Source organism: Streptosporangium sp. NPDC051022 (genome assembly GCF_040683035.1).
Taxonomy (GTDB): domain Bacteria; phylum Actinomycetota; class Actinomycetes; order Streptosporangiales; family Streptosporangiaceae; genus Streptosporangium.
The window spans coordinates 57,672-113,301 of record NZ_JBFBCF010000021.1; the positions used below are offsets into that span (position 1 = coordinate 57,672).

Annotated in this window: 54 protein-coding genes, 3 pseudogenes and 1 riboswitch (2 of these 58 only partly in view); of the genes and pseudogenes, 22 read left to right on the forward strand and 35 right to left on the reverse strand. The window is 70.3% G+C overall.

Annotation, left to right across the window (positions count from 1 at the left end):
* A protein-coding gene (aceE, locus tag AB0N02_RS29415; RefSeq protein ID WP_363953014.1) for a pyruvate dehydrogenase (acetyl-transferring), homodimeric type crosses the window boundary here: on the reverse strand, window positions 1-1,980 show its 5' portion. 480 nt of this gene lie to the left of the window's left edge; 1,980 of the gene's 2,460 nt are visible here — the first part of the coding sequence; the start codon lies at window positions 1,978-1,980; the stop codon falls past the left edge of the window.
* A 71-nt stretch (window positions 1,981-2,051) separates the two neighbouring features.
* Here aceE and AB0N02_RS29420 point away from each other — a divergent pair, with 71 nt between their 5' ends.
* Both AB0N02_RS29420 and AB0N02_RS29425 read left to right on the forward strand, forming a co-directional pair.
* Window positions 2,052-2,651, forward strand: a complete 600-nt coding sequence (locus AB0N02_RS29420) for a GntR family transcriptional regulator (RefSeq protein WP_363953016.1) — start codon at window positions 2,052-2,054, stop codon at window positions 2,649-2,651.
* A 177-nt stretch (window positions 2,652-2,828) separates the two neighbouring features.
* On the forward strand, window positions 2,829-3,044 hold the full coding sequence (locus AB0N02_RS29425; RefSeq protein WP_363953017.1) for a hypothetical protein: 216 nt from the start codon (window positions 2,829-2,831) through the stop codon (window positions 3,042-3,044).
* Between the two features lie 78 nt (window positions 3,045-3,122).
* On the opposite strand, the gene AB0N02_RS29430 is transcribed toward AB0N02_RS29425, so the two are convergent.
* The 3 genes from AB0N02_RS29430 to AB0N02_RS29440 all read right to left on the reverse strand — a co-directional run bounded on the left by AB0N02_RS29430 (window position 3,123) and on the right by AB0N02_RS29440 (window position 7,486).
* Complete coding sequence (locus AB0N02_RS29430; protein WP_363953019.1) at window positions 3,123-5,873, reverse strand: BREX system ATP-binding domain-containing protein; 2,751 nt, start codon at window positions 5,871-5,873, stop codon at window positions 3,123-3,125.
* A 93-nt stretch (window positions 5,874-5,966) separates the two neighbouring features.
* Window positions 5,967-6,638 carry a VOC family protein gene (locus tag AB0N02_RS29435; RefSeq protein WP_363953021.1) on the reverse strand — a complete coding sequence of 224 codons (672 nt, stop codon included), beginning with the start codon at window positions 6,636-6,638 and terminating at the stop codon, window positions 5,967-5,969.
* 5 nt (window positions 6,639-6,643) lie between these two features.
* Window positions 6,644-7,486, reverse strand: a complete 843-nt coding sequence (locus AB0N02_RS29440) for an alpha/beta hydrolase (RefSeq protein ID WP_363953023.1) — start codon at window positions 7,484-7,486, stop codon at window positions 6,644-6,646.
* 176 nt (window positions 7,487-7,662) lie between these two features.
* On the opposite strand from AB0N02_RS29440, the gene AB0N02_RS29445 reads away from it, so the two are divergent.
* The gene (locus tag AB0N02_RS29445; RefSeq protein ID WP_363953025.1) at window positions 7,663-9,027 is read left to right on the forward strand and encodes an NAD(P)/FAD-dependent oxidoreductase; all 1,365 of its coding nucleotides are present in this window, start codon (window positions 7,663-7,665) and stop codon (window positions 9,025-9,027) included.
* Between the two features lie 81 nt (window positions 9,028-9,108).
* On the opposite strand, the gene AB0N02_RS29450 is transcribed toward AB0N02_RS29445, so the two are convergent.
* From AB0N02_RS29450 to AB0N02_RS29480, 7 genes and pseudogenes are all read right to left on the reverse strand, one after another.
* Window positions 9,109-10,203: a thiopeptide maturation pyridine synthase gene (locus tag AB0N02_RS29450; protein ID WP_363953027.1), complete on the reverse strand. Its 1,095-nt coding sequence runs from the start codon at window positions 10,201-10,203 to the stop codon at window positions 9,109-9,111.
* Window positions 10,140-11,153, reverse strand: coding sequence for a lantibiotic dehydratase C-terminal domain-containing protein (locus AB0N02_RS29455; RefSeq protein WP_363953029.1), 1,014 nt, complete (start codon window positions 11,151-11,153; stop codon window positions 10,140-10,142). The genes AB0N02_RS29450 and AB0N02_RS29455 overlap by 64 nt, the downstream gene beginning before the upstream one ends.
* Window positions 11,146-13,722: a lantibiotic dehydratase gene (locus AB0N02_RS29460; RefSeq protein ID WP_363953031.1), complete on the reverse strand. Its 2,577-nt coding sequence runs from the start codon at window positions 13,720-13,722 to the stop codon at window positions 11,146-11,148. The genes AB0N02_RS29455 and AB0N02_RS29460 overlap by 8 nt, the downstream gene beginning before the upstream one ends.
* A 99-nt stretch (window positions 13,723-13,821) precedes the next feature.
* Complete coding sequence (locus AB0N02_RS29465) at window positions 13,822-13,986, reverse strand: hypothetical protein (protein WP_363953033.1); 165 nt, start codon at window positions 13,984-13,986, stop codon at window positions 13,822-13,824.
* Between the two features lie 112 nt (window positions 13,987-14,098).
* Window positions 14,099-14,317 (reverse strand): annotated as a pseudogene (locus tag AB0N02_RS29470) (transposase); the annotation flags it as partial.
* Window positions 14,318-14,741: 424 nt separating this feature from the next.
* Window positions 14,742-15,425: an NAD(P)-binding domain-containing protein gene (locus AB0N02_RS29475; RefSeq protein WP_363953035.1), complete on the reverse strand. Its 684-nt coding sequence runs from the start codon at window positions 15,423-15,425 to the stop codon at window positions 14,742-14,744.
* Window positions 15,422-16,462, reverse strand: a complete 1,041-nt coding sequence (locus tag AB0N02_RS29480; protein WP_363953037.1) for an LLM class flavin-dependent oxidoreductase — start codon at window positions 16,460-16,462, stop codon at window positions 15,422-15,424. Before AB0N02_RS29480 ends, AB0N02_RS29475 begins: the two co-directional genes overlap by 4 nt.
* Before the next feature lie 77 nt (window positions 16,463-16,539).
* On the opposite strand from AB0N02_RS29480, the gene AB0N02_RS29485 reads away from it, so the two are divergent.
* From AB0N02_RS29485 to AB0N02_RS29500, 4 genes are all read left to right on the forward strand, one after another.
* Window positions 16,540-16,998: a MarR family transcriptional regulator gene (locus AB0N02_RS29485; RefSeq protein ID WP_363953039.1), complete on the forward strand. Its 459-nt coding sequence runs from the start codon at window positions 16,540-16,542 to the stop codon at window positions 16,996-16,998.
* A 291-nt stretch (window positions 16,999-17,289) separates the two neighbouring features.
* Window positions 17,290-18,372 carry a hypothetical protein gene (locus tag AB0N02_RS29490; RefSeq protein WP_363953041.1) on the forward strand — a complete coding sequence of 361 codons (1,083 nt, stop codon included), beginning with the start codon at window positions 17,290-17,292 and terminating at the stop codon, window positions 18,370-18,372.
* Window positions 18,373-18,385: 13 nt separating this feature from the next.
* Window positions 18,386-22,123, forward strand: a complete 3,738-nt coding sequence (locus AB0N02_RS29495) for an endonuclease/exonuclease/phosphatase family protein (RefSeq protein ID WP_363953043.1) — start codon at window positions 18,386-18,388, stop codon at window positions 22,121-22,123.
* A riboswitch (cobalamin riboswitch) is annotated at window positions 22,117-22,240 on the reverse strand. (Overlaps the previous gene by 7 nt.)
* A gap of 108 nt (window positions 22,241-22,348) precedes the next feature.
* Entirely contained in the window at window positions 22,349-23,311 is a 963-nt protein-coding gene (locus tag AB0N02_RS29500) for a LysR family transcriptional regulator (protein ID WP_363953045.1), read from the forward strand.
* Here the strand turns inward: AB0N02_RS29500 and AB0N02_RS29505 are convergent.
* The 8 genes from AB0N02_RS29505 to AB0N02_RS29540 all read right to left on the reverse strand — a co-directional run bounded on the left by AB0N02_RS29505 (window position 23,298) and on the right by AB0N02_RS29540 (window position 31,350).
* On the reverse strand, window positions 23,298-24,146 hold the full coding sequence (locus AB0N02_RS29505) for an alpha/beta fold hydrolase (RefSeq protein ID WP_363953047.1): 849 nt from the start codon (window positions 24,144-24,146) through the stop codon (window positions 23,298-23,300). The two genes, AB0N02_RS29500 and AB0N02_RS29505, sit on opposite strands and share 14 nt — an antisense overlap.
* A 120-nt stretch (window positions 24,147-24,266) precedes the next feature.
* Entirely contained in the window at window positions 24,267-25,052 is a 786-nt protein-coding gene (locus tag AB0N02_RS29510) for an ATP-binding cassette domain-containing protein (protein WP_363953049.1), read from the reverse strand.
* Window positions 25,049-26,083: an ABC transporter ATP-binding protein gene (locus AB0N02_RS29515; RefSeq protein ID WP_363953051.1), complete on the reverse strand. Its 1,035-nt coding sequence runs from the start codon at window positions 26,081-26,083 to the stop codon at window positions 25,049-25,051. Before AB0N02_RS29515 ends, AB0N02_RS29510 begins: the two co-directional genes overlap by 4 nt.
* Window positions 26,076-27,062, reverse strand: coding sequence for an ABC transporter permease (locus tag AB0N02_RS29520; RefSeq protein WP_363953053.1), 987 nt, complete (start codon window positions 27,060-27,062; stop codon window positions 26,076-26,078). The genes AB0N02_RS29515 and AB0N02_RS29520 overlap by 8 nt, the downstream gene beginning before the upstream one ends.
* Window positions 27,059-27,988, reverse strand: a complete 930-nt coding sequence (locus AB0N02_RS29525) for an ABC transporter permease (protein ID WP_363953055.1) — start codon at window positions 27,986-27,988, stop codon at window positions 27,059-27,061. The genes AB0N02_RS29520 and AB0N02_RS29525 overlap by 4 nt, the downstream gene beginning before the upstream one ends.
* A complete protein-coding gene (locus AB0N02_RS29530) occupies window positions 27,975-29,678 on the reverse strand; it encodes an ABC transporter substrate-binding protein (protein ID WP_363953057.1) in 1,704 nt (567 codons plus the stop codon). Before AB0N02_RS29530 ends, AB0N02_RS29525 begins: the two co-directional genes overlap by 14 nt.
* Before the next feature lie 399 nt (window positions 29,679-30,077).
* Window positions 30,078-30,443: a darcynin family protein gene (locus tag AB0N02_RS29535; RefSeq protein WP_363953059.1), complete on the reverse strand. Its 366-nt coding sequence runs from the start codon at window positions 30,441-30,443 to the stop codon at window positions 30,078-30,080.
* On the reverse strand, window positions 30,433-31,350 hold the full coding sequence (locus AB0N02_RS29540) for an NAD(P)H-binding protein (RefSeq protein WP_363953061.1): 918 nt from the start codon (window positions 31,348-31,350) through the stop codon (window positions 30,433-30,435). The genes AB0N02_RS29535 and AB0N02_RS29540 overlap by 11 nt, the downstream gene beginning before the upstream one ends.
* A gap of 115 nt (window positions 31,351-31,465) precedes the next feature.
* On the opposite strand from AB0N02_RS29540, the gene AB0N02_RS29545 reads away from it, so the two are divergent.
* The gene (locus AB0N02_RS29545; protein ID WP_363953063.1) at window positions 31,466-32,404 is read left to right on the forward strand and encodes a LysR family transcriptional regulator; all 939 of its coding nucleotides are present in this window, start codon (window positions 31,466-31,468) and stop codon (window positions 32,402-32,404) included.
* A 153-nt stretch (window positions 32,405-32,557) separates the two neighbouring features.
* On the opposite strand, the gene AB0N02_RS29550 is transcribed toward AB0N02_RS29545, so the two are convergent.
* The 3 genes from AB0N02_RS29550 to AB0N02_RS29560 form a co-directional block, all read right to left on the reverse strand.
* The gene (locus AB0N02_RS29550; RefSeq protein ID WP_363953065.1) at window positions 32,558-33,628 is read right to left on the reverse strand and encodes a sigma-70 family RNA polymerase sigma factor; all 1,071 of its coding nucleotides are present in this window, start codon (window positions 33,626-33,628) and stop codon (window positions 32,558-32,560) included.
* Window positions 33,629-34,029: 401 nt separating this feature from the next.
* Window positions 34,030-34,443 carry an SgcJ/EcaC family oxidoreductase gene (locus AB0N02_RS29555; protein WP_363953067.1) on the reverse strand — a complete coding sequence of 138 codons (414 nt, stop codon included), beginning with the start codon at window positions 34,441-34,443 and terminating at the stop codon, window positions 34,030-34,032.
* Window positions 34,444-34,753: 310 nt separating this feature from the next.
* Window positions 34,754-35,449: a helix-turn-helix domain-containing protein gene (locus AB0N02_RS29560; protein ID WP_363953069.1), complete on the reverse strand. Its 696-nt coding sequence runs from the start codon at window positions 35,447-35,449 to the stop codon at window positions 34,754-34,756.
* Window positions 35,450-35,519: 70 nt separating this feature from the next.
* On the opposite strand from AB0N02_RS29560, the gene AB0N02_RS29565 reads away from it, so the two are divergent.
* On the forward strand, window positions 35,520-35,852 hold the full coding sequence (locus tag AB0N02_RS29565; RefSeq protein WP_363953071.1) for a cupin domain-containing protein: 333 nt from the start codon (window positions 35,520-35,522) through the stop codon (window positions 35,850-35,852).
* A gap of 201 nt (window positions 35,853-36,053) precedes the next feature.
* Here the strand turns inward: AB0N02_RS29565 and AB0N02_RS29570 are convergent, their stop codons facing one another.
* The gene (locus AB0N02_RS29570) at window positions 36,054-36,602 is read right to left on the reverse strand and encodes a GNAT family N-acetyltransferase (RefSeq protein WP_363953073.1); all 549 of its coding nucleotides are present in this window, start codon (window positions 36,600-36,602) and stop codon (window positions 36,054-36,056) included.
* Window positions 36,603-36,929: 327 nt separating this feature from the next.
* Here AB0N02_RS29570 and AB0N02_RS29575 point away from each other — a divergent pair, with 327 nt between their 5' ends.
* Entirely contained in the window at window positions 36,930-39,689 is a 2,760-nt protein-coding gene (locus AB0N02_RS29575; RefSeq protein ID WP_363953075.1) for an AAA family ATPase, read from the forward strand.
* On the opposite strand, the gene AB0N02_RS29580 is transcribed toward AB0N02_RS29575, so the two are convergent.
* Entirely contained in the window at window positions 39,649-40,212 is a 564-nt protein-coding gene (locus AB0N02_RS29580; protein WP_363953077.1) for a ferritin-like domain-containing protein, read from the reverse strand. The two genes, AB0N02_RS29575 and AB0N02_RS29580, sit on opposite strands and share 41 nt — an antisense overlap.
* Before the next feature lie 176 nt (window positions 40,213-40,388).
* Between AB0N02_RS29580 and AB0N02_RS29585 the strand changes: the two genes are divergently transcribed.
* From AB0N02_RS29585 to AB0N02_RS29605, 5 genes and pseudogenes are all read left to right on the forward strand, one after another.
* Complete coding sequence (locus tag AB0N02_RS29585; RefSeq protein WP_363953079.1) at window positions 40,389-40,694, forward strand: antibiotic biosynthesis monooxygenase; 306 nt, start codon at window positions 40,389-40,391, stop codon at window positions 40,692-40,694.
* A complete protein-coding gene (locus tag AB0N02_RS29590; protein ID WP_363953081.1) occupies window positions 40,691-41,467 on the forward strand; it encodes an alpha/beta hydrolase in 777 nt (258 codons plus the stop codon). The genes AB0N02_RS29585 and AB0N02_RS29590 overlap by 4 nt, the downstream gene beginning before the upstream one ends.
* Window positions 41,464-42,075 (forward strand): methyltransferase domain-containing protein, encoded by a 612-nt coding sequence (locus tag AB0N02_RS29595; RefSeq protein WP_363953083.1) that lies wholly within the window; start codon window positions 41,464-41,466, stop codon window positions 42,073-42,075. The genes AB0N02_RS29590 and AB0N02_RS29595 overlap by 4 nt, the downstream gene beginning before the upstream one ends.
* A 9-nt stretch (window positions 42,076-42,084) precedes the next feature.
* Window positions 42,085-43,302, forward strand: coding sequence for a low temperature requirement protein A (locus tag AB0N02_RS29600; RefSeq protein WP_363953085.1), 1,218 nt, complete (start codon window positions 42,085-42,087; stop codon window positions 43,300-43,302).
* Window positions 43,303-43,321: 19 nt separating this feature from the next.
* A pseudogene (locus AB0N02_RS29605) lies at window positions 43,322-43,675 on the forward strand (2Fe-2S iron-sulfur cluster-binding protein); the annotation flags it as partial.
* A gap of 87 nt (window positions 43,676-43,762) precedes the next feature.
* Here AB0N02_RS29605 and AB0N02_RS29610 read toward each other — a convergent pair.
* The gene (locus AB0N02_RS29610; protein ID WP_363953087.1) at window positions 43,763-44,272 is read right to left on the reverse strand and encodes a DinB family protein; all 510 of its coding nucleotides are present in this window, start codon (window positions 44,270-44,272) and stop codon (window positions 43,763-43,765) included.
* A 149-nt stretch (window positions 44,273-44,421) separates the two neighbouring features.
* Here AB0N02_RS29610 and AB0N02_RS29615 point away from each other — a divergent pair, with 149 nt between their 5' ends.
* Entirely contained in the window at window positions 44,422-44,616 is a 195-nt protein-coding gene (locus tag AB0N02_RS29615) for a hypothetical protein (RefSeq protein ID WP_363953089.1), read from the forward strand.
* Window positions 44,617-44,765: 149 nt separating this feature from the next.
* Here the strand turns inward: AB0N02_RS29615 and AB0N02_RS29620 are convergent, their stop codons facing one another.
* From AB0N02_RS29620 to AB0N02_RS29635, 4 genes are all read right to left on the reverse strand, one after another.
* Window positions 44,766-45,386, reverse strand: a complete 621-nt coding sequence (locus AB0N02_RS29620) for a dihydrofolate reductase family protein (RefSeq protein WP_363953091.1) — start codon at window positions 45,384-45,386, stop codon at window positions 44,766-44,768.
* Window positions 45,386-45,892 carry an SRPBCC family protein gene (locus tag AB0N02_RS29625; protein WP_363953093.1) on the reverse strand — a complete coding sequence of 169 codons (507 nt, stop codon included), beginning with the start codon at window positions 45,890-45,892 and terminating at the stop codon, window positions 45,386-45,388. Before AB0N02_RS29625 ends, AB0N02_RS29620 begins: the two co-directional genes overlap by 1 nt.
* A 3-nt stretch (window positions 45,893-45,895) precedes the next feature.
* Window positions 45,896-46,243: a metalloregulator ArsR/SmtB family transcription factor gene (locus tag AB0N02_RS29630; protein ID WP_363953095.1), complete on the reverse strand. Its 348-nt coding sequence runs from the start codon at window positions 46,241-46,243 to the stop codon at window positions 45,896-45,898.
* A gap of 389 nt (window positions 46,244-46,632) precedes the next feature.
* Complete coding sequence (locus AB0N02_RS29635; protein ID WP_363953097.1) at window positions 46,633-46,806, reverse strand: hypothetical protein; 174 nt, start codon at window positions 46,804-46,806, stop codon at window positions 46,633-46,635.
* A 151-nt stretch (window positions 46,807-46,957) separates the two neighbouring features.
* On the opposite strand from AB0N02_RS29635, the gene AB0N02_RS29640 reads away from it, so the two are divergent.
* Window positions 46,958-47,224, forward strand: a complete 267-nt coding sequence (locus AB0N02_RS29640) for a hypothetical protein (RefSeq protein WP_363953099.1) — start codon at window positions 46,958-46,960, stop codon at window positions 47,222-47,224.
* 31 nt (window positions 47,225-47,255) lie between these two features.
* Here AB0N02_RS29640 and AB0N02_RS29645 read toward each other — a convergent pair whose 3' ends face one another.
* The gene (locus AB0N02_RS29645) at window positions 47,256-48,008 is read right to left on the reverse strand and encodes a glucose 1-dehydrogenase (protein ID WP_363953101.1); all 753 of its coding nucleotides are present in this window, start codon (window positions 48,006-48,008) and stop codon (window positions 47,256-47,258) included.
* 26 nt (window positions 48,009-48,034) lie between these two features.
* Complete coding sequence (locus AB0N02_RS29650; protein ID WP_363953103.1) at window positions 48,035-48,904, reverse strand: helix-turn-helix transcriptional regulator; 870 nt, start codon at window positions 48,902-48,904, stop codon at window positions 48,035-48,037.
* Window positions 48,905-49,114: 210 nt separating this feature from the next.
* Between AB0N02_RS29650 and AB0N02_RS29655 the strand changes: the two genes are divergently transcribed.
* The 3 genes from AB0N02_RS29655 to AB0N02_RS29665 all read left to right on the forward strand — a co-directional run bounded on the left by AB0N02_RS29655 (window position 49,115) and on the right by AB0N02_RS29665 (window position 51,276).
* Complete coding sequence (locus AB0N02_RS29655) at window positions 49,115-49,696, forward strand: recombinase family protein (RefSeq protein ID WP_363953105.1); 582 nt, start codon at window positions 49,115-49,117, stop codon at window positions 49,694-49,696.
* Between the two features lie 597 nt (window positions 49,697-50,293).
* Entirely contained in the window at window positions 50,294-51,151 is an 858-nt protein-coding gene (locus tag AB0N02_RS29660) for an aminoglycoside phosphotransferase family protein (RefSeq protein ID WP_363953107.1), read from the forward strand.
* Window positions 51,088-51,276 carry a helix-turn-helix domain-containing protein gene (locus AB0N02_RS29665; RefSeq protein ID WP_363953109.1) on the forward strand — a complete coding sequence of 63 codons (189 nt, stop codon included), beginning with the start codon at window positions 51,088-51,090 and terminating at the stop codon, window positions 51,274-51,276. The genes AB0N02_RS29660 and AB0N02_RS29665 overlap by 64 nt, the downstream gene beginning before the upstream one ends.
* Window positions 51,277-51,722: 446 nt before the next feature.
* Here AB0N02_RS29665 and AB0N02_RS29670 read toward each other — a convergent pair whose 3' ends face one another.
* The 4 genes from AB0N02_RS29670 to AB0N02_RS29685 form a co-directional block, all read right to left on the reverse strand.
* Window positions 51,723-52,958, reverse strand: coding sequence for a DUF6596 domain-containing protein (locus tag AB0N02_RS29670; protein ID WP_363953111.1), 1,236 nt, complete (start codon window positions 52,956-52,958; stop codon window positions 51,723-51,725).
* The gene (locus AB0N02_RS29675) at window positions 52,955-53,278 is read right to left on the reverse strand and encodes a YciI family protein (RefSeq protein WP_363953113.1); all 324 of its coding nucleotides are present in this window, start codon (window positions 53,276-53,278) and stop codon (window positions 52,955-52,957) included. The genes AB0N02_RS29670 and AB0N02_RS29675 overlap by 4 nt, the downstream gene beginning before the upstream one ends.
* Before the next feature lie 53 nt (window positions 53,279-53,331).
* Window positions 53,332-53,946: a dihydrofolate reductase family protein gene (locus AB0N02_RS29680; RefSeq protein WP_363953115.1), complete on the reverse strand. Its 615-nt coding sequence runs from the start codon at window positions 53,944-53,946 to the stop codon at window positions 53,332-53,334.
* A gap of 663 nt (window positions 53,947-54,609) precedes the next feature.
* Entirely contained in the window at window positions 54,610-54,954 is a 345-nt protein-coding gene (locus AB0N02_RS29685; protein WP_363953117.1) for a VOC family protein, read from the reverse strand.
* A 301-nt stretch (window positions 54,955-55,255) separates the two neighbouring features.
* Between AB0N02_RS29685 and AB0N02_RS29690 the strand changes: the two are divergent.
* Both AB0N02_RS29690 and AB0N02_RS29695 read left to right on the forward strand, forming a co-directional pair.
* Window positions 55,256-55,354, forward strand: a pseudogene (locus AB0N02_RS29690) (phenazine biosynthesis protein PhzF); the annotation flags it as partial.
* Between the two features lie 14 nt (window positions 55,355-55,368).
* Window positions 55,369-55,630: the beginning of a PhzF family phenazine biosynthesis protein gene (locus tag AB0N02_RS29695; RefSeq protein WP_363953119.1), read on the forward strand. 272 nt of this gene lie beyond the right edge of the window; the window shows 262 of its 534 coding nt (coding positions 1-262); the start codon lies at window positions 55,369-55,371; its stop codon lies beyond the right edge, outside the window.

A 55,630-nucleotide genomic window follows, 5' to 3' on the forward strand; every position in this document is an offset into this window, starting at 1 on the left:
GGTGAGGTAGTAGAAGACGTCCTCGCCGTCGGGCCCGTACATGCGCCGGAGCCCTTCGCGCACGATCTCCGCGACCTCGTAGCCGAAGGCGGGGTCGTAGGCCAGACACGCGGGGTTGGCGGAGGCGAGCAGCTGGGAGTGCCCGTCGGCATGCTGCAGCCCTTCGCCGGTCATCGTGGTCCGTCCTGCGGTGGCGCCGATCAGGAATCCGCGGCCGAGCTGGTCGGCCAGCGCCCACATCTGGTCGCCGGTCCGCTGCCAGCCGAACATCGAGTAGAAGATGTAGAACGGGATCATGGCCTCGCCGTGGGTGGCGTAGCTGGAGGCGGCGGCCGTGAACGACGCCATCGATCCCGCCTCGGTGATGCCCTCGATCAGGAGCTGGCCGTCGACCGCCTCCTGGTAGGACAGCAGCAGATCCCGGTCGACCGACTCGTAACGCTGGCCCAGCGGAGAGTAGATCTTGGCGGTGGGGAACAGCGACTCCATGCCGAAGGTCCTGGCCTCGTCGGGCACGATGGGCACCCAGCGGCGCCCGGTCTCCGGCTCCTTCATGAGGTCCTTGACCAGGCGGACGAAGGCCATCGTGGTGGCCACCGGCTGCTTGGACCCCTTCTCCAGGGACTGGAACGGCCGCTCGGCCGGCGCCGGCAGCGGCTGGTGGGAGACGGTTCGGCTGGGGATGGGCCCGCCCAGGGCACGGCGGCGCTCGGCCACGTAGCGGACCTCGGGCGAGTCGGGCCCGGGGTGCAGGTACGGCGGCAGGTCCGCGTCGAGTGCCTCGTCCGGCACCGGCAGCCCGAGCCGGTCGCGCAGCGCCCGGAACTCGTCCTGGGTGAGTTTCTTCATCTGGTGGTTGGCGTTGCGCGCCTCCACGCCGCCCCCGAGCGTCCACCCCTTGACGGTCTGCACGAGGATCACCGTCGGCGCGCCGCGGTGGTCGAGGGCCCGGCGGTAGGCGGCGTGCACCTTGCGCGGCTCGTGGCCGGCCCGCGAGCCGCCGACGATGCGCCGCAGGTCCTCATCGGAGTACGGCACGTTCAGCCCGTGGAACAGATGTTGCCTGATGTAGGCCCCGGTCGAGGTGGCGAAGGTCTGGAACTGCCCGTCCGGCATCTCGCCCAGCCGGGACACCAGCTCGTCCGAACCGAGCAGCCCGTCCCATTCGGCGCCCCACAGCGCCTTGACGACGTGCCAGCCCGCGCCCCTGAAGACGCCTTCGAGCTCCTGCACGATGCGGGTGTTGCCGCGTACCGGCCCGTCGAGCCGCTGCAGGTTGCAGTTGATCACGAAGGTCAGGTTGTCCAGCCCTTCGCGGGCGGCCAGGGTGATGGCCGCCGTGGACTCCGGCTCGTCCATCTCGCCGTCGCCGAGGAAGGCCCATACGTGGCTGAGCGAGGTGTCCTTGATGCCGCGGTTGTGCAGGTAGCGGTTGAACCTGGCCTGGTAGATCGCGTTGAGTGGCCCGAGGCCCATGGACACCGTGGGGAACTGCCAGAACCCGCGCATGCTCCGCGGGTGCGGGTACGACGGCAGCCCGCCCTCGGGCTCGCGCCGGAACAGGTCGAGCCGGCCCTCGGTCAGCCGTCCCTCCAGGAACGCGCGGGCGTAGATGCCCGGGGACGCGTGGCCCTGGAAGTAGACCTGGTCATGACCGCCGTGGAAGAAGTGGTTGAACCCGACCTCGTACAGCCAGGCTGCCGAGGCATAGGTGGCCAGATGGCCACCGAGGCCGAGCCGGCTGCCCCTGGTGATCATCGCCGCCGCGTTCCACCGGTCGTAGGCCGCGATCCGCTCCTCCAGCTCGAGGTCACCGGGGTAGCCGGGCTCCTCCGACGTCGGCACGGTGTTAATGTACCGGCTGCTCGTGGCCAGCCGCTTCAGCAGGTATTCGGCCCGTTCAGGGCCTGCCGCCCGGCGGACCGCCTCCAGCGATTCCAGCCATTCCGCGGTCTCCTGCGGGTCAATGTCCTTCTCCATGCGACCATTAAACACCCTATGATCGATCGTAGGATGTTTCCATCCGTCATCATGGGACTGTGAAACCTGTCATGCGACTCTCGCTTCGTGATCAGATTCGGCAGGCCGTGCTCGACGGCCTGATCAGCGGCCGGTGGGGGCCCGGTGACCGCGTGGTGGAACGGCGCATGGCGACGGAGCTGGGCGTCAGCCAGGCTCCGGTGCGCGAGGCGCTGCGCGAGCTGGAGGCGCTCCGGCTCATCGAGTCGTCGCCGCACAGGGGCGCGCGGATCCGCCGGCTCACCGCGGCCGACCTGCGCGAGATCTACGAGGTGCGGGCGGGTCTGGAGGAGACGGCCGTGCGGCTGCGTCACCCGCCCGTCGAGGCGCTGCGGGTCCATCTCGCCGGCCTGCAGCAGGCCGCGGCCGCCGCCTCCGTGGCCGACCAGGTACACCACGGCGTCGCGTTCCACCGCGAGATCGTCGAAGCCTCGGGCAACGACGTGCTCCTGGCGATGTGGGAGTCGCTCGGCATCGAGGTGTGGACGCACCTGTCGATACGGCTGTTCCGGATGCGGCCTTGCGAGAACGCCGCCGACCACGAGCCGCTCGTGGCGGCGTTCGAACGCGGGGACCCCGACGTGGGAGCCCTGCTTCGCGACCACATCCTCGGCTACGCCCCGCTCGACTGATCACATCCGGTCGATCGTTATCCGGGGTTGTCGAGCGAACTAGCCGGTCAGCCGGTCGAAGGTCGTTAAGTTCCGGCCCTGAGCGGGCCTGCGCCAGCAGCAGGCCCACCGCGGCCACCACCCTGACCTCGTCGGACTTCGGCGCCGACCTCGCCGAACGCCATGGATGGGTCAACCGTGCTGTCCCCGACGCCGAATCACGCTGAGGGCTCGATCGCGACCGCAGGTGGATGCCTGGCATCGGTCTACCTTGCGGCATGGGCGCTGCTGCATGCGGTCGGCGAGAGTGCCGCCCGGGCCGCGATCGAGTACGCGGCGCCCGTGGGCGAGAAACACGAGGTCGTGGAGCGGGTCATGTCCGCCGTGACTGCGACGAAGGCGGCACGGCGCTGACAGTGGCTGCTCGTCGACGCCTGGAACATGGCGTCATTCGCCCCGGGGACGAGCGACCCCCTTCGGCGGGTCGCCGCGTCAGCGTGTGCGGCTGGGCGAGTGGATCGGGGTGTCCCGGAGTTCCTTTCGGGAGGTGACGCCGAGCTTGGCGAAGACCTTGCGCAGATGCCACTCGACGGTGCGGGCGCTGAGATACAGCTCGGCGCCGATCTCCGCGTTGGTGCGACCGCCCTTGGCCAGGCGAGCGATGTGCTCCTCCTGCGGGGTGAGGTCGTCGACGGTGTCGGCGGTGCGTTTGCGGACCTTCTCGCCAGTCGCCAGCAGCTCGTGTCTGGCCCGTTCGGCGAAGCCGTCGGCGCCCATCCCGGCGAACTCCTCGAACGCCTGCTTCAACTGGGCGCGTGCGTCCGAGCGGCGGCGTTCGCGGCGCAGCCACTCCCCGTACAGCAGCCGGGTCCTGGCCAGTTCGAACCTCAGCCGCGTACGGCCGAGCCGCTCGACGGCCTCGGCGTAGAACCGGTCGGCCGCCTCTCCGCGGCTGACGAGCGCCCGCGAACGCGCTTCCAGACCGCTCGCCCACTCCTGGTCCGAACCCGCCGTGTACGTCACGAGACGTGCGAGCGCGCCTTCAGCGATCGCGCTCGCACCGCTGCGCACCGCGGCCTCGACCAGATCGGGCAGGGCCTGAGCGGTGAACGGGCCGAGGTTTCCGGCCGCAGCTCGTACGGCGGCGGCCATTGCCTCGGCGTAGTGCCCGAGCCCCAAGTGCAGCAGCGCGGTGGCCCGGTCGGTGAAGTACAGGCCGAGCCCCTCCCCACGCTCGGTGGCCTCGCCGGCCGCCTCCGCGATGAGGGGCAGCGCCTCGGCCGCGTGCCCCTGGTAGGCGAGCAGGAACAGGTCGCCGTAGGACACCCGGCGCGTGCCGGTGACCTGCTTGACGGTCGACTCCTCCAGGCCCAGCTCCCGGGCGTGGTCCACGTCGCCGCGCCACAGCGCGATGACCCGGCGCACGTTGAGCGCGTTGGCGAGCGGCGCGAGCGCGCCGCCGGCGCGGGCCAGCTCGACGTGCCGGGCGTTGGCCGCCTCCCAGCGGTCGTAGTCCCACAACGACAGCGCCGCGTTGGCGACCAGCACGCCGCAGTGCAGCCACAGGGTATCCGGCACGTCGTGGTCGAGAAATCCGGTGACCGCCTCGCGCAGCAGCGGGCGACCCGCCGAGGTCCCATCGATGATGAGCGCCGCCAGGCCGTCCAGCAGGTGATCGGCGGCGCTCGCGGCTTCGGTCGGTGGTGGCGCCTGGCGGGCGGCGGCGCAGACGGCGGACAGGTCGCCGCCGGGGTGGGCGAGCCCGCCGGCGACGAGGGCCGCGCTCCATGCGTCGAGGTAGGTGTGCCGGGCGAGCCGGCCGTCCAGGGGTTCGAGCCGCCGGGCGGCCCGCAGCAGTGCCGTCGGCGCCTCCCTGCCTGAGCGGGCTGCGCGGTCGGTGCGTCCGCGAATCAAGTCGACCCTGGCGCCTTGCAGGGCGTCGGCGGGCAGTCCCTCGGCCCGGGCGAGCAGGGTGAGCGCCGACGCGAACGCGCCGGCGTCGAGGCTGGCCTGAGCCGCGGACAGCGTGCGCTCGACCTGGAGCCCGGGGTCGGTGGTCAGCTCGGCGGAACGCCGCAGAAGCGCCGCCGCGGTGGCGACCCCGCCGCGCGACTCCGCGTTCTGCGCGACGTCGGCGAGTTCTGCGGCGAGCCGGTCATCGGGCCCCTCTGCGGCGCAGGCCAGGTGCCACGCCCGGCGTTGCCGGTCGTTTACGGCGTCCAGGGCGTCGGCGAGCGCACGGTGGACGGTACGGCGCTCCTCGATTCTGCCTGCGGCATAGGCGGCCGAGCGCATGAGCGGATGCCGGAAGAGTACGCTGCGGCCGATCTCGACGAGCTGTGCCTCCTCCGCCGGGGCCGCCGTCTGCGGGCTGAGGCCCATGCCCTGAGCGGCCCGCCAGAGCAGGGTGGCGTCGCCGGTGGGATCGGCCGCGGCCAGCAGGAGCAGCCTCCGGGTGGGTTCGGGCAGGGCGCGGACGCGTCGCTCGTACCGCTCCTGCAGGGCGTCGGCGCCGACCGCGGGGAGGGCGAACCCGCCGAGGAGCTCGGCCCGGCCGGTGCGGGACAGCTCCAGCAGGGCCAAAGGGTTACCGCGGGTCTCGGCCACGATGCGCTCCAGCACGCGAGCGTCGAGCCGTCCCGGATTCGCCGCGGCCAGAAGCTCACGGGCGTCCGCGTCGTCCAAACCGTCGACGGCCAGGGACGGGAGGCCGGCCAGCAGAGTGTCGGAGCTCGGTTCCCGTACGGCGAAGAGCAGCAGCACCGATTCGCCGAGCAGCCGCCGCGCGACGAACCCGAGCACCTGCCTGGTGGCCACATCGAGCCACTGGGCGTCGTCGACGAGACAGACGAGCGGTTGCTCCGCGGCGGCTTCGGCGAGCAGGCCGAGCACCGCCAAGCCGAGGACGAGCTTGTCGGGTGCCGCTCCGGCGGCGTGCCCGAACGTCACCTTCAGTGCGTGCTGCTGGGGTTCCGGGAGCGCGCCGGCCGAGGCGAGCATGGGGGCGCAGAGCTGCTGGAGGGCGGCGAACGGCAGCTCCAGCTCGGATTCGACGCCGGTCACCCGCGCGATCCGGCACCGGGTGGCCTGGCCTTCGAGGTAATGCAGCAGGGTGGTCTTGCCCGCGCCGGCCTCGCCGCGCAGGATGAGCGCCGCGCTTTCGCCGCCCCGGACGCGCCGCAGCGCCTGGTCCAGCCGTTCACGCTCGCGTTGGCGTCCTCGCAGGACCGGCGCTGCTGCCACGCCTCGATTGTAGGGATCAGCAGCCCGGGCGGCATACCGTGCCGGGGGCGCCCAGGAATTCCTGCCAGGCCGCAGAGGAAGGCGACGGCGTCCTCACCTGGGCAGTGCGTCGCCGTGGTGCTCGGCGACCAGGTAGGCCGCGTACCACTCCGGCCAGTTCTCATCGAACGCGCCGCCGTCGCGTGCCTCGTGCTCGCCGTGCGCGGCCGCCGCCCGCTTCAGCGCGGCGGTCAGGTCGTGCACCGACGCGTAGGAGGTGGCGGTGCCCTCGACGCGCCCGGGCAGGCGGGTGGTGACCTCCTGGAGCAGGTAGGCGTTGCCGTCCGGGTCGTGGAAGGTCGCGAAGGAGCCGTAGCTGGCACGATCGGTCGCGAGCCCGCCGGCCTGGCCGTCGGGGACCTGGCCGAACTGGGCTCCCGGGGCTTCGGGGTGGAAGACGTCGCTGACGTCGGTGCCGAGCGCCGTGAGCCGGTCGCGGGCGGCGGCGATGTCGGAGACGACCAGGTAGATGCCTTCGGCGGTGCCGGGCCGCTGGTTGGTGATCCGGGTTCCGAACTGGACGGACGCAGGCGATCCCGGGGGCGTCACCTGGACGACGCGGAAGCCGTTGTCGAAGGCGAAATCGGCGTCGAGGCGCCAGCCAAGGTCCTGGTAGAACCTCTTCGAGCGGTCGACGTCGGACACGGGGATCACGATGGCCTCGAGCTTCAGGTCCACCTGCCGCGTGGCGGCGGTCGTGCCGGTCGCAGACGTGGTGCTGGTCATGGTTGTCACCTTTCGGATGCGTTGCCGGGCTGGTGGCGATCCCACCAGTCGAGAACCAGGGACGCGTAGGCCTTCGGAGCCTCTTCCCAGGCGAAGTGCCCGGTGTCGACGACGTCGAGCGTGCTGTTGGGCAGCCGGGCGGCGAGGTACTCGCCGTGGGCGCGCGGGACGACCCTGTCCCGCGCGGGGGCGATGATCCGGACCGGCGTCCGGATCATCGGAAGCAGCGGTTCCAGGGCTTCGAGCTCGGTCGGGTAGGTGCGGACGTACTGCATCGATTCGGCGAACCGGCGACCGGCATACGATGCGGCGTAATCCTGCCGCACGTGCTCCCCGAGAGGCGTCGCCGGGAAGATGTTGTCGAAGGTCATCTGCGTGACCTGGTGCGCGTTCTGCTCGTACCAGCTGATGTCGGGCTGCGACACCCAGCTCGCGAGCGGCTCGCCGAGCTCGAGCTCGGCCGACGCGCCTCCACCGCCGATGACGACGCTGTGGAAGCGGTCCGGTCGCTGCGCCGCCGCGAACAGGGAGGCGCTGGTGCCGACGTCCGGCCCGACGATGTGCACCTTGTCCAGCCCAAGCGTGTCCAGGAGTCGCAGCACGAACGCACCGGCGGCACGCGGGGTGAGCGCGTCCGGACGGCCTTGCGACCCCCCGAAGCCGGGCAGGTCGACGGCGACCACGTGGACGCCGGCTGTCAGCTCGGCCCACACGGGCTCGAACGCGTACAGGCTCTCAGGCCATGGGCTGAGCAGGAGCGCGTGCGTGCCGCGCGGCTCGCTCTCGGCGTAGCGGATGGTGAGCCCGTCCATGGTGACGGTCTTGGGGCTGATCGGTGAGGTGGTCATGGTTGCTCTCCTTCGGCGGGAACGTCCCCAGCCTCGTCCGGCGGCGGTGCCGTCGCACCAGGGAGAGTCCCTGGCCCCTGGGGCCGTGTGAAAGGCCCGTGGATGTCACGGGTGCGGCGCCACGGCATGTGCGGCATTGTCGGAGGACAAGGCGACGACCGAAAGGGTGCGCGGACATGAGCGAGACCAGCCAGTGCGATGTCGTGGTGATCGGCCTGGGCCCCGGTGGTGAGCACGTGGCCGGGAGCCTGGCCAAGGCCGGGCTGTCGGTCGTGGGCGTGGACGAACGCCTGGTCGGTGGCGAGTGCCCGTATTTCGGGTGCATCCCGACCAAGATGATGATCGCCGCGGCCGACAAGCTGCGCGCGGCCCGGCTCGTCGAGGGCCGCGCCGGATCGTCGACCATCACCCCGGATTGGAAGCCGGTCTCGGACCGCATCCGCGATGAGGCCACCGACGACTGGAACGATCAGGTCGCGGTCGACCGGCTGGTCGATGCCGGCGGAATCTTCGCGCGCGGCCGCGGCCGGATCACCGCGCCCGGCACGGTCACCATCACCGGCCCCGACGGGTCACTGACGTCGTACGCCGCCCGGCGCGGCATCGTGCTCAACACCGGGACCTCCCCGGCCGCGCCACCGATCCCCGGGCTCGCCGACACCCCGTACTGGACCAACCGGGACATCGTCCGGCTGACCGAGCTGCCGGCCTCGCTGGCGGTGCTGGGCGGCGGCGCGATCGGCTGCGAGATCGCGCAGGCCTTCGCCGCCTTCAGTGTCGAGGTGACCGTGATCGAGGCCGCCGGCCGGTTGCTCGCGGCCGAGGAGCCAGAGGCCTCCGCGGCCGTGGCGAAGGCGTTCGCGGCCGAGGGCGTCACGGTGCGCACGTCGGCGCGGGCCCAGCAGGTCGAGCACGACGGCGACGGGTTCCGGATCGCGTTGGCCGACGGCGCAGTCGTGGCCGAACGCCTGCTGGTCGCCGCGGGCCGCCGCAACAACCTGCGCGATCTTGGCCTGGAGCACGTCGGCCTGGACCCGCAGGCGCGGGTGCTGGACCCGGACGAGCGGATGCGGGTGGCCGAAGGTGTCTGGGCCATCGGCGACATCACCGGCAAGGGCGCGTTCACGCACATGTCGATGTACCAGGCCGACGTGGCGATCCGGGACCTCACCGGCGCGGACGGCCCGTGGGCGGACTACCGGGCCGTCGGCCGCGTCACCTTCACCGCCCCCGAGGTCGGCTCGGTCGGGCTGACCGAGGCCGCCGCACGCGGACGCGGCATCAACGTCCGGACGGCGACCGGCGACCTGGGGACCCGCGGGTGGATCGCCGGGGAGTCAGGTCCGATCAAGCTGGTGGCGGACGCGGACCGGGGCGTGCTGGTCGGCGGCACCGTCGTCGGAAGCGCGGGCGGCGAGGTGCTGGCCACTCTCGTGACGGCGATCCACGCGGAGGTCCCGGTCAGCACACTGGCCGGGATGCACTTCGCGTACCCGACCTTCCACCGCGCGCTCCAGCCTGTCCTCCGTGCCCTCATCTGAACCAGGGATTCGTCGGCATGAAGAACTCCGTACTGCTTCAGGCCCCGTCGTCCGCGTCCTCGCTCCGCGGCCGCCCGGCGGTCAGCCGGGCGTGGGCAGCCGGACGCCCCGGGCGAAGGCGCGGGCGCGCTTCAGCGGGGACACACCGAACTCCTCCTCGACCGCGCAGGCCACCAGATGGCAGAACAGGTAGCGCTGAAGAGGGGAGATGCCCAGCCTGGCCAGGTGCGCGTACAGGATGTTCAGCCCGAGCCGATGGGCGCGGAACCAGTCGCTCTCGAGGATCTCGGTATTGTGCCGCGGATCCGCCTTGAGAACCTCCAGGAAGTCCACCCTGTGCAGGTGCTTGTAGTCGGTGCGGGGGGCGAAGTCCAGGTCGATGTCGCCTCGCGCGATCAGCGGGCGGGCGACCCGCTTCAGCTGCTCGGCGAACGCCAGCCAGTCACGCACGTGCGGTTCGGTCCTGTCGTGGTCGACCGCGTCGATCTGGGTGAGCATGATCTCCCTGAGCCGACCGGCCGCCTCCCGGTACTTCGTGTCGAACGACGCCCGGACGGCGTCGCGGTCCACGCAGTAGGCCTGGAAGGAGTCGGCGTGTGAGCGGTAGGACATGTATCCCCTGCTGATCGGCGGGATGCTGGCGTGCGCGTAGGCGAACATCAGCTCGAGCGCGACCTGGAAGCGCCCCACCTGGCCGCGCCGTATCCGTTCCAGGGTCACCAAGGCCTGCCGGGTGCTTTCGGCGTGGCAGTGGTCGAGCAGGTCGGTGAGCCGCCGGCCGCCGAGGATGTGCGCCCGGTCCTCGTAGGGTTCGGTCTGGAGGGTGTTGTCCGGATACCAGGGCCGGAGCGGGCCGTGATCGTTCTCTCTGACGGCCAGTTGCCGGTGGGCCTCCAGCAGGGCGTGTTCGTCCAGGACGGTGGTGGAGGGGTGTTCTCCCAGGTATCCGGTCAGTGTCTCGGTGGCGACGGGCAGCACCTCCTCCGCCCACGCCTTCGGAGTGGCGCGCAGGTTGAGGCGCAGGTGCGGCCCCCGGCGCCAGTGCCGCAGGATGTAGGGCTGCTCGACGGTGTCGCCCAATCTCGCGATGAGCGGCCTGACGCCGTCGAGGATCAGTCCGTCCTTGTCCTCGTCGTAGTAGCGGATCTGGATACTGTGCCAGGGGGCGCGGGGCATGACTGGTTCGCCCTTTCGGTGAGAACGGCTCCGACGAGGTAGCGCAGCTGCACCTCCTCGGCGGTGGTGATGCCGAGGCGGTTGCACATGAGGTGGGCGCATCGCATCAGCACGCCGAGGACGTCGTCGGCCCGGGCGCCGTGGAAGGAGGTCGCCGTCCGCTTCGGCCGGAACAGGCCGGCCGTCTGAAGGGCGGCGAGCCGCTTGCGCAACGCGCCGATCGAATGAGACCACGCGGTCAGTGGATCGTCCTGCGGTGCCTCCCCGGTGACGGGGTGCCAGCAGCGCAGGGCCTGGGCCGTCAGGCGTTCGCACTGTCCGGCCAGCACCGCCGCCAGGCTCTCCCGTTCGCGCGGGGTGTCCCATCGCTCGCGCCGCTCGGCCAGCAGCAGGCCCGCGCGGTTCAGGTCGGGTTCCCACGCCGCGAGCGTGAGCATCAGCAACGCCGTGCCCAGCCCCAGCAGCCTCCCGCGCGCGGGACGCGGGCCGAGGGTCGCCAGGGCGATCCTGGAGGCGTCGGTGAAGTGCTCTTCGGCGGCCCGCGTCGCCTCCTGCCCGCCGAACACGTCGAGCTCGGGCCGGTAGGGCACGGCCTCGACGCAGTCGTGTCCGCGTACCCGGCGATCGTAGGTGTCCTCCATCAGTTCCGCGCGGGCGTAGCGCTCTGCCAGCAGGGCGTAGCGCTCCTCGTCCAGCGGCGCCGCCGATGGATGGGCCCTCAGGTGCGCTTCGAGCGCGGTCCTCGCGCGCCGCTCGACCGGGGCGCCGGAGGAGGCCGGCAGCAACCGCAACCGGATGTGCGGGCCGCCCTCCCAGTACCTCAGGAAGAAGAAGCCCGCCAGCCGCCGCTCCTCCTCCAGGGTCCGCACCAGCGGGCCGACGGCGTGGGTGATCAGCAGGTCGTCGTCGCCCCTGTGGAAGACGTGCAGGGAGATCCAGCGCTCAGACATCGGCGGCTCCACTGAGCTCGATCACGTATTCGGTGACGTGGTGGCCGTGCGGGCCGAGGTCGGTGGCCGCGGTGAAAGCGGGGAGCACCTCCTGGAAGACGGTGACCGTTCCGGAGCCGCCGAGCTGCCGGTCGAACAGCGCGACCAGCGCCGGGTCGGCGAGGTCCAGGTAGGTGGGCTTGGCCAGCCGCGCCGCGCGCCAGGGGTCGTCCCCGAACGCGCCGGGCTCGTGGGAGAAGACGAAGCATCGCGGCGGGATCGCGTGCTCGGCGAACCAGCCGGCCAGCGAGAGCAGATGCCCCGCCTCGGTGTCGCCGGGCCTGCGGCGGGGGACGGCGGCGGTCGCGGCGTGCCAGGAGGCGCGCGCCACGACCACGTGACCGACCGACACCCTCGCCACGGCGGTGACGCTCTCGGGCGGGACGTCCGGCAAGTCGGTGAACAGCGCCCAGGTCGGGAGTGTCGCGCTCGGCAGGTCGCCGAACAGGTGCAGCAGCAGTCGCGCGGTCTTCGGCAGCAACGCCGCCGCCATCATCCCGGTGTAGATCGGCCGGACGCGCCGGCCCGTGGCGGCCTCCACCAGGACCAGCCGATCCGTGTCCCGCTCGTGCCGGACGGCCAGGCCGCCGAGGGGGATCTGGAAGTCCGGGGGCAGGGAGCCGATCGAGCCGGGATAGGTGATCTCGTACGGCACGGCGACCGGGCGCAGGTTGAGGTTGCTGCCGAAGTGACCGGCGAGCTCGGCCAGGACGACCCCGGCGTCCGCCTGGTGGCCGCCGCCGGGACCGTCTCCCAGCAGACGCCGGGTACGGCCGAGCATCGCCCCGTAGCCGCCCGCCACGCCGTTCAGCACCAGCCGGACCGGATCGGCCTCCTGGAGGATCTGGACCAGGCAGGCCAGCGACCGCACGGGCTCGACGAACTCCGGCCATCCGGCGCTCAGCTTGGCCAGCGACGCCGGATCGACGGTGATCGTCCCGTCGGGGCCGGGCACGTGGCCGCGCAGGGCCGCCCGTGCCCCGTCCCTGATCCGCCGCAGCTCTCGCGTCCGCGGCAGGGCACCGGAGTCGGAGCCCGCCCTGCGGTTGAGCAGCGCGTCGAGCTCGGCCTCCGCGCCGTCCCCCCGCAGGCCGGCGACCAGGCGATGGAATCGGCCGAAGGGCACCTGCCCGCCCGGGCCGAACCGGTCCGCGAAGACGCTCCCGGCGATCATCCTGGCCGCGGTGTGGTGCTGGAACGGCGCGAGGAAGTCACGGATCACGTGCAGGTCCGCCGTCGCCGCCCGCCACCGCTCCGCCCCGAGCCGTACCGCGGGTGTGTCGAACACCGCGTTCTCATAGAACACGTTCTTGTCCGGCAGTGCGACCGGCCGTCCGCCCGCCGCGGTGACCAGTGCGGCCAGGTCACCGAACGCGGAACGGACCCTCCGCACGAGCACGTCACGCTCGGCCACGCTCTCGGCCGAGGGGTAACGCTCCAGTGCCCGCCCGGCCTCCTCCAGCGCCCGGGACGCCCCGTGTCCCGCGAACCTGCCGGCCAGCTCGTCCAGCGGGCGGGGCGCCTGGTCGGCGACGGGGAACAGCCTCTCCAGCAGCCCGACCTCGACCAGCCGTTCCAGCACCTCCCGCCGCGCGAGGCCCAGCCGCGCCTCACCGAGGTTGTACGGGCCCTCGCGCAGGTCACGGAGTAGTTCCGCCAGCGGCTCGGTGATCGCGACGCCGTGGTAGGCGCTCTCGTTCGCGCCGAGGACCCACCATCGGCGCTCGTCCTCGAACAGGCTGACGCTCGCCCGGACCTCTGACTCGTCGGCCACCCGGTCGTCGACCTCGCCCAAGGCGAGAAGGAGCCGTCTCAGCAGCCATACGTTCGGCTCGACCGCCCCGCGCCACGACCACGGGAGAGCGCCCCAGGCGGCGGCCTCGCCGTACGGGCTCCAGCGGGCCAGGCCCGACATCATGAAGGTCGCGTACGGGCTGGTCTTGGCGGCCACTCTGGCCAGGTACCTGGTGAGCCGCAGCTCGATCTGACGCGGCGGCGGCGTGCCCGGTGGAGTGCCGAGCCACCGGCGGGCCGCCGCCGACAGCGCCGGGCTGGCCAGCAGAAGTCCCTGGCCGAAAGCGGGTTCGGCGGCCCATCGCCTCAGCGCCTCACGGCGTTCCCGCACCTCCCCGTCGAGCAGTCCCGGAAGTTCGGCCGTCAGCCGATCGTGATCGTCCAACATGCCCAGCCACGCCTCGATCACCCGGCCCAGATCGCCGTCCAGCGCGGCCACCACCTCGGCCGACCACGACGGCGGACGCCGCGCGTTGTGGAGCGCCCTGCGCAGCGCCACCAACCGGGGCTTCGACGCCCCCGTCGCGCCCATCACCTCACCCATCGCCTCGCCCAGCCTTTCGGCCAGGACACGGCCCCGCAGGATCAGCAGGGAGCGGATCTCCAGAATGCGCCGGACCACCTCCCAGGAGTCCGGGCAGCGCAGTTCCTCGAGCGTCTCCACCGGCAACGCGGCCACCCTGACGACCACGCCGTCACCGACGCCCAACGAGTCGCCCGAACCGCGAGAAGTCATGGCCGCCCTTCCTCGGGTCGCCGTCGAAGCTCCTGGCTCAGGATCTCCGGCGCGCGGCGATGGAGCCCGCACGCCGGACGACCTGGGCACGCCGGCCCCTTAGACCAGCCAGCTCTTACCTGAGGAACAACCGGAGGCTCCGACCTCGGTGTTGCCGAGGCCGAATCCCATCGCCTCGATCAGCGCGTCGTTGCCGGGGAGATCCACGGTCGCGATGTCAAGCGTGTCGAGATCGAACGTGCGAAGAACCCTTTCAGCCGCCATACATCCTCCTCCTGAGGCCCTATTCCGGACTCATTGAACGTGTCACGGATTGCCCCTTTATGAAATAGGTTCGTTCGCCCGATATTCGGATAAAGCTCCCCGGCCACCACATCTATCCCATCGATACGATTTCTTGCCATCCGAAACGGGGCGGCGAGAGCCGGATCGCCCCCTCCCCGCAGGCGACGGCCCGGGCGGAATTCTGGCGCATCCGCCGGGAGGACACGCCCTTCAGCGAGTAGACGAGCTTGGACAGGGGGGTCTTCGGCGGGAGGCTCACCGGCGGGTGGACGCAATCGGCCTCACCGTTGAGCTCGGCCTGCTCGCACTCGAAGCCGGCGGCGGACGGTGCGCATGATCTGTTCTATCCGCTCCGAGTGAGGTCCAGCGGATCGCGGGTGCCGGTATTCGGTGACGAGGGCCGAATAGGCATTCAGGACAAAAATATAATGCCCGCCGGTTTTGACGTATCCGTAATTCGGCCATGACCCAAAGCGGGCCGGACTGTGGGGGCGGCCGGCCCGCCGCCTTCGGGATATCCCACGCTTCCGGTATGACCGATCTGGGGCCATCGTCACGCTTTCCGCGATGTAACTCCGGCCCTTCAAGCTCAGAGACCCCCTTGCCGGGTACCCATCGCGGGGGGTGGCATCGGCTGGTGGCCGCGATACCGAAATGCCTGCCGTATCGATGGGATGGGACATTGTGACCCCTTGAATGGATCGAGGCTTGGATGTGCGCGTGGTGGGCCGTCACTACAGGAGCCGAGCCGTGGCCCGTGCCCGCGCCCGGCCGCGGTCGGATTCGGGGAAGCGCCTCAGCCTGGCCCGGACCTCGTCGGCGTCAACGTCGGCTCCGAACAGGGTGGTCCCCGGCTCGAACCGCACGCCCTCGGCCAGCGCCCCCGCCACGACCGGGTCGAAGCCGAGCGCGTCGACCAGGGCGGCGACGGAGCCGAGGTCGGCCGGGTCGTCGCCGGCGATCGCGATGGCCTTGCGCCCTGGGCTGCCCGCGGGCCTGGCCTTGTCCTCCAGGTCGTGGTAACCCATGTGGTTGAGCGCCTTCACGACACGGGATCCGGGCAGGAACGCCTGCACGATCTCGCTGGAGGACGTCGCCGGGTTGGTGAGGTCGTCGCGGACGCCGTCCACCTCCCACCAGTAGTTCATCGCGTCGACCACGAGCTTGCCGCGCAGCTCCGTCGCGGGCAGCGTGCGGTACCTGCCGAGTGGCAGCGCCAGGATGACGAGGTCGGCGCGCGCCGCGGCGTCAGCCGTGGTGGTGGCGACCGCGCCGGGCGTGAGCACGTCGATCGTGAGCGCGATCTTCGCCGGATCACCCGACCCGGCGATGCGCACCCGGTAGCCCGCGGCCAGCGCGAGCCTGGCCAGCACGGTGCCGACCTTGCCCGCGCCGAGCACGCCGATGGTCTCGTTCACCGGTCGCTCCTTCCGAGCAGGTCGCGGACCATCGGGATGACGGCCTTGCCGTACAGCTCGACGGCCCGCAGGCGGGCGCTCGCCGGTTGCGAGCCCGCGGTGTAGATGAGGTCGAAGCGGCCGACGCCGAGGGTGCCGACCGCGTCGGCGATCTTGCGGGCGACGGTCTCCGGCGAGCCGATGTAGAGAGAGCCGTGCTCCACCTCGGCGTCGTACTCCTCGCGGCGGATCGGCTGCCAGCCGCGCAGCGCGCCGATCCGGTCGCGCAGCACCCGATAGCGCGGCCAGAACAGCTCCCTGGCCTCCTCGTCTGTCTCGGCCACGAATCCGGGCGAGTGCATGCCGACCGGGTGCGCGGTGGTGCCCAGCTGCTCGGTGGCGCGCCGGTACAGCTCGAGGTAGGGGGCGAACCGCTCGGCCGGGCCGCCGATGATGGCCAGCATGAGCGGCAGACCGTACTTGGCGGTGCGGATGACCGACTGCGGCGAGCCGCCGACGCCGACCCAGGTGGGCAGGCTGCCCGAGGCGGTCTTCGGGAAGACGTCGGCGTCCTCGAGCGAGGGCCGCAGCCTGCCCTTCCAGGTGACGGGCCGCTCGTCCAGTAGCTTGGCGAACAGATCCAGCTTCTCCTCGAACAGCTCGTCGTAGTCGGCCAGGTCGTAGCCGAACAGCGGGAACGACTCGGTGAACGAGCCGCGGCCGAGGATGACCTCGGCACGGCCGTTCGAGAGTGCGTCGACGGTGGCGAAGCGCTGGAACACCCGGACCGGGTCGTCGGAACTCAGCACGGTGACGCCCGAGGACAGCCGGATCCGCTCGGTGCGCGTCGCGATTCCGGCCAGCACGGTCTCGGGTGTCGAGATCGCGAATTCCGGGCGATGGTGCTCGCCCAGCGCGATGACGTCGACGCCGAGCTCGTCGGCCAGCACCGCCTCCTTCAGCACCTGCCGGATCGCCTCGGGATGGGTCATCAGCTCGCCTTGGTCGTCCTCCGGCAGGTCGCCGAAGGTGTCCAGGCCGAACACGAGATCAGACATGACTGTCCTCCTTTGCCCAATATGATTGACACGTCAATTATGTATGATGTGATTGACATGTCAATCAGGAGGCGGAGATGACGCGGAAGCGCAGCCTGCCCACGGCCGACGAGCTGCGGGTATGGCGGGAGTACATCGAGACGGCCGAGGCTCTCAGGGCGATGATCTCGGCGCGGCTGCAGAGCGATTCCGCGCTCTCGCCCGGCGACTACGCGGTCCTGCTGGCGTTGAGCGAGGCGGAGGGCCATCGGATGCGGTCCTCGGACCTGGCGGCGCACATCAACTGGGAGCGCAGCCGCCTTTCGCACCACCTGGGGCGGATGGAACGGCGCGGGCTGATCGGCCGCGAGGACTGCGCCGCCGACAGCCGAGGGGCGGAAGTGGTGCTGGCCGCCCCGGGTGCCGAGGCGTTCCACGGGGCCACGGTGCCGCATCTGCGGGCCGTACGGGAGTTGTTCGTCGACGCCCTGACGCCCGCACAGCTCGGCGCGGCCGGAGAGGTCACCGCCGCGCTCCGCGCACACATGATCTCCTGACAGGTGCCGAGCCGGGACAGGTGGGTGGACCCGATCCCCTCCGGCTCACAGGCTCGCCGGGCGGCGCCAGCGGCCGCGCCGTACTCGCCGTAGCCCAGATGCAGGGGCGCGGCGCCCCAATCGGCCGCCTCCACGGCCGGCCCCTCGCCAGGGGCACAGACCAGTGGGTGCCCCTGGCTCGAAGGGCTCGGCTCCGGGCTCAAGCTGAACCCGCAAGGCCCGGTATCGGAAGGGCCGGCCCGGCAGACGAGATCCGTCACAGGCACTCGTCGAAGACCCCCTGGAGGAGACGTGTTCCAGCACCTGAGAAGGCTCGGCTTGGTGACGGCGGCGTTCGCGGCCGCCCTCACCGTCATCGTCGGCCTGGCCGTCCCGGCGTCGGCCGGCTACCACTTCGGATTCCCCGGCGAGGACACCCAGTGGCGCGCGGTGACCTACGCCGGCGGGCCGATCTCCAGCCGGTCCACCCCGGGCGAGGCGCGCGACAACCACGGCGACATCCTGCACGCCTGGCGCGGCGCGGACAACGACGGCATCTGGATCTCGCTGAACAACGGCCCCGCCTACCAGTTGCCCGCCACCTCCGGCGGCCCCGGGTACGCGCAGACGCACGCCGCCCCCGTGGTGATCTGGACCGACGACGGGTTCCGCGGCAACTTCCGGATCTTCCACACCGGCACCGACGGTCACCTCTACCAGCACCGCGTCCAGCTCACCACGAGCTACCAGTTACCGGCCACGCTGCCCTTCGCGACGAAGGTCCCCAACGACGCTCGCACGTCCGACGACCTGTCCGTGGCGGCGGCCGCGCTGCCGAACAACTCCTACATGCTCGGCTGGAACAGCCAGACCAACAACGACATCTGGACGATGTACTACGACGGCGGCAGCTCCGCCTTCGCCACCCCCTCGGTGGTCCCGAACGCGACCAGCTACAAGGCTCCCGCGCTGGCCGCGCAGGTGAACGACGGCAACGCCCCGTGGAACCAGGTCGTGCTCGCCTTCACCGGCACCGACAACAACGTCTACATGGCCCGCCAGCGATACGGGTTCGGCGGCTGGACCAACCCGCAGGACGTCGGCTGGTCGCGCTACGCCCCGTCCGTCACGCTCTCCGGGACCGGCTACGGCGCGGTCGCCTACGTGGACCTCGACAACGGCCTCACCACCACCCGCATCCTGCGCAACGGCGACTCCTCCGAGTACTACGAGGAGAACGCCTACGCGTGGACCGGGTCGGCCCCGCTGGCGGTGACCAACGGCAGCGCCCTGTACTACGTGATCAACGGCGCCGGCAGCAGCCTGTCCGGAGTGCTGTGGAAGTTCGCCACCGATTTCGGCACCCTGCCCACTCCCCCGGCTCCGCAGTGGTGACGGGCGACCTGTCATGAGATCTCTCCTCGCCGCCCTGCTGCTCTTCCTTCCGCTCTCGGTCCCCCTGACGGCCGCCGCCCCGGCGGTCGCCGATCCTCCGGTCATCGTGACGGCCGGCCCGGGCGCGGAAGGACCGGACCTCGGTTCCGCCAACCGGGCGTTCCCGCCCGCCGGTCTCCCCGACTGGTCTCGGGTGGGCTACCGCAGCGGCCAGCCGCTGCCGGGCGGCGGGGACGTGACCGACGACGCCTCCTGCCGCATCACCCCGGCGCAGCTCGCCTCCACCTACCAGGTGATCGCCGACGACGGCGTCGACGACACCATCGGGCTGCAGAACGCGATCGACGCCATCAAGGCCCAGTGCTCGCCCAACGCCAACTACCACCGCCTGTCGCTCATCTCCCTGCCCGCCGGCCGGATCGACGTGTCCCGGCAGATCTACGCGGACGCCGCCTTCCTCATCCTGCGCGGCCAGGGTTCCGGCGACGGCGGCACCAAGCTGGTCTTCCGTCCCGACGCGAACACCCGCTACGACACCCTGGTCAACGGCCGCTGGGACCAGGACACCATGAAGGCCGGCACCGGGAGCGACACCGGCACCGGCGGCTGGATCTGGCCGGGCCGGGGCCTGTTCCGGGTGCAGGCCAGGGACGTGGCCGACCGCTACCAGGACGACTGGGCGGCGGCCCCGGCCAACCGCAAGGACCTCTTCGAGGGCAGTGTCAACCAGCACTGGGTCTCCGGCATCAAGGTGGCCGCCCGCGCCGGCGACCCGGGCTACTCCGCCCGGCAGGGCGACACCGTCATCCAGCTCGTCGCCAACGCCGCCATGGCCAAGTTCGCCCTCGGCGGCTACGTGTGGGTCGGCGCGGCCAACAGCCTCGGCTTCTACACCCAGCAGGCCGTCACCGATCGGACGCAGATGGAGAACCTCCACATGCGTCAGCAGATGTTCCGCGTCGTCCGCATCGACGCCACCGCCAAGACGATCACCCTGGACCGGCCGCTGGAGTGGGACCTGCCGGTCGACTCCACCTCCGACGGCTCCACCCCGCTGGGCGACACCCCGTACGCCAGCAAGGTCACCCCGCTCAAAGTCGTCCAAGGAGTCGGGTTCGAGGACTTCGCCTTCACCCAGGACATGAACGGCCTGCCGAAACTCGGCGGCGGCACCTACCAGCTCACCCCCGGCCAGGCCGTGCACAACTACGGCAACATGGCGCCCGAGTACGCCATGCACGGCATCGTCTTCAAATGGGCCGCCAACAGCTGGGCTCGCGGCCTCAAGGCCACCATGACCGGCTCGCACCCCATCGTCACCGAGAACGCGCGCAACCTGCAGATCGAACGCAACAGCTTCGACGGCGCCTGGAACAAGGGCAAGGGCGGCAACGGCTACCTGCGCGGCAGCCGGGTGTGGGACTCGCTGTGGGCCTACAACCTCAGCCGCAACCTGCGCCACTTCACCTTCCAATGGTCGGCCGGCGGCAACGTCGCCTACCGCAACGACCTCGACTCCGACCTCAACCTGCACGGCGGCTGGGAACACAACAACCTGTTCGAGGCCAACACGGTGCGCGTGCCGTACGAGCACCGCTCAGGCAACTGCCAGACCAACTGCGGCGGCGAAGGCGGCGAGATCGACGACGGCACCTGGTGGCCGATCTGGTGGGCGGCCGGCCCCAAGGCGGCCAAATGGTCGGGCTCGTCCGGTCCGCAGAACGTGTTCTACCGCAACACGCTGGTCAAGCAGGCCACACCCGGCGGGCCGTTCGAGACCTACACCCCCTACTCCTCCGGCACCGTCTTCGCGTTCGGCTCCGACGACGCCGTCACCCAGCGATTCCGCCCACTCGGCCAGGGCGGCCAGGCGATCCCCGACTGGACCGGCCGCGAGACCCTCGACTACACCGGCCAGGGCGTGGCCACCCGCGACGCGGGCAACCGCCCTTCGCTGTTCCTGCGCGATATCGGCGGCGTCGTCGAACCGCGCACCAACGACCGCCGCACCGTGATCACCTGGAACATGCAGGGCGCGGGCACCACCGGCGCGGGATCGTACGAGAGCAAGTACACCCTGGGCGTCCAACAGCTCCTGGTGCAGAGCGGAGCCGACATCGTCCTGCTGCAGGAGGCCGGCGCCCCGCCCAACGGCGCCACCCACCTGCGCGACATCCCGCAGAACGTGTTCCACCGGTGGGACATGACATCGCCGCCGGTCCGCGAGTACCAGTACGGCGGGACGTCGAGCAGGCCGCGCTACCTCTACTGGCTGCACACCGACTCGGCCACGAACACCGACACCGGCCGGGTCAACCTGGCCATCGCCACCCGCACCAGGGCCCAGCAGGTCTTCGTCGCCCCGGCCGGGCTGGACAGCGGCGCCGAAGGCCGGCCCGCGGTCGGCGTCGCCATCGACGGCGTCGTCTACTTCACCGTGCACGGGCTCTCCGGCAACGCCCGCGGCAACGACGACCCCGGGTTGCTGCGTAACATCAGGACCCTGATGTCCACCGCGGGTCCCGGCGGTACGGCACTGCCGTGGATCGCGCTGGGCGACTACAACCGCCCGCCGTACTCCCCGGGGGACGGCTCGCCGGACCGGTCGCTGTCCACCGCGGTCACCGGGGAGTTCTCGGTCTTCGCCCCGCCGGAGCCGACCCACCCGACCCGCCAGCCCGTGGACGGCGACCCGATCACCGACCGTGTCCTCGACTACGCGGTCGTTCCGATCGGCGGACCCACCGCGCACCCCGCCGTCCAGAGCGTGAACCGGGTGAGCATGATGACGATGTCGGACCACTACCCCGTCGCCTACGAACTCGCCAACCTGCCGAACCCGCCACTGCCCCCGGCGCAGGTGGTGCCGGCCCTGCCGCAGACGGTGGTGCTGCGCAACGCCGGCACCACCAACCTGGCCGGACCCTCCGGCAGCGGCAGTAGCGGCCACGTGGTCAGCGACCAGTCGCGCTCGGCCCAGGCGCCGACACAGGTGTTCAGCCTGGCCCGCGACGCCGAATTCCCCGACTTCTACCGCCTGATCGCGGGCAGCCCATGGGCCGGCCGCTATCTGGGGCAGGAAGGCGGCGTCCGCGACGCGCGGATGGTGCTGTGGCCGAACGAGGCGATGGACCAGCTCTGGCGCCCCGTCTACCAGGGCGACGGCACCTGGATCCTGCACAACCTGGGCACCGGCCAGGCGCTCACCGCCCTCACCGGCGGCGGTGAGCTGGTCGGCCGCGACCTCGACGGCTCTGCAGGTCAGCGCTGGTTCCTGCAACCGGCCAGTACGGCCGGCAGTGTGAACGAGGTCGTGCTGCGCGGCTCCCTGGACCCGTCGCTGGCGATCGGGGTCGACTACATGGAGGAGGATCCGATGCCGGTGGAGCTGACGCCGGACGCCGACGAGCCTCAGCAGCGGTTCATCACGATCCCGGCGGGCCGTACCGGCGACGACGACTGCTACTACCTGGTCTATGACCAGAAGTACCTCACCTCGACCGCGAGCCACCCCCGGGAGCCGCTGGACCACAACGGGGTCTCGGCCAGCACGTTCCGCTCAGGCGACGACGGCTACCTGTGGTGCGCGACACCCGACGGCACGGGCGGAGTGCGCCTCAGCAACCACACGACACCGTCCGAGCGCCTGTACCTCACTCCTCCCGAGCCGGGGTACGAGCAGCTGACGGTGAACCGGTTCACGCCCGGCCTTCCCATCCCCAGCTGGGTACTGTCGGACGCCACCCAATGATCTGGTGCGGGCGCGGGCGATCCGGCTTCACGATCAAGGTCGTGTCACGGTCGCGGGACAGTGTCGGCCTCGCACCGGCTTCCCCGGAGAACACTCGCGGGCGGCAGGAAACCCCATGCCGGAGCGTTCGCGTCCGAAAGCACCCGCTAGCATCGGGGTCCCCCGGTCCCGCCTCGCGGATACTCCATCGCGACGGATGCCCGGCCGACTCGCGACGGAGCCCGCGTGCCCACGATCGACCCCCGACGTCTCCTCGTCCTCCGTGCCTTCGTGCTGTCCGACTCGGTCACCGCGACCGCGGCGGCGCTGCACCTGACGCCGTCCGCGGTGTCGCAGCAGCTCGCGGCGCTCGAGCGCGAGGTCGGCCACACGCTCGTCGTACGCACGGGACGCAAGCTGGCGCTCACGCCGGCCGGGCACATCCTCGCCGGGCACGCCGAGGAGATCAGCTCCCGGCTGAAGATCGCCGAGGCCGACCTGGCCGCGCACGCGGGCGGTGTCCTCGGGCAGCTCCGGATCGGCGCCTTCCCCACGGCGATCAGCTGGTTGGTGGCACCCGCCATCGTCGAGCTGCGCCGCCAGGCGCCGGGCGTCGACGTCACGGTCGTCGACGCGGAGGCGCACATGAGCCACCGGATGCTGATGCGCGGCGATATCGACGTGACCGTCAGCCTGGAGTACGAGTCCAACCCCGAGCGCGACTCCCCCGACATCGTGAAGTTCCCGCTCTACATCGAGCGGTTCAAGGCCGTCCTCCCCCACGGGCACCCGCTGTCCGGCGAGGAGGGCATCGAGCTCACCCAGCTCACCAAGGAGGGCTGGATCATGCCCTCGCCCGGTAACCCGTGCCGCACGATGGTGCTGCAGGCGTGCGCCGAGCTCGGCTTCCACCCGCCGATCATCCACGTCTCGGACGACTACCGCGCCGCGCTGGCGCTGGTCGCCGCAGAGGCGGGGATCTGCCTGGTGCCGGAGTCCGCGCTCTCCGCCCGCGACGCCGACTGGGTGACGATCCTGCCGACGCGCGGCATCGCGCCGCTGCGCAAGGTGATCATGACGACGCGGCGCGACAACCAGGGCCACCCCGTCGTACGTGCGGGGCTGGAGGCGATGCGGGCCGCTGTCGCCAAGCCGGACTCGGAGATCTACGGCCCGCTCGCGCGGTCCGACACCTTCAGCGTCGAGTGACGGCTCCGGTCGGCGGCGCGTTCTCGCGAAGGAAGGCGTCGACGTGCCGGTGGTACTCGTCCGGCTTGTCGCGGCGCACGCAGTGGTGGGCGCCCTCTATCACGACGACGTCGAAGCCGGGCGCGACGGCCGTGAGGCGCTCACGGGAGTGCTTGTCGACGATGACGTCGCCGGTGCCGGTGACGAGCAGCGCCGGTACGCCGGCCGGGCCGACCGTGATCTGCCGCGCGGTCGGCGTCCAGATCCGGCGCTTCTCGTGGAGCCGCTGCTCCATGTAGTCGGTGTCGACGGCCTTCATCGCCTCGGCGAGCGGGCGCAGCTCCTGCTCCGCCCAGTGGGGCTTGAGCTCGCGCTGCATGTCCATGAGCTCCTCGACCGACGCCGTGCCGGCGTAGTCGAAGGGGTCCTTGACGGTCTGCTCGACGCTGAGCCACGGGTTGGGACCGGCCTCCGGCAGCCACCACGGCGGGTCCTCGAGCACGACACCGGCCACGAGGTGCGGGGCGTCGGCGGCGACGAAGGCGGCGATCCGCGCGCCCATGGAGTGCCCGACGACGAGCGTCTTGCGCCCGGTCTCGTCGAGCATGTCCTTGAGGATGTCGATCGCGTCCTGCACCATCACGTCGGTGGACGGAACGCCCTCGTGCTCGGGCAGGCGGCCGGGCGACTTCCCGTGGCCCCGGGCGTCCGGCGCCACGATGTGGTAGTCGCCGCCCCAGCGGTCGACGGCGTCGCCGTAGCACGCGCCGGACTCCACGGCGCCGTGCAGGATGAGGATGGCGGGCGCATCTGCTGCGTCCCGCCCGTATTCTCGGACGAACAGGTCGGTTCCCACATGTCCTCTTCAGTACTCTGTCGCGCCGGACTCCGGCCGGCTCACGACGGGGTGGTCGTTCGGTGAGTCATGGTCATGATCGTGGCACGCCTGATCGGCGGCGCGCAACGCGCCCGCAGGTCAGGCCGGTAGCTCCGCCTCCGGTGTCGCCTCGACCAGCGCGCGCGTGCAGGGGTGCCGCGGGGAGCGGAAGATCTCGTCGGACGGGCCGGTCTCGACGATGCGGCCGCGCTGCATGACGGCGACGCGGTCGCTGTAGAGCCGGATCACCGCCAGGTCGTGGCTGACGTGAAGGAACGAGATCCCCTGGTCGCGCTGCAGGTCGGCCAGCAGGTTGAGGATCTGGGCGCGCACCGACACGTCGAGCGCCGAGGTCGGCTCGTCCGCGATGATCAGGTCCGGCTTGAGGGCGAGCGCGCGCGCCACGGCGACGCGCTGGAGCTGCCCGCCGGACGCCTCGTGCGGGTAACGCCCCAGGTAGTCGGCGCCGAGGCCGACCGACTCCAGCAGCGTGACCAGCTCGGCGGTCGACGTCGTCTCGCCGTGCGCACGGAAGACGTTCTCCAGCGTCTGCCGCACGGTCTGCCGCGGGTTCAGCGACGCCAACGGGTCCTGGAAGACCATGGCGACGTTGCGCCGCAGCCGCCGCAGTCCTCGCCGACCGAGGCGGGCGACGTCCTGCCCGTCCGTACGGACGGTGCCGGACGTCGGCACCACCAGGCCGTTGGCCATCCGCGCCAGCGTGGACTTGCCCGAGCCGGACTCGCCGACCAGGCCGAGCGCCTCGCCCCGCTCGACGTGGAGCGAGACGCCGTCGACGGCGAGGAAGCCCTTGCGCCCACGGCCGAAGCCGGCGGTGCGGTAGAGCTTGCTGACGTCGGTCATCTCCAGGATCGGCTCGCTCACCGGGCGACCTCCTGCGGTGCGGGGAGACGATCGAGGTGGCAGGCCGCAAGGTGCAGGCCGCCGTCCTCGCTGGTCGGGCGGACGGTGGGCAGCGGTACCTCGATGACGCAGCGCTCGCCGACCTGGTCCGCGAAGCCGCAGCGCGGCGCGAAGGCGCAACCCGGCCCGGCGTCGCGCAGCGACGTGGGCGCGCCGGGGATGGCGCGGAGCCGGGTCCGCTCCCCTCCGGTGTCGAGCCGGGCGTCCAGCCGCGGCGTGGCCGCGCGGAGACCGGCGGTGTACGGGTGGGCGGGCTGATCGAAGATGTCGCGGAGGCTGCCGTACTCGGCCTGACGGCCGGCGTACAGCACGAGGACGTCGTCCGCCGCGCTCCCCACCACCCCGAAGTCGTGGCTGATCAGGAGCATCGCCATGCCGTACTCCCGCTGGAGCTCGCGGAGCAGGGCCAGGATCTGCGCCTGCACCGTCACGTCGAGCGCGGTGGTCGGCTCGTCGGCGATGAGGAGCGCAGGCCGATTCACCAGGGCCATCGCGATCACCGCGCGCTGCCGCATGCCGCCGGAGAACTCGTGCGGGAAGCGGCGTACGGCGTACGCGGGCTCGGGGATGCCGACCCGGTCGAGCATCTCGACCGCGCGGGCCCGCGCGGCGCGGCGGGTGACCGACGGGTGGTGCAGGCGGACCGCCTGGGCGATGTGCGCGCCGATGTCGAGGTACGGGCTGAGCGCGGACATCGAGTCCTGGAACACCATGGCCACGTCGGAGCCACGGGCCCGGCGCAGCTCGCGCTCGTCGGCGGAGAGCATCTCCCGGCCGGCGACGACGATCCGGCCCCGGGCGCTCGCCCCGCGCGGCAGCAGCCGCATGATCGCCCGGCCGGTGATCGTCTTGCCCGACCCCGACTCGCCGACCACCGCGAGCGTGCGGCCGCCGTCCAGCCTCACGGAGAGGTCCCGGACGACATCGGCGGTGACGCCGCCGCTGGTGAACGAGACGCACAGGTCCTCGATCTGGAGTACGGGGTCAGGCACGGCGGATCCTCGGATCGAGAAGCGGCATCAGCAGGTCGGCGATCAGGTTGCCGACGATGATCAGGAAGGCGGAGAAGAGCGTCACCCCGACCACGATGCTCAGGTCGGACTCGTTCACGCCGGACAGCAGCAGGTCGCCGAGCCCGTGCAGGCTGAACACCTTCTCCGCGATCACCGACCCGCCCAGGAGCGCGGTGACGTCGAGCGCGAACATCGCCACGACCGGCACCATCACGCCGCGGACGGCGTGCCGGTTCACCTGCCGGGTCGACGCGCCGCGCGCGGTCATCGCGACGAGGTGGTCGGCCGAGAGCTCGTTGAGGAGCTGGGTGCGGGTGACCCGGATGTAGCCGGCGGCGAGGATGCACGACAGCACCATCCACGGGCCGATCAGGTGCCAGGCCCAGTCCGCCGGTGACTCCGAGAACGACACGAAGCCGGAGTACGGCAGCGCGTTGAGCATGAAGCCGAAGACCTGGAGGACGAGCAGGCCGACGAGGAAGGTCGGCACCGACAGTCCGAACATCGCGAAGCCGGTCGAGAACCGGTCGACGATCCCGCCCTTGCGTATCGCCGACAACGCGCCGAGGCCGATGCCCACGACGAGGCACAGGACGGCCGCGCCGGACGCGAGCGACAACGTGACGGGCAGCCGCTCGGCGATGAGCGTCGTGACGTCGCTGCGGTTCGGGAACGAGTAGCCGAAGCAGGGCGCCTGGCAGTGCACCTGCTGGGCGCCCGCGCCGTACGTACGGCCGACGAAGAGGCCCTTCACGAACTCGGTGTACTGCCACACCGGGCTCTGGTCGGTCTGCATGTAGGCGCTGACCTTGGCCCGGGTGTCGGGCGGGCACGGCTTGCCGCACATGGCGCGGGCCGGGTCCTTCGAGGCCCCGAAGAAGAGGGCTATCGTCACGAAGGCGATCGCGAGGAGCATGAACACCGCGGTGACCATGCGGCGGGCGATGTAGACGATCATGTAGCATCCTCCGTGCGCACGTCGAGGACGTCGCGGAGCGCGTCGCCGGCGAGCGTGGCGCCGAATACGATCAGGAACACCACGGCGCCCGGGAAGAGCATGTACCAGACGTCCGCGCCGCTGTAGATCCACGGCAGCGAGTCCGAGAGCAGCTTGCCGAGGTCGGGGACGTCGCCACGCAGGCCGACGCCGAGGAACGACAGTCCCGCGACGACGCTGACGTTGCCGGGCAGTGACATCGCGAACAGGACGACGACCAGGCCGAAGAGGTGCGGCAGCATCTCGCGGCGGATGATCTGCCAGGGCGGAGCCCCGGTCGCGCGCGCCGCCTCGACGAAGGCGCGGGCGTTGATCGCGCCGGCCTGGGCGCCGATGATCCGGGCCGGAACGGTCCAGCCGAAGAAGGCCAGTACCAGCACGAGGACCAGGCCCCGCGGCATCTCCGGCGGCACGATCGCCATGATCGCGATGACGAACATCAGGCCCGGGAAGCCGAACATGAAGTCGATCACCCGCCCCGCGACGGCGTTGAGCCAGCCGCCGAAGTACCCGGTGGCCGTACCGAGGACGGCGGCGAAGGCGATCGACAGGATGCTCGCCCCGAACGCGATGAACAGCGACGAGCGGATGCCGTAGGCGATCTGGGCGAACAGGTCGACGCCCGTCACCGGGACGACGCCGAGCCAGTGGTCGGCGCTGACGCCACCGAAGGCGCCCAGCGGACGGCCGCCGTCCGGGTGGAGCAGCTCGGTGTGCAAGGTGCTCGGATCCTGTCCCTCGATCCACACGAGCAGCGGGGCGCAGAGCCCCGCGACGAGCGGCACGACCAGCATGACCAGACCGGCGACGCCGGACCGCTTCCGGAGGAAGCGGCGGAGGACCGACGTACGCCGGCCCTCCGCCTGCTGGATCTCAGTGATCGACACCGACGACCAGCTCGTTCGCGAAGGGCGGGTAGGCGGGGATGAAGTAGTTCAGGATCTTCGAACCGGCCAGGGCCTGCGTGCGCTGCACGAGGATCGGCACGACCGGGGCGTCCTCCATGATCTGCTTGTCGATCGCGGCCCACATCGCGGCGGCCTTGCCGAGGTCCGGCTCCGCGATCGCGGCGTCGATCGCGGCGTCCACCTTGGGGTCGGAGAACTTCGAGGCGTTGCCGCCGCCGTTGCCGATCTCGCTCGACGCGAACAGCGGCTGGATGGTGCTCATGCCGCTCGGGAAGTCCGCTCCCCAGCCGTTCGTCGTCATGTCGTAGTCGCCGTCGGCGGACGAGACGAGCTCGGACCAGGTGTCGCCGTCGAGGCCCTTGAGCTCGACCTTGACGCCGACCCGCGCCAGCGAGTTCTTGATGCTCTGGGCTTCCTTCTCCTCGATCGCACTCACGTCGGTCGGGTAGGTCAGCGTGAGCTTCAGGCCGGAGACGCCGGCGTCGGCGAGCAGTTCCTTCGCCTTGTCGACGTTGCCGGTGTCACCGCCGTCGTACAGGTTGTACTCGGTGTAGCCGGGGATGCCGGGCGTCATGATGGTCGAGGTGATCTGGCCGCCGAACTTCGGGCCGCCGTACACGCTCTGCAGCTCGGCCTTGTTGATCGCGTAGTTGATCGCCCGCCGCACGCGGACGTCGGAGAGGCTCGGACGCTTGACGTTCATGGCGAGGTAGCGGAAGTAGCCCGACGGGCTGTTGGCCATGCGGGCGGAGATCGACGGGTCGGACTCGATCCGCTGGAACTGCGACGGCGAGATGAGCGCGTTGCTGATCGCGGTCTTGTCCTCGCCCTTGTCGTCGATGAGGCGCTGCACGATCGTGTCGTTGTTCAGGCCCATGTCGAGGATGATCTTGTCCGGGCCGGCGAGCCGCACCTGGTCGGTGTCGGCCTTCCAGTTCGGGTTGCGCTCCAGCACCGCCTGCGAGCCCTTGCTGAAGCTCGTCACCTGGTACGGGCCGCTGGCGACCGGGTGCTCGCCGTACGTCTCCGGCTTGGTGTCGGCCGCGGCCGGCACCGGCGCGAAGGCCGGCATGCTGACGATCCACGGCCAGTTGCCGAACGGACGCGTCAGGTGGAAGACGATCTTGCGGTCGTCGACGACCTCGACGGAGTCGAGCTTCTTGCCGTCGTACGGGCCGTCGTAGTCGGTGCCGCCGACCAGCAGCGTCTTGTGGTAGCCGAGGCCACCCTGGAACATCGGCGCGAACGACCGCTCGATGCCGTACTTCACGTCCTGCGCGGTGATCGGGCTGCCGTCGGAGAACTTCAGGCCCTCCTGCAGCGTGAAGGTCCACGTCTTGCCGCCGTCGTTCGTCGTACCGGTGTCGGTGGCGAGGTCCGGCACGAGGATCGTGTCCTTGTCCGGGAACGTCTGCCACGACGTCAGCCCGCGGTGCACCCACCGCAGCCGGCTGGTCGGCACCATCTGCGCGTTGGCGGTCTCGAAGGATTCGTTCGCGCGCCGCGAGAGGTAGTGCAGGGTCCCGCCCTGGGACACGGACTCGAGCGCCGTCGTGTTCTTGTCCTTCGTCGGCTCGGTGGACGGCGAGTTCGCGTTGCAGCCCGCCATCACGAGGGCCAGGACGAGCGCGAGCCCTGCGGGCGCCACTCTCCGGGATCGATTCGCCATAGATCGCGCTTCCTGTGAGGCGGTCCCGATCGGTCGGGTCCGCTGCTTGAATCTCAGGAAGGGAGTCTGTTGGCGGGCGAGAGCGCGCGTCCATCGAGGAGTTCTGCAGGGAACCTTTCAGAAAATCTGAAAGATCGCGGAGATCTGCGTGCGGCATCCACGATAACCCGGCGGTCTCGGTGGCTGGAAGACCGTGGCGCACACCCGCGGGCGGGACCTGGCGTTTGCCCCATGACGCCGATCTCCCTGCCGACAACACCCGTATCAACGCTTGCATCGGTCTCGTCGCCGGATCTACCGGCGAGTGACAACGCGGGGTCGCGTTGCCATCCGCTCGGCTGAACCGCCGGCCGGTGCTTCCGCGGGGCGGTGGCGGCACCGGCCGGTCAGGCAGGAGCGTCAGGTGGCGAGGGTGGCCACCGGCTCCAGGCCGTAGGTGCGTGCGTAGCCGTTCTCGGTGCCCACGAGCAGGTCCACAACGTCGAAGTATCGGTCCCAGAAGGGGGTTTCGCGCAGCGCGTCGATCAGCAGCCGGTAGGCGTCGTGGTCGTCCGCCTCCCAGACCCAGATGTCGGTGACCCGCGCCGAGTAGAACTCCGTGTCGTAGAAGCGGGAGCGGACGCCGCGGGTGCGGGCCTCGATCACCGGGACGACCTGGGTGGTGAAGGCCTGGACGCGTTCGGCCACGGTCATCGAGAGCCATTCGGGCGTTGTCTTGACCAGCATGAACGCGGTTACCGGCGGCTCGATTCGGTCAGTGGGCATCGACTGCCTCCGGTGTGGCGAGGACGGCGGGCTTGAGAGTCTGCGCGCACCACTGCGCGAATCCGGTGCCCGGGCCCGCCTGCGGCGAGCGGTCGACGCCCGAGTCCAGGCCCTGGTCCTTGGCGCGCTTCATGTCGACGACGCCCTCGACGAACGCCTCGTTGAGGCCGTGGCCGAGCAGGGTGGACCGCAGTTCGTCGAGCGGCCGGCGCCGGTAGCGGACCGGACGGCCCAGCTCCTCGGTCATGATGCGGGCCAGGTCGTCGGGCGACAGGTCCTGCGGGCCGAGCACCGGAACACTGCCGACGCCGGTCCAGGAGCGGTCCAGCAGCAGCCCGGCCGCCGTCGCGGCGATGTCGGCGACGGCCACCAGCGGGGCCGGACGGTCCGCGGCGACGGTGTCGGTGAAGACGCCGTTCTCGCGGATCGAGCCGGCCTCCTCCAGCAGGTTCTCGAAGAAGGACGGGCTGGCCAGGGCGCGGTAGGCGACGCCGGAGCCGGCGATCAGGTCGTCCATGGCCAGGGAGGCGGTGACCAGCCCGGCCCGGGCGGCCTGCGGGGTGCCGCGGCCGAGCGCCGAGACGCCGACGACATGGCCGACGCCGTGGGCGGCGAACGCCCGCGCGGCCGGGCGGGTGAAGCCGCTGAACGCCTCGTCGGGCGTGGCCGAGGCGTCCGGTGGCACCAGCCAGAAAACGGCGTCGGCCCCGGTGAAGGCGCGCTCGACGGTCGCGGCGTCGCCGTGCGAGCCGGTGACCACCTGGACCCGTCCGCGCACGGTCTCGGGGAGCCGGGCAGGATCACGGACCACGACGCGCAACTCCTCTCCGCGTGCGGGCGCGGCCTCGACCAGCAGCGAAAGCAGCCTCCGGCCGATGTTCCCGGTGGGGGCGGTAATGACGATCATGAAAACCTCGCGGTCTGTGTCGGATCGGTACGGCCCTTCGATCGTGCAGACCCGAACCGCATTGCCACAATGGGAACCTCAGCATCCAATCATTGCCTGAAACGGAATCATGCCGGTGAGCAGCCCATCTCCGAACCTAGACGCCAATCTCGCCGTCGCCCTCGACGCCCTGCTGACCGAGCAGAGCGTCACCCTTGCCGCCGCGCGGCTGCGCACCTCCCCCGCGGCGATGAGCCGTACCCTGGCCCGGCTGCGCCGGGTGCTCCAGGACCCGCTACTGGTGCGGGCAGGACAAGCGATGGTGCCCACACCCCGCGCAGAGGCGCTGCGGGACGAGGCCGCCGCGGTGGTGCGCCGGCTGGAGGCGTTGCTCACCCCGAGCGGTGCGATCGACCCCGCCGCACTGCGGCGCACCTTCACCGTCCAGGCCTCGGACCTGGTCGGCGCGGCGCTGGCACCGGGTCTGCTCGGGCTGGCCCGGCGCCGGGCGCCGGGCGTCTCGCTGCGGGTGCTGGCAGAGGAGTGGGAGGCGGGCCCCGCGCTGCGCGAGGGCCGGATCGATCTGGAGATCGGGGCCATCGACCACGTCGACCCGGAGACCCGGGTCGAAGAGCTGGTCACGCTGCGGATGGCGGTCGGCGTCAGAGCCGGGCACCCGCTCGCCGAAGGAACCCTGACGCCCGCCAGGCTGGCCGCGGCCGAGCACGTGGCGGTCAGCCGCCGGGGACGTTTCAGCGGCCCGCTGGACGCGGCCTTGGCCGAGCAAGGGCTCAGCCGGCGGGTCAGCGCGGTCCTGCCCGGACATCTGGCGGCGATGGCCCTGGCCGCGGTCGGCGACGTGGTCTGCCTGGTGCCGACCGCGCCGCCGGGCGAGCCCCCTTCACCACTCAGCGGCACGGCGCACGCGCTGGGACTACGCCTGCTGGAAATCCCGCTGCCGCTGCCACCACTGACGATCGGCATGGCCTGGCACCCGCGCCACACCGCCGACGGGGCCCACCAGTGGCTGCGTGGCGCCGTGCGCCGGGTACTCCGTCCGGCCCGGGAGGAATAGCCCACGGCGCGGGTCCGCGCACACCCGGGCGCCCGGGCACAGGTCCGAACCCGACCGTGGCCAGAAGCCTGGGGCGGTCGAAGCCGCGGCAGACGACTTCGACCGCCCCAGGCCGGGTGCCACTACCGCTCGGGGCCGATCCGGTACCGGGGCTCAGGCAGCCGGCGCCGGATCGGCCTCCGGATCGGCCTGGTCCTGCGGGTCGAGCTTGGTGAAGGCGATGGCGAGTCCCTGGGCGTCGAGCCTGGCCGCCAGGCCGAAAGTCGCGTAGACGTCGGGGTCCTGGAACACCGAGTTCCGGGTGATGCCCTCGTCGGTGACGGTGAGGATCTGGAGCGTGTGCAGGTCGTACCCGTCGCCGACGCGCCGATAGGCGGCGAATCCGGGCTGGCCGCCGTTGGCCGTGACCTCTTTGAGGAGCCACTCCTTTCCGGCCGCCCCGAAGACCCATTCCATGAACAGGCCGTAGTTGCCGCGACCGGAGAACCAGTTGAGCATCGGCGGCATCTCCATGATGACGTCCTCGGTGAGCAGTCGCTTGAGGCCCTCGACGTCGGCGACCTCGAACGCTTTCATATAGCGTTCGAGCCAGGCGCGCTGCTCGGCTGCGGACGGCTCGCTGACCCGTTCCTGCCGGACCCCGGCCTCCTTCATACGGGTGCGCGCCCGCTGCAGGGAACTGTTCACCGACACGACGGTGGTGCCGAGGATTTCCGCCGTCTCGGCCCCGGAGAAGCCGAGCACGTCACGCAGGATCAGCGCACCGCGCTGACGCGCCGACAGGTGCTGCAGGGCGGCGGCGAACGCCAGGCGCAGGCTGCTGCGGTCGATCACGGTCCCGGCCGGATCGCCCGCGTCCAGCGACGAGTCCGGCAAGGGCTGGAGCCAGGCGGCGTGCTCTCCCCGGACGAGAGGCACGAGCGGATCCGACGCGGCCACCGTCCCCGACGGCAGCGGTCGGCGCCTCCGAACCTCCAGGGCGGTCAGGCAGGCGTTCGTCGCGATCCGGTAGAGCCAGGTGCGCAGTGAGCTGCGAGTGTCGTCGTACTGCTCCCGCGCCCGCCACGCCCTCAGGTACGTGTCCTGGACCAGGTCCTCTGCGTCGTGAGCCGAGCCGAGCATCCGGTAGCAGTACGCCACCAGCTCCGTCCGAAACGGTTCGATCCGACGATCGAAGCCCTCTTCCCCCGCCATCACGCCACGCCCCATCTCCACTACCGCCACAACCACCCTTCCTGGCGACGTGCAATGACAATCCGCTATGGCGGATAAATCACCACGCGGTCATCAACGGCCTGGCCATGACATACGTCCGATTTTAGATAAAGAACAAGTTTAGTGCCTGTTCCTGAACCTCACTTGTAGGCAGGGGAATGACGAATATCGGAATGAAAAGTCCCGCCAAGGCGGCCGGAATCAAGGCCCTTGGCGTGACTTCTCGTTCGGAGGCGTCTCGGGGGTCGCCCGGGGTCGCATCCGATGCAAGGTCCGAGGCGCCCACGCGAAACCTCTGGCTATCGGAAATCGAAGTTCCAGCAGCTCAGAGCGGTGCGGGGCTTACCGGGACCTTCCGGTCCGATGTTCGTCGTGGCACCATACGGTCACTACCGGTAACAGGGAAGGGTTCACCGCCCGGGCGCCAGCACCGGGCTGTTGTGATAGGCGGCGATCAGCCACTGACCGTCCCGCTTCTCGAAGACCCAGGTCGCGTTCACCTTGCGCCGGTCGTCCGGAACCCCGGTCTCGCCGGGGAACAGGATGCCGGATTCGCTGATGACGATCGCGGCGTCCCTGCCGACGAAGCGAAGGCTGAGCTGTTTGTTGTAGGTGGAGCTGCCCTTGAGCGGCCCCGCGAAGCCCAGGGCCATGTTCTCGCGGATCACGTCACGGCTGTCGCGGAGCGAACCGGTCATGATGGCGGTCGCGTCCGCGGTGTAGTTGGCGACCATGCCGTCGGCGTCGCCGGCCTCCCACGCCTTGTAGGAGGCAACCAGCACGGCCTGGATGGCGGCCTCGTCTTCCACATGACTGTCTGACATCGGATTCTCCCTTGCGATCGGCTCGCCCGGGTGTTCCGGTGAGCTCGTCAGTACATACCGACGGCGAGGTCGGAACTCATCGCGGCGGACGAGACCTTTTTTCCGGGTCTTCAAGGGCGGCCTGACGGCCGCCGTCCCGCCGGGCGTGCGGCCGCACCGGCGGCCGCTCCACCGTCATCACCCCCGGGCTCCTCAAAGCCGCCGCGACCTGCTGCCCAGCCCCGAGCGCTCGGTCACCTACCGCGGGACCGGCCGGAGTGGTGCGTTCTTGACGCGGGAGCGGGACTGGTGTCGTTGAACCAGGGGGTTGTCATCGCGACTTGGCCCGGAACGCCCGCCGGTAGGCGCCCGGCGTTGTGCCCAGGGTGTTGAGAAAGCGCCTGCGCAGGTTGGTTGCTGAGGACAGACCGACGCGGCGGGCGACGGCGTCCAACGGGAGGTCGGAGGACTCCAGCAGGTCCCGGGCCGTGGCGATCCGCTGGGTGAGCAGCCACTGCCCCGGGCTGGTGCCGAGCTGATCGGCGAACCGCCGGGCGAGGGTACGTGTTGAGACGCCCGCGTGCGCGGCCATGCTCTCAACGGTCACCGGTTCGCCGAGTCGCCCGATGATCCATTCCAGCAACGGCGCGAGTGTGCCGTCGATCTGTGCGGGGTGCGGCGCCGAGTACTGCAACTGCCCGCCCTCGCGGTGGGGCGGCATGCTGACCACCCGCGCTCCGCGGGAGTGCGCGTGGCGCAGCGCCCGGACGACCGCAGGTGCGGGTGGCTCCCCGGTGGGCAGCCAGCCCGGGATGATCACGGTGTCCGCCCGGTCGAGCGCGTCCAGCCCGTCGGTCACGAGCATGTCGTATCCGGCGCACGTCGAGACCCGGCCAGGGCGCTCCGCGCACACGCTGAAGGCGTACCGCGCCGGAAGTCCTGGCCGCTCGATCCCGAACACCTGGGCCGCGCAGGCGAGTTCGAAGGTCGATTGCGGTGAGCGGGCGAGCGCCACTACGCGATGCATGGCAGGAAAGTACCGTGTGACGTCTTTCCTGACACTCGGCGGGGCGATGGTCGACCGCCAGGCTGGCCCCATGACGACAGAACAGAACACGCCCGCCTATGTGTGGTCCGCCGTCCAGGACGCCCCGGTCCGCGAACTGTTCCCAGGCATCCGTACGCGCCCGCTGTGGACCGGGGACAACGGGGCAAAGGCCTGTGTGCTGGAGATGGACGCGAACACCTGCTGGCAGGGAGTCGACGTCCACGAACCGGGGCCCGAGGAGGTCTTCGTGGTCTCCGGCGTCTTCAACGACGGCGACCGGGACTATCCGGCCGGCTCCTTCATCCACGCTCCCGCAGGTTCCTCGCACGTCCCGCAGACGACGACGGGCTGCACGCTGTTCCTCTTCTACCCGGAAGGCTAGTTCCGGCCTCTGAGAATGAGCGCAGACACTGGAGGACGTGGCCCGGCTCTCCCCGCTCAGGGAGCGGCACATCAGCTTCCTGGGCCGCCACCTGTTCGACATCAAGGCCGGCGGCCCCGGCCTGCGCCCCTTCCGGGACGCGGACGCCGTCGAGGACGACGAGGACCGGCGGCCGGCACACCACCCCTTCCGGGCACGAGCTCAACCGGACGGTGTGAGCGAGGACCACACTCCGAACCACTGCTCGGCGCCGTACTCCTCGAACCGCTCCACCTCGGTGAACCCCAGCTTCGCCGCGAGGCGCATCGCGCGGTCGTTGGCGGTCTGGGTACAGAGCACCACCGGCTCGCTGGGAAGTGCGCCGGCGAACCAGTCGAGTGCCGCCGCGCACGCCTCGGCGGCGTACCCGCATCCCCACGCCTCCGGCAGGAACATGTAGCCGAGCTCGGCCTCCCCGGCATCCGGACAGACATGACCCGGACGCTCCGCATCGCGCCGATCGAGCGTGATCATGCCGATCATCGCCCCATCGAGATCGACCACGAAAAGGCCAGGGCGCCGCCCGGGCACCTCAGGCAACGCGCGTTCGAACTCATCACGCGGTCGAGGGCCACCGATGTAGGCGCCCACCTCCGGCGAGGTGAACAACTCGACGAACGCCGCACGGTCCCGGGCCTCGGACTCACGGAGCACGAGCCGCCTGGTCCTGATCAGGGCAGGCGGCCAGGTGGCGGGCCCAAGATCAGTCATGGCGGGCAACCTATCGCACGCCCGTCAAGCGGCACACCCGGGTTCCCGGGTGCACCAATGCGGAGACATGGTGAACCATCGGGTCCAGACGGAGCCGACAGCCTCGGCGGTGATCTCGTCCCCACCGCACGCGAGTGCGGTGAGATCACTCACCTCGGAGTCGTAGAGACGGGGGCGGACTTGCTCGATGGTCGCGATTCCTTGCCCAATCCCGCCCTCCTGAGGAGAGAGGCGGAAGCAGACCTCGAGGGCGATCGAGTGACGGTTATGATCGCAGCAGCCTTTATCCGGAGCCGGTGAGGCACTGACCGACGCCGTGAGGTATCCGTGGCCAGCAATGCACTCTTCGGCCGCCGTGCCGAGCTCGAACAGCTGTCCGGCTTTCTCGACGCGGCTCGGCGGCATGGCGACGCGCGGCTGATGTGGGGTGACCCCGGTATCGGCAAGTCCGCTCTCCTGGCCGCCGCAGCCGAGCTGGCCGTCACGACGGGGATGCGCGTGCTGCGAGCGTCCGGGTCCGAGTTCGAAGCCGACGTCGGTTACTCCTGCCTCAATCAGCTGCTCCTGCCGGTCGAAGCCGACATCCGGCGCCTGCCGCCGGAGCTTCGGGAGGCACTGTCGGTGGCGCTGGGATTCGGTGTCGGCGCACCCACCGACGCGCTCCTGATCTGCAACGCCGCCCTCCTGCTCATCAAGGGGGTCGCCGCCGAGGCGCCGCTCGCCCTTCTCGTGGACGACGTCCAATGGATCGACCGGGCCAGCGCCGTCGTGCTGGGATTCGTCGCCCGCCGTCTGCAAGGCGTTCAGGCTGCGTTGCTGATCTCCGCCAGGACGGGGGCGGTGAGCTCCTCGGCACCGCGAGGGTTGACCGAGATGGTCGTTCAGCCACTGGATCGAGAAGCGGCAGGTCAGCTGGTCGACGTCAACTTCCCAGATATGCCGGTGCGGATCAGGAAACGGCTGCTCGACCTCGCACAGGGCAATCCGCTGGCATTGACGGAACTGCCTTCGACGTTGCTGGGTGCGACACATCCTGCAGTGGCGCACTCGGAGGTGGTCCCGCTCAGCGATCGGCTCCAGGCGATGTTCGCTGCGCGGATCGCCGACCTGCCGGAACCGACCCGAAGAATGCTCTTGCTGGCCACGTTCGAGGGCACCGGCGACGTCCGGGTACTCAGGGCCGCCCTGACGGATGAGGCCGGACTGGCCGACCTCGCCCCCGCCGAGCGGGCGCAGTTGGTACGCGTGGACGACGCCACGGCACGGATCGCGTTCCGGCACCCGCTGATCCGGTCGGCGATCGTGGCGGGGTCCACGCACGAAGAGCGCCGGACCGCGCATGTCGCCCTTGCCGGTGCCCTGACGGATGACCAGGAACGTCGCGCGTGGCACCTCGCTGCGGCCGCCGTCGGCCCGGACGAGACGGTGGCGGCGCTGCTCGAGGATTCAGCGCATCGCATCATGCTTCGCGGTGACGCGTTCGCCGCGGTCGCCACGCTGATCCGCGCGGCCGAGCTGAGCGTGACGAGCGCCGATCGGGGGCGTCGGCTCTCTGAGGCCGCGTACATCGGCGCCGAGGCGAGCGGAGCCATCGACGATGCGAAGACGCTCCTGACCGATGCGCGGCGGGCGGCTCCGGATTTCACCGGCTCGCTCCACGCGGCCAACGCGGCCGCGTTCCTGATGCTCAACGGGGACGGCGACGTCGCCACCGCTCACCGGCTCCTGGTCGGCGCCATCGAGACCGCAGAGCATGGCTACCGGGCCGAGGATCCCGCGCTCATCGAGGCCATGCACACATTGATGCTGCTGTGCTGGTACGGCAGCGTCCCGGAGTACTGGGAGCCGTTCTACCGAGCGTTGGAGAGACTGGAGCCAGGACCGCCCGACGTGCTGTCGCTGGCGAGCAAGACCTTTCCCGACCCGGTCCGCACGGGGGCGTCGGCGCTGGCGAGCAGCCAGGTCATCCTCGACACCCTTGCGGACGAGACCGACCCCACGCGGATCATGCGGGTCGGCACGGCCTCGGTCTATCTGGATCGCCTGGGTGATTGTCGTGAGTCCTCGTGGCGGCTGGTCCGGCAGGGACGAGAGGGAGGAGCGCCCCGCCGGCACCTCGGTGCCCTCATGCACCTGTGTCTGGACGACTACCTTGTCGGCCGATGGGACGAGGCCGAGGAACTCGCTCGTGAGGGACAGCAGGTCTGTGACACCAGCGGCTTCTCCTTCTTCGCGTGGTACTTCCTGTACAACAGAGCGATCCTCGCCGCCGGACGGGGACGCTTCGACGAGGCGTACGCGCTCGCTGACGAGATCACCCACTGGGCGCTCCCGCGTGGTGTGACGGCTGCGGCCCTTTTCGCCCAGCATCCGCGTACCCTCGCGGCGCTGGGCCAGGGAGATTTCGACGCCGCCTTCCACCACGCCGCCGCGATGAGCCCGCCCGGCGCGCTTGCCTCGCATGTGCCTCACTGCATGTGGGTCATGTTCGACCTCGTCGAGGCGGCGGTGCGGACAGGGCGGACGGTCGAAGCCCGGGCGCACGTCGAGGCGATGCAGGCCGCCGACGTGGCCGGCTTGTCGATCCGGATGACGCTGATTCAGACGGCAGCGGAGTTTCTCGTGTTCGATGACGATGAGGCGAAGGCGCGGCTGGAGTCGCTGCTGTCGGGCCATGTGGCGGAACGGTGGCTGTGGGACGCCTCCCGCATCCGGCTCGTCCTCGGCGAGAGGCTGCGTCGTGGCAGATCGGCGTCGCAGGCGCGTCGGCATCTTCTCATCGCGTGTGACGGCTTCGCCGCGATGGCCGCCGGCCCCTGGGTCGAGCGTGCGCGGAGAGAGCTGCGCGCCGCCGGATACCGGTCGGCCGAGGCATCGTCAGGCGGCCTGGTCGCTTTGACGGCGCAGGAGTTGCAGATCGCCGAGCTGGCGGCGAGCGGTCTGACCAACAAACAGATCGCGGAGCGGCTGTACCTCTCGCACCGGACGGTGGGCGCGCACCTGTACCGCATCTTTCCCAAGCTCGGCGTCACCTCTCGCGCGGGGCTCAGGGATGCGCTCTCTCCGGATTCCGAAGCCCCGCGCTGAGTTCGTCGGCCTGCGCCTCCTTGTCCTCCAGCAGCCGCTCCAGCAGGCGCCGGGTGGTGGGGTCGTCGGCCTCGATCCAGCGCACCGCTTCCTGCAGTGACTGGATGAGGATCCGCGCACCCACGAGGTTCTGCGTCACGATGCCGGTGAGATCGCCGTCCTGGAATGTCTGGAAGGTGATGCGCGACCGTGCAGGCAGGTGCCGTGGGTCATAAGCGGCGGTGAACCCGAGCTGGACGACGCGGGTCGCGAGCAGCCGCGCGCCGGCGCGGTCACGGTCGGCGCAGCCGTGGAGGAACTCCGCGACCGGCCGGTGTGACGGCCCGCGGACGAGCAGTGCGTGCTGCTCGTACTGCAACGAGGACACGACCATGCTGGCCAGCAACACGTTCAGCAGGTGCGCGACCGCTTTCAGGTCGGCCCGGTTCGACGGTGTGACCGCACCGTCCTCCAAGTCGAACAGGGCCCGGTCCCGGACCTCGCGCATGCGCAGGACGGCTGGCGGCTCTGGAGGACTCGTCACGTGTCGATGGTCGGGCACGTGCCTGAGCCGTGCATCTGTCAAATGACCTAACTGCATCAGCGGTTAAGTCACCGGCCGCCATGGGCGCTCAAGGCGGGAGTCGGATGACTGATGCGGTACGGCCGGCCGGCGCCGACAGTGGGCTGCGACGAGCTCCACCAGTGAGGAGTAATCCCATGACCATCAGCCACGGCTTCCACGCCGCCATGACCGCGCAGCCGGGCAGGGGCGACGACCTGGTCGCGGCCCTGCTCGACGCGCCGTCCCTGCCCAACGAGGACTGCGTCGTCTTCCTGGTCGGCCGCTCGGCCGGCAATCCGGACACCGTTTACGTCACCGAGGGCTGGGTCAGCCAGGAGGCCCACGGCAGGTTCTTCGCGACCGAGCAGGCCCAGGCGTTCGTCGCGGCCCTGCAGCCGCTGCTGGCCGCGGAGGCGCAGTACATCGACGAGGTCCCCGTCGGCGGCAAGGCCGCCCTGTGAACGAGGAGACCACCATGGCCCGCCCCGGCCTCGACCCCGAACTGCGCGCGCTCCTCGCCGACCTGCCGCTCATGTCCGGGCTCGACACGGAGGTGCTCGCCCAGCTGCGCCGGCTGCCGTCCACGCCGGTCGACGCGATCCTTCACGGCCGCGCCGCCGACCACCGCGAGATCACCACCCCCGTCCCATTGTCGATCTTCGCTCCGGCCCGGACCGATCACGCACCGACCCCGTGTGTCTACTGGATCCACGGCGGCGGCATGGTCATGGGAGACCGTTTCTCGCAGATCGACATCCCCCTGGACTGGCTCGACCTGTTCGGCGCCGCCGTCGTCTCCGTGGAGTACCGGCTGGCGCCGGAGGCCACCGGCACGACCCCGGTCGAGGACTGCTATCAGGGGCTGCTCTGGGTCGTCGAGCATGCCGGCGAGCCCGGTGTCTGGACCCGCGAGATGAACGAGTTCGGCTGGCGATCGCTCATCGGTCTCGGGGAGGTGTCCGGCTACATGTCACCCGCGATCGCCGATGACCTGTCCGGCCTGCCGACCGCCTACATCGATGCCGGGACTGCCGAGGTGTTCCGCGACGAGGACGTCGCATTCGCCACCCGGATCTGGGCCGCCGGTGGCCAGGCGGAACTGCACATCTGGGCAGGCGGCTGCCACGGCTTCGACGCGCTGTATCCCGGGGCTCGGATCTCGGTCGCGGCCCGCCGTACCAGGAACGACTGGCTCGCCCGGGTCCTGCAGCCATCATCCGGAGCCGTCCGGTGAGCGCCCACGACCGCGCCGCGTTCCTGCACGAGTTCGCGCGCGCTCCCTTCACCGTCGGCGCGGTCGCGCCGAGCGGTGAGCCGTTGGCCGACCTGATCACCGCGCCCGTGCCGCGTGACGGTGACCCGCTGGTCGTCGAGCTCGGCCCGGGCACGGGTGCGTTCACGGCGGCGATCCAGCACCGGCTCGACGGCCGTGGCCACCACCTGGCCATCGAGGTCAACGAGCGGTTCGCGCAGCGTCTCGCCACCCGCTACCCCCAGATCGGCGTCGCCGTGGCCGACGCCCGGGATCTTCGCGAGGTGCTCGCGGAGCGCGGTCACCACCGCGCGGACGTGATCGTGAGCGGGCTGCCCTGGGCGGCGTTCGCCGCGAGCCGGCAGGACGACCTGCTCGATGCCCTCACCGGCGCCCTCGCCCCGCACGGCGCGTTCACCACGTTCGCGTACACGCACACGCGGTGGGCTCCGCCGGCCCGGCGGCTACGGCGGTCCCTGGGCGGCCGGTTCGAGGAGGTCGTGGTCAGCCGGACGGTGTGGGCCAACGTGCCGCCCGCGTTCGTCTACTTCTGCCGGAGGCCCCGTGTCCCGGCCCCGGCCTTCGATTAGAGGTCGATCATGGCTCTGCGGCAGAAGGCTCTGCCGGCCGTACGGCCGACCGGTGAGGATCACCGGGCGACGCCGTTCGAGTTGTTCTTCGACCTCGTCTACGTCTTCGCGATCACGCAGCTCACCGGCTCCATGGCACGCGAGCACGACGCCAACGGCGTGTTCCAGGGTCTCCTGATGCTGGCGCTGCTGTGGGGCACCTGGTCCGGCTACACCTGGCTGGGCAACCATTCTCGGGCCGACGGGGGGCTGCTGCGGGGCGGGATGGTCGTCGCGATGGCGGCGATGTTCGTGGTCGGTTTGACCATCCCGGAGGCGTGGGCCGACGGGCCGGGCGCCATCGTGCTGGTAGGCGCCTACCTGCTGGTTCGCTGGGTGCATCTCATGGTCTTCGCCGTGGCCGCGAACGGTGACACCGGGCTGCGGCGTCAGATCGCCATCACCTGGTTGCCCATGACGGCGAGCGCGGCGCTCCTGGTGTCCGGGACGTTGCTGGGGAACTGGACACAGATGCTGCTGTTCGCCGTCGCCCTGGTGGTGGACTGGGTGGGCATCTATCTCACGGCCAGGAACGGTCACTGGCGGCTGCACAGCCCGGCGCACATGACCGAGCGGCACGGGCTGTTCATGATCCTGGCCATCGGCGAGTCGGTCATCGCCGTCGGTGCCGGCGCCGCAGGACAGCTCGTCAGCGCGGCACTGCTGCTCGCGGCCGTTCTCGGCATCGCCGTCGCGGTGTGCCTGTGGTGGCTCTACTTCGACGTGGTGGCAGGCGCGGCAGAGCGCAGGCTCAGCCGTGTACGTGGCGAAGAGCGGGTCATCCTGGCCGTCGAGGCCTACACCTACGGACACTTCCCCATCATCGCCGGCATTCTGCTCACCGCCCTGGGCATCGAGGGCGTGGTCGCACACGCCGACGAGGGTGAGCCCCTGGGCGTGTTCTCCGCACTCGCGCTCTATGGCGGTGTCGCGCTCTACCTCGTCGGGCATCTGCTGTTCAGGCTCCGGATGCACCGCGCGCTTGGCCGATGGCGGCTGCCGGCGGCCTGCGCCGTCCTTGCGGCCGCGCCGGCCGCCGTGGTCCTCCCGCCGCTGGTCGGGCTGGCCGGCGTGGTGGCCATCCTCGCTGCTCTGATCGCCGTCGAGAGCACCCGCCACGCGGGCAGGAACGGGCAAGGGCACGCGAGCTTTGGGGATCGTCCGCCCGCCGCGGGACTGATCACGTAGCCCCGAGAAAGGAGGGACGATGACGAACCGTCACCGCAGCGTGATTTCGTCACAGGTCAACGGTGTGCCGCACCGGCTGAGCGTCGACAATCGCACGACGCCGCTGGACGCGTTGCGTGAGGACATCGGCCACACCTGACCCAGGAAGGGCTGCGACCACGGCCAGTGCGGCGCGTGCACCGTGCTCCTCGACGGCAGGCGGGTGGTCTCCCGCCTGACGTTGACGGTGGCCGCCGAGGGCGCCGAGATCACGACCGCCGAGGGACTGGCCGGTGACGGCGAACCGCTGCCGCTTCAGCAGGCGTTCGCCAGGCTCGACGGCTTCCAGTGTGGATATTGCACGTCCGGACGGCTCTGCTCGGCGGTCGGGCTGAAGCCTAAGGTCACCGGTTACAGCTACACCTCGCGTGGGGAGCGGCAGTCGGCGAAGCGATCGCCCGCCCGCCGGATCTCCGTGGAACTAGTAATACCCCTTCTGCCCGTCGAGCAGCTCGCGCATCGCGTCCAGGTGCCCGACGTGCCGGGCGGTCTCCTCGAGCATGTGGATCACGATCCACCGCAACGTCGGAGCGAAGTCCGACTGCTTGCCGACGTCGTCCAACGCGTGGGCCGCGATGATCTCGTTCGACCGCGCGTACTGCGCCTCGAACTCGTCCAGCAGCCGGGCCAGCGGTACACCGTCGGCCATCATGTCGGCGTCGTCCGGCAGATCCTTCCGGAACTGCGGGTTCGTGTCGGAGGGCTCACCGAGAAAGATCACGTTGAACCAGCAGTGCTCGGTCCAGCGCATGTGCGACACCAGCCCGGCCGGCGTCATCATCGGAGACTCCGGCAGCACCGCACGATGCTCGTCCTCGGCCCGCAGCCCCTCCAGCTTGTGGCGCACCAGCACCCGCTGCAGGTCCAGCCACCCGATCAGCTGCGTCCGCTCATCGGCCACGATGGGCGGACGTTGCTCGTAAAGATTCATGCCGGAAACCTAGCCGCTGACCAGGCTGGGCACACAGCCCAAAAGGGGCTGCCGCAGTACTCGCCGATCGGGCGGATACGGCACGACCAGCCGTGATCTGTCGGCTGCCGTGCTGGTCAGGTATTCGTTTGGAGGGTGGCGAAGTCGGTGTGGGCCTGGTCGACGGCTTCGGGGTAGCGCCGTCGCTTGTCGTGTCGGCTCCCCGCGTCGTCGCCGAACTGGCCCGCCGGATCGAACAGATCACGTCCACCATCGACAGCCGACAGGTGCCGGCCGTCTTCTCGGTGGACCACCTCACCGCAGAGGCCGGCCGGGCCGTTCTCGTGGAGAACCACGCGGCATAACGTCGCCGAGTACGGCGAGCTCGCGTAGTCACGTGGAAGCTGCCTGGCGGCCGGCACATGTTCGGGAGCGGAGAGGGCCCTGACGCTCAGCGCATCGAGGATCTCATCGCGCTGCTGACCTCGGCGGGAGAGCGCTGAGGTCAAGACAGTTACCGTTCCCGGACTGCGTAGGTCAGGTGGGTCACCCGCTGCGTCGGCTCCGCGCGGACCTGCTCCAGGGCCACGCGGCCCGCGTCCACGCCCTCGAACAGGCGGATTCCGGAGCCGAACAGCACGGGTGAGAGCGCGATCGAGAACTCGTCGACCAGGCCGGCGTTCACGTACTCCAGGATCGTCGCTCCGCCGCCCGCGATGCGGACGTCGCGGTCGCCGGCGGCCTCGCGGGCCTGGTCGAGCGCGGTCTCGATGCCGTCGTTGACGAAGTGGAAGGTGGTCCCACCCGGCCGCTCCCAGGGGTCACGCTTCTCGTGCGTCACGACGAACACCGGCGTGTGGAACGGCGCCTCCTCCGGCCACATCTGCTCGCCGGCGTCGAACATGCGCTTGCCCATCACGCTCGCGCCGGTGCGCTCGAACGTCTCCCGCACGATGTCGTTGTCGCGCCCTTCCTCGCCGCCCTCGCCGAGCTTCAGGTTCTCCCGGAAGAACCGCTGTGGGAAGATCCACCGCTGCAGTTCCATCCACTGCCGCCCCATCAAATCCCCGAGGGACTCGGGTGCGATGAAACCGTCCAGCGACATCGACACGCTGAAGAACACCTTCCGGGCCATTAGCCCTCAGCTCCCTTCCGAACGATCTCGGTGACGTAGGCAGCCAGGTTGCTCAGGGTCTGCCGGCCGCCCTCGATCGCGTGGTATTTCTCGACCGCTTCGTCGCGCAGTTCCTTGGTGGGGAACACCGTGCGCATCTCGATCCGGGTCGCCGCCCCGTCGGGCGCGAACGCGAGGACCGACTCGAAGGCGTTCGGGTCGCCGCGGTATTCGCCGTGCAGCAGCGCGATCCCCTCCGGCGGGACGATCTCGGTCCAGGTGATCCACTCCTGGTAGTCCGTCCCGTCCGGCCCGTGCATCACGAAGTCCCACTCCCCGCCGACGCGGAACTCGAAGGACCGTGTGGTGGTGGTGAACCCCTCCGGCCCCCACCACCGCGACAGGTGCCGCACCTCGGTGAACGCCTCGAACACCAGCTCCCGTGGGGCGTCGATGACCCGGGAGATCACAATCTCGCGGTCGGCCGTCGCGGACTGCGCCGGCGCTCCTTGTCCCGGCTCGCTCATCACTTACTTACTTCCTTCCTGACTTGCCTGCTTGAGGTCCTGCACGTAGGCGTCCAGCCGGTCGAAGCTCTCGTTCCAGAACCGCTCGAACCCGCCGGTCCACTCGTGGACCGGTCGCAGCCCGCGGGCGTCCAGGCCGTACAGACGCTGTTTGCCTGCCTTGCGGTCCCGCACCAGCCCGACCTCCCGGAGCACCCGCAGGTGTTTGGACGCCCGCGGCTGGGTCATCCCCAGCTCCTGGGCTAACTCGGTCACCGGCCGCTCACCCGCCCGCAGCAGTACCAGGATCTCCCGGCGCTGCGGCTCGGCGATCGCGTTGAAGACATCCGACGTCGTCGCTGCTCGTGCCATGGCCGCCATCATATGCCGATATAGGCATGCGTCAATCCGGGGGAATCAGGCAGGTCTTGTCAGATGACGATCGCGACCCTTGTCAGCGGCTGCGGAAACATTCCCGGTCGCCGTCCAGCAGCGTCCACGCCGCGACCAGCTCCTCCGGCTCCCACTCCCGACGCACCCGAACCCACCCTCCACCCGACCGCCTCCGAAACGATCACGAACTGCAATCATGATCTCTCCCCCCGCTACCAGGCGGCTGGGGACATGTTCGGGGGCGGAGGGCCGTTATCAGGAGCCAGAACATCACCGTGTTCCCTCCCGGTCTTTCGAGAAGCGACGGAATCCCGGCGGGAGGTGACTGGTTGCTCTTGTCTGGAACGGAGGACGGTTGCCGGGTACGGTCACCTCGGAGGCGTACAGCTGACCGTGCGGGGAGGCGCGTTGTCGTACCGGGGCCTGATCTTGGACTTCGCCGGAGTGATGACGATCCCCTTCAGGGCCTCCGTCCAAGCCCGGTGCACCAGCCAGGACTTGTCCTTCGACGCGTGGGCGAACGCGGTGAGCGGCCACGCCACCGGCCGATCCCTGTATGCGGAGCCGGAGCTGGGCCGCGTGTCCCAGGCGGAGTCGATGAATGCCCGCTCGGCCGGATGCCACTCAACCGGATGAGTTAGCCACGGCGTCTGAACGTCCTCCCACCAGTACCCCAGACCAACAAGAGCAGCCTTGTCCCAGTCAGCAGGGCGCACCGGAATCCGGATACGGCCGTCGACGCCGGGCCTGTACAAGATGACGTGGTCGTTGCCCGGATGGGCGCGCAACCCGACAACTCGGCACGCGCTACCGGCCGGCGCGTCTGCCTCCGGGGTAAGACGAGTCGCGCAGCTGTCGCCCTACCTGATCGCGCACATCAGCCGGTTCGGCCTGTACGCGACCGACGTGCTACGTCTGCGTCCCGACGACTTCGACCCCGACCTGCCCGAGGCGGCGTAGCGGTGGGCCTGCTACGGCTGTTGTATGGCTGTCAAAGGCGCAGCCCGAGGGGCGCCGCCGCCACGAGGCCACCGTCGATGACGAGGTCCTGACCAGTGATGTACGACGCGTCGTCCGAGGCCAGGAAGGCGACGGCAGCGGCGACATCGTCCGGGTGGCCGAGCGAGCCGAGCGGCACCTCCGCCGTGATGCGGGTCTCCGCGTCGGGGTCGATAGCGGACCGGTACATCTCGGTCTCGATGTAGCCGGGGCTGATGGAGTTGACGCGGATGCCACGCGGTGCGAGGTCGGTGCCGAGCGTGCGGGCGAGATTGTGCACGGCGGCCTTGCTAGCGGCATAGATCGAGGCCACCGGGAGGCCACGGTACAGGGTCCAGGATGCGTTGATGACGATGGCGCCTCCGTCGCCCATAAGCGGCAGCGCCTTCTGGATCGTGAAGAACACTCCCTTGAAGTTGATTCCCACGGTGTGGTCGAAGTCCTTCGGGGTGAACTCTGGCCTGAAGTCCGCAATTCCGGCATTGGCGAAGACCGCGTCGAGAGCGCCGCGCCAGGTCTCGACGCGCCGTACCAGGAGATCGAGGTCGGCGTCAACGCTGACGTCCGCGCGGATGGGCAGGACCCGCCCGGAGCCCAGGCGTTCTGCCGCGGTGTCGAGGCGGGCCTGGTCGCGGCCGGTGATGACGACGTACGCGCCCTCATCGAGGAGCCTGCGCGCGGTCGCGAACCCGATGCCGCTCGTGCCGCCGGTGATCAAAACTGTTTTGTTCGTGAATCGCTTCATGCCGACGATCCTCGAGCGGCACGAGCCTACGCGGCAGTGTTGGCTGAACCTGGGTCTGACACCACCACCAAGCGCTCCAGCAGGGCCTCCGTTCCCGTCCCGGGTGCGGGGGTGTGCAGCGACAGGCGGTGGCCGGGCAGCTCGGGCAGCGGCAGGATGGTGGCCTCGAAGGTCAGCGTCCCCAGGCCGGGAACCTCCAGGGCCTTGGTCCCATGGGTGGGACCGCCCACGGGGAGTTCCGCCCAGATCTCGGCGAAGGCGGGGCTCGCGGCACACATGTCCGCGGCCAGGCGGCCGAATTCGGGATCGTCCGGATAGCGGGCGGCGTCCGCCCGGAACAGGCCGATCATCGCTCGCGCCGCGTCGTGCCAGTCCACGACTGCCGCACGGTAGCGGGCATTGGTGAAGAAGCTGACCAGGCAGTTGTGGTCGTACTCGTTGCACTGGAACACGATCTCCGCCGCGCGGTTGACCGCGAGGACGTTCCAGTGCCGGTCGATGACGTACGCGGGCCGCGGCAGCCAGCCCTCCAGCAGCCGTTGCACGGCATCGGGGACCCGTCCTTCGGACGGCGCCGCCCGCGGCGGGTTGAGGCCAGCGAGGAGGTACAGGTGCTCGCGCTCTGCGGGCTTCAGGCGCAGCACCCTGGCGATGGCGTCCAGGACGTCGGCGGAGACGTTGATGTCGCGTCCCTGCTCGAGCCAGGTGTACCAGGACACTCCTACACCGGCGAGCACCGCCACCTCCTCCCGCCGCAGCCCGGGCGTACGGCGGCCCTTGCCTGCCGGCATGCCCACGTCAGCGGGCATCACCCGGGCTCGCCGCGACCGGAGGAATGCACGCATCTCGGAACTGCGCCGCTGCCGCGCATCCGTGGAGAGCCGGGAAATGCCCATCAGGTCATGCTATGTCGTGATTAACAGACCTCGTCTGTACGGCGCGCCCACGCGTGTCGCTGCCCGGGGGTGCTGCCGACCGGGCCGCCTCCTGCGCGAGCGCGCTGTGCCGCAGCGTTTTCTGGACAGGGTTTTATGGACGGCATTGTCCCTGCTCGCTAGGTTGTCCAGAAAGGTAGACGTTTCTGGACACCGCCGTGAGGGTGGCTGATGACCGTCTGGGCGTACGCACGAGTCTCGACGCGTGATCAGAACCCGCAGCTCCAACTCGACGCTCTGGCGGCCAGCGGCTACGACGAACTGGTCATGGAAAAGGAGCCGGGCAAGCGCGGGGTCGCGCGGCCGGCATGGGAGGCGCTCCTGGCGCTGCCCAGGGCGGGCGACACGCTGAAGTTCTGGAAGTCCGACCGGTGGGGCCGCTCGGCGGGGCACGTGCTGACCACGGTCAACCAGCTGCGCGACCGCGGCATCACGGTGGTGTCGCTGACGGAGAACTTTGATCTGGGCACCAAGGAGGGCCGGTTCATGTTCGCGGTCCTGGCCGCCGCTGCGGAGTACGAGCTGGGGCTGCGCGCCGAGCGCCAGGCCGAGGGAATCGCCGCCGCCAAGCGCCGGGAAGCCACCGGTGCCATGCTGCCCGGCAAGAAGAAGACCGGCCGGCCGCGCGTCATCGGTCCCGCCGAACTGGCCACACTACGCCGCCTGGTCGACGACGGTATCTCAGTCACCGAGGCCGCCCGCACTCTCAAAATCGGCCGCTCCACCGCCTACGCGGCACTCGCGGCCCGCTGACACCAACTACTCCGTGCGGCTTCCGGCACTCCCGGTGCGCGTGGTGTCCACTCCCCTTACTCTCCGGAACGCACACCGTGGGATGAGGGGAGGCTCACTACGTTCTCAGGGGATTGACACCCAGGCCCTCCGCCGACACCGGCAATAAACCGAATGCGCGGAACCGACCGGGTGGTGTTGCATACAGACGTGACCGGCGGACCCTCGCACTTCTCCAGGAGCAGCCGACCGCACGCGGGTGCTGACGCAACGCTGGCCGCCCACCGGACGAACCCGCGACCGCGTCGCCACCGACGACGCCCGCCGCTTCGCCCCCTTCCCGCTGCTGCGCGCCCTCCCGGGCAGGCCGACGCGCTCACGTTCACCCTCGCCGCGGCCGGCTGCCGGCTCAGCGGCGGCGGCTGCAGCACGGCGCTGCTTCGGGGTGATCCGGACGTGAGCGCTCTCCTTGACCGGCCCCTGACGGCACGGGACGACTACGGCCTCGGGGTCCGCTATGTCCGGCCGCGCTGACCTGGTCACGACGCATCAGACGCTCGGCCGGGCCAAGGGCCTGCGCCACACACATCAACTCCAGCAGGGAGAGGCACCGAACACGTGAAGGACACCGAGATCCCGCGGGCGGTGGCCGCGGCCGTCGACACGGCCGCCGAGTACGGTCTGGGCGCCGACGACGCCGCTGTACTGCACAACTCGAACCGGATCGCCGTCCGGCTGCGGCCCAGCGGCATGCTCGCCCGGGTCGCGCCCCTCGCGCACCGCCTCGACTTCGAGGTCGAGATCGCCCGGCGCCTCGCCGGGACCGGCAGCCCGGTGGCGGGTCTCGATCCGAGGGCCGAGCCCCGCGTCCATGTCCGCGACGGCTTCGCCGTCACCCTCTGGACCTACTACGAGCCCACCACCGCACCCGAGAACCACCCACCCGCCGCCTACGCCGACGCCCTGGCCCGGCTGCACGCCGGCCTGCGCCGCATCGACTTCGCCGCACCGCACTTCACCGACCGCGTCGCCGACGCCCTCCGGGTGGTCGAGGACCCCGCCGTCAGCCCGGACCTCGGCGCCGCGGAACGCGCCCTGCTGACCGACACCCTCCACGGAATCAGCCGCGCGATCCTGGACCGCGGCACGCGGCAACAGCTCCTGCACGGCGAACCGCACCCCGGCAACCTGCTCGCCACCGCGGACGGACCGCTCTTCATCGACCTGGAGACCGTCTGCCGCGGACCCGTCGAGTTCGACCTCGCGCATGCTCCGGAGGACGTCGCCGCGCACTACCCAGGCGCCGACTCCGGGCTGCTCGCCGACTGCCGGATCCTCAGCCTCGCCCTCGTGGTCTCCTGGCGTTGGGACCGCGACGACCAACTCCCCGACGGGCGCAGAAAGGGCCGGGAGTGGCTCGCCCAGATGCAGGCCGACCTCGACCGCTGGGAGCACGCCGCCGGTGGCGGCCACTGAGCGGCGCCCCCGCCGAACTGGCCACACTGCGCCGTCTGGTCGACGACGGCGTCTCGGTCACCGAGGCCGCCCGCACCCTCAAGATCGGCCGCTCCACTGCCTACGAGGCGCTGGCCCAGCGCTGAGCGGCGGCTCTGCCGTCCCGCGGCCCGTTTCTACCGTATTCCGGTGGTACCCGCTCAAGGCGGCCCGCGACCTGCTCCCCGACCCCGAGCGGTCGGTCACCTCGATCGCCAGGTTGCTCGGCGTGAGCGTGGACACCCTCTACAACCACGTTCCCGATCTCCAAGAGCTTCGCTCAGGACAGCAGTCGACCCTCGCATAGATGGCTTGGCCTCGGTACAAACCGCTCGTTTGGGGCTGGTGACACGGTCGTTGGTGCGTCTTCCAGGGGGTGGGTTGCACACCAGGGCATCGCCGTCACTCTCACACGCATGACGCATCAAGAAGACGACGCCACCCCTTCCGTCGACAACACACTCCCCGCTTCCGCCGCCGGTACGGGCACGCCAAGGATGCCAAATGGGTCGGCCGCCGCTGCGCGCGGGGTTTTGATCGGGATCTGTGGGCGCTATCGCAGTTGGTCGCGGCGGCGGGTCAGGTAGGCGGTCTCGGCGGTGTTGCCCGCCAGTTCGATGGCTTTGTCGTAGGCCGCGCGTGACTGCTGGCTGTGGCCCTGCCGGCGCAGCAGGTCGGCGCGGGTGGCGTGGTAGGCGTGATAGCCGGCCAGCTTGTCCTCAAGGCGGTCGACGGCCGCCAATGCCACCTGCGGGCCGTCGAGTTCGGCGACCGCGATGGCCCGGTTGAGGGCGATGATCGGCGAGGGGTCGAGGCGGACGAGCTGGTCGTAGAGGGCGAGGACCTGCGACCACTCGGTGTCGCGCATGTCGCGGGCGGAGGTGTGCACGGCGTTGATCGCTGCGAGGATCTGGTAGCGGCCCGGAGCGAGTCCGGCGGCGGCAGCGGCGAGGCGCTCGCGCACCAGCCGTTGGCCCTCGGCGATCAGTGCCGCGTCCCAGGCCCCACGGTCCTGCTCGGCCAAGGGGACCAGTTCGCCGCTGGCCGAGACCCGGGTGGTGCGGCGGGCCTCGGTGAGGAGCATCAGCGCCAGCAGCCCGGCCACCTCGCCGTCGGCCGGCAGGAGGGCACGGATCAGGCGGGTGAGCCGGATCGCCTCGGCGGTCAGGCCATGACGTAGGGGATCGGTGTCGGGGCCGGTGGCCAGGTAGCCCTCGTTGAACACCAGGTACAGCACGGCGAGTACGCCGGAGACGCGTGCCGGGAGATCCTGCGCGGCCGGTACCCGATAGGGGATGCGGGCCGCCTTGATCTTGGCCTTCGCGCGGGTGATCCGCCGCTCCATGGCGGTCTCCTGCACTAGGAAGGCGCGGGCGATCTCGGGCACGGTCAGACCGCCGACCATGCGCAGCGTCAGCGCTACGCGGGTCTGCATCGCCAGCGCCGGGTGACAGCAGGTGAAGATCAGCCGGAGCCGATCGTCGTCGATGGCGCCGACAGGCTCGGGCGGGTCGTCGTCGTACACCATCTGAGCCTCCTTGTGCTTGTCGTCGCGCTTGTTCTCGCGGCGGATCCGGTCGATGGCCTTGCGGCCCGCGGTGGTGGTCAGCCAGGCGCCGGGGTTGGGGGGTATACCGTCGGTCGGCCACCGCTCGACGGCGGTCGCGAACGCCTCGGCGGCCGCCTCCTCGGCGATGCCGAGGTCACCGAAGCGCCGGGTCAGGGCGGCGACCATCCGGGCCCACTCCTCGTGGTGGGCCCGGGTGATCGCCTCCTCGACGTCGCTCACTGGAACGGCCGCACCTCGACCTTCCGATCGCAGACCTTCGACGCCTCGGCGGCGAGCTTGAGCGCCACATCCAGATCGGGGGCCTCCCACACCCAGACGCCGGCGAGGTACTCCTTCGACTCCACGAAAGGCCCGTCGCTGAACACCGCCTGCTCGCCCCGGTTGTCGATGACGGTGGCCGTGTCGGGCGAGGCGAGTCCGCCCGCGAAAACCCAGTAGCCCTCGGCGATCAGTCGTTCGTTGAACGCGCTGATGGCAGGCCGCCTGTCCGTGCTGCCGGGATTGCTCTTGTCATCGATCACGGAAACCAGGTACTGCATCTGAGGATCATCTCCTGTGGTGTCAAGACAGCGTGGTTCGGTGGTCAGGGACTTCAAGCCGTTGGCGCATACTGAGGGCGCCCGGCCGGCCGGTAGACCTGGATCGTCACACCCTTCGAGTCGACCCGAGACTCGACCAGATCGAGCGCAAGATCCGGGCCGGTCTCCGGGAACAGTCTCGCGCCCTGGCCGAGGATCACCGGGATCACGATCAGAGTCATCTCGTCGACCAGATCGTTCTCCAGCAGCCACCGGGTCAGGGCGCCACTGCCGTGCACCTGCAGCTCACCCCCGGGCTTGGCCTTCAGCTCACTGATGGCCGCCGCGAGGTCGCCGCCGTGGAGAACGGTCGTGTCCTCCCAACGCGGCGCGGTGAGCGAGGTCGAGGCAACGTACTTGGGGGCCTCGTTCAAGGCCACGCCGATGGGATGTGCGCGCATCTGGTCGACTGATCCCCAGGAGCCGGCGAACAACTCGTAGGTGCGCCGGCCGAACAGGAACGCCTCGGCGCGCTGGTAGGTCTGCGTGATGAACGCCCTGGTCTCGTCGTCGCCCCTCCCCCGGGCCCACCCGCCGCGCTCGAATCCGTTCCTGCAGTCATCCGACGCACCGCCGTTTCCCTGCATCACTCCATCGAGGGTGACCTGGGTCATGGTCGTCAGCTTCATGATCGCGGTTCCTTCACCTTGGTGCCGCCCCTTGCGGGCGGCCTCACCCTTGCTACGAACACCACCGCCCCGATCCGACACCGCCTCCCGGATTTCTTTAAAGAACTTTCCGGGACGCCGGTCGTCAGCCGAGCCGACAGCACGACGGCTTCGCGGCGACGGCGCTCCACTTCCTCGAGCACGCCCAGCGCGGACGAGCTCTTGGACCAGATCGATCGCGAAGATCCTGACCAGTGGTGACGGCCCAGGACTCCCGAAGCTACGCCCCGGGGCGAAGTAGCGGCCTAAGCGCAGGTCAGTACGGGTTCGGCCCCCTACTCTGCCCCTGGCCGTAGCTTCGGGAGTCCTGGGCCAAAGCAGGGTCAGTACACCGGCTGCGGAACCGCTGTCAGAGAGCAGGTCACTCCCTGTGGTCTCTTCTCTGAGGGCCCTCGACGGAGGCAACCGGGAATGCGGCAGACAGACACTGCGGGGTTGCGTTTTCGCCACGGGTTCCTGTCGCCAAGGAAACGGTCTTGACCTCGATCCTCAAGTCTCGGCTCCCATTACCGAATCCCAGCGCGTGATGTCGCCACAGACGGCGGCTCTGACCTGGGATGACTACGGGTCGCCGGACGGCATCACGCGTAGATCATCAGTAGCTGTCCAGTTTTGTGGTGCTTGCTACGGACCGACGAGACAGAACTCGTTGCCCTCCGGATCACGCATGACCTGGAACGCGCCTACCTCGTCGCGCATGAGCCCACCGACGCACTCGCCGCCCAGCGCGGCCGCGGCCTCGGCCGCCGCGGGGACGTCGTCGACGGCCAGGTCCAGGTGGAGCCGGTTCTTGCCGGCCTTCGGCTCGGGTACCCGCTGGAAGGCCAGCCGCAGACCCCCTGGGGGATCGACGTAGGACCAGCCGGGATCGCGGTGCGCCGACGTGCCGCCCAGCAGGCGGCCCCAGAAGACGGCGAGCCTCGCCGGGGACGCGCAGTCGACGACGATCTGACTCTGACGGGCGATCATCCCGCCGATCGTACGGCCCGCGCCGCACGCCCCGCACACGGCCCTATGGCCGCCCCGTAGACCTCACCCCTCATAGTTCGGGCGCTCAAGCGGCGGGAGCCACCGAGGGGAGGAGGTGTCGGGGCGAGGCGGCGTCACTGGTTCGGGTCCGGCCGAGATACGGCCAGAGGCGGCCATGAGCCGATCATGTTCGTAATCCCGGAAGCAGGTTGGAGCCTCTCCTCGGCCCCCAGGATGCGGAATCTCGGAAGTACAGTCTGGAGACGACTTCCGAGATTGATTGATCTCGGAAGTCGGGGTGGTGCTCACCCCCGAGGCCGAGCTGCCGTTCGCCGACCATCCCGCCCTCGGCTCCGCTCGGGCCTGGCTGAAAGCCGGAGGCGCCCCGCGCCGTGCCGGAAGGATCGTGCAGGAGTGCGCGGCGGGTCTGGTCACCGTCCGCCAGGGGGCGAGGACCTCGCGTTCGCCGCCCCGCCCCGCATCCGCGGCGGCGCCCTCGACGACGCCTATCTGGAGCGGATCACGGCGGCGTTCGGTATCACCCGCGAGCAGGTGCCGGCCCACCAGTGGGGCGACAACGGCCCCGGCTGGGCGGTGGTTCAGCTGGCCGCCGCCCGCGAGGTCCTGGACCTGGAACCCGACCTGTCCCTCATCCCCGACGCGATGGCCGGCGCGA

Excerpts from the sequence above, each read along its gene's own strand:
- AB0N02_RS29420 (WP_363953016.1), top strand. The coding sequence starts at position 2,052 with ATGCGACTCTCGCTTCGTGATCAGATTCGGCAGGCCGTGCTCGACGGC.
- AB0N02_RS29435 (WP_363953021.1), bottom strand. The coding sequence starts at position 6,638 with ATGACCAGCACCACGTCTGCGACCGGCACGACCGCCGCCACGCGGCAG.
- AB0N02_RS29440 (WP_363953023.1), bottom strand. The coding sequence starts at position 7,486 with ATGACCACCTCACCGATCAGCCCCAAGACCGTCACCATGGACGGGCTC.
- AB0N02_RS29445 (WP_363953025.1), top strand. The coding sequence starts at position 7,663 with ATGAGCGAGACCAGCCAGTGCGATGTCGTGGTGATCGGCCTGGGCCCC.
- AB0N02_RS29450 (WP_363953027.1), bottom strand. The coding sequence starts at position 10,203 with ATGCCCCGCGCCCCCTGGCACAGTATCCAGATCCGCTACTACGACGAG.
- AB0N02_RS29455 (WP_363953029.1), bottom strand. The coding sequence starts at position 11,153 with ATGTCTGAGCGCTGGATCTCCCTGCACGTCTTCCACAGGGGCGACGAC.
- AB0N02_RS29460 (WP_363953031.1), bottom strand. The coding sequence starts at position 13,722 with ATGACTTCTCGCGGTTCGGGCGACTCGTTGGGCGTCGGTGACGGCGTG.
- AB0N02_RS29465 (WP_363953033.1), bottom strand. The coding sequence starts at position 13,986 with ATGGCGGCTGAAAGGGTTCTTCGCACGTTCGATCTCGACACGCTTGAC.
- AB0N02_RS29480 (WP_363953037.1), bottom strand. The coding sequence starts at position 16,462 with ATGTCTGATCTCGTGTTCGGCCTGGACACCTTCGGCGACCTGCCGGAG.
- AB0N02_RS29485 (WP_363953039.1), top strand. The coding sequence starts at position 16,540 with ATGACGCGGAAGCGCAGCCTGCCCACGGCCGACGAGCTGCGGGTATGG.
- AB0N02_RS29495 (WP_363953043.1), top strand. The coding sequence starts at position 18,386 with ATGAGATCTCTCCTCGCCGCCCTGCTGCTCTTCCTTCCGCTCTCGGTC.
- AB0N02_RS29520 (WP_363953053.1), bottom strand. The coding sequence starts at position 27,062 with ATGATCGTCTACATCGCCCGCCGCATGGTCACCGCGGTGTTCATGCTC.
- AB0N02_RS29530 (WP_363953057.1), bottom strand. The coding sequence starts at position 29,678 with ATGGCGAATCGATCCCGGAGAGTGGCGCCCGCAGGGCTCGCGCTCGTC.
- AB0N02_RS29535 (WP_363953059.1), bottom strand. The coding sequence starts at position 30,443 with ATGCCCACTGACCGAATCGAGCCGCCGGTAACCGCGTTCATGCTGGTC.
- AB0N02_RS29540 (WP_363953061.1), bottom strand. The coding sequence starts at position 31,350 with ATGATCGTCATTACCGCCCCCACCGGGAACATCGGCCGGAGGCTGCTT.
- AB0N02_RS29555 (WP_363953067.1), bottom strand. The coding sequence starts at position 34,443 with ATGTCAGACAGTCATGTGGAAGACGAGGCCGCCATCCAGGCCGTGCTG.
- AB0N02_RS29560 (WP_363953069.1), bottom strand. The coding sequence starts at position 35,449 with ATGCATCGCGTAGTGGCGCTCGCCCGCTCACCGCAATCGACCTTCGAA.
- AB0N02_RS29565 (WP_363953071.1), top strand. The coding sequence starts at position 35,520 with ATGACGACAGAACAGAACACGCCCGCCTATGTGTGGTCCGCCGTCCAG.
- AB0N02_RS29570 (WP_363953073.1), bottom strand. The coding sequence starts at position 36,602 with ATGACTGATCTTGGGCCCGCCACCTGGCCGCCTGCCCTGATCAGGACC.
- AB0N02_RS29585 (WP_363953079.1), top strand. The coding sequence starts at position 40,389 with ATGACCATCAGCCACGGCTTCCACGCCGCCATGACCGCGCAGCCGGGC.
- AB0N02_RS29600 (WP_363953085.1), top strand. The coding sequence starts at position 42,085 with ATGGCTCTGCGGCAGAAGGCTCTGCCGGCCGTACGGCCGACCGGTGAG.
- AB0N02_RS29610 (WP_363953087.1), bottom strand. The coding sequence starts at position 44,272 with ATGAATCTTTACGAGCAACGTCCGCCCATCGTGGCCGATGAGCGGACG.
- AB0N02_RS29620 (WP_363953091.1), bottom strand. The coding sequence starts at position 45,386 with ATGGCCCGGAAGGTGTTCTTCAGCGTGTCGATGTCGCTGGACGGTTTC.
- AB0N02_RS29625 (WP_363953093.1), bottom strand. The coding sequence starts at position 45,892 with ATGAGCGAGCCGGGACAAGGAGCGCCGGCGCAGTCCGCGACGGCCGAC.
- AB0N02_RS29630 (WP_363953095.1), bottom strand. The coding sequence starts at position 46,243 with ATGGCACGAGCAGCGACGACGTCGGATGTCTTCAACGCGATCGCCGAG.
- AB0N02_RS29645 (WP_363953101.1), bottom strand. The coding sequence starts at position 48,008 with ATGAAGCGATTCACGAACAAAACAGTTTTGATCACCGGCGGCACGAGC.
- AB0N02_RS29650 (WP_363953103.1), bottom strand. The coding sequence starts at position 48,904 with ATGGGCATTTCCCGGCTCTCCACGGATGCGCGGCAGCGGCGCAGTTCC.
- AB0N02_RS29655 (WP_363953105.1), top strand. The coding sequence starts at position 49,115 with ATGACCGTCTGGGCGTACGCACGAGTCTCGACGCGTGATCAGAACCCG.
- AB0N02_RS29675 (WP_363953113.1), bottom strand. The coding sequence starts at position 53,278 with ATGCAGTACCTGGTTTCCGTGATCGATGACAAGAGCAATCCCGGCAGC.
- AB0N02_RS29680 (WP_363953115.1), bottom strand. The coding sequence starts at position 53,946 with ATGAAGCTGACGACCATGACCCAGGTCACCCTCGATGGAGTGATGCAG.
- AB0N02_RS29685 (WP_363953117.1), bottom strand. The coding sequence starts at position 54,954 with ATGATCGCCCGTCAGAGTCAGATCGTCGTCGACTGCGCGTCCCCGGCG.